The following is a 57,671-nucleotide window of genomic DNA, read 5'->3' as shown; positions in this document are numbered from 1 at the left end:
CATCGGCGTTTGCGGTGACCGCTCGGTGACCTGACGGATGAGTTCGAGCCCACCCATCTGCGGCATGCGCAGATCGCAGATGACCAAGTCGGGCTTGTCTTGCTCGAATACCTGAAGACCCTGTTGGCCGTTGCTGGCCTGCAGGACGCTGAAACCACTGTCTTCCAAATAGGCCGCGAGGCTCGCGCGCACTACTTCGTCATCATCGATTATCAGCAGCGTGGCACTGGTTTTTGGCATGTGGGCAAACGGCGCCAGAATTAGGTTGGCGTAGCAGGCGGGGCATCGGCCCGGCTCAGACTACTGGATTCGCTTTCTAGCCTCTCTGCTGCACCGCTTTCGAGCAGTGGCCCGGAACGCGATTGCACCAGAGGTGCCCTTCTAAGGCGCAGACGGTACTCCCATCCGCGGGGCGTTTCAAGCATGCGCCGATGGTCGCTTGACGACTTTACTTGTCAAATCACCGAGAGTTATAAGAACCGCTCAAACCGTAACCCAATGGAAGGTCAAAACCATGAGTCAAACCGGTCGGGACTACAGCGAAAAGCGTGATTTCATCCGCATGCGGGTCGACGCCGATGTGGTGTTGATCCATGAGGGTGATGAGGTATCAGCCGTGTGCATCGACCTCTCGAGCAGCGGCATGCAGGTTGAGGCACCGCGCCAGTTCGCGGTTGGCGACCGCTTGAGTGTGCGCATCGACTCCGATCATGCCGCCTTGAGCGGTCTGGAAGCGGAGACCGAAGTGGTCTGGGTCAAGGCCCAGGATGGCGACAGCCAGAAGCTCGGCCTGAGCATTCTGAAAATGAAATAAGCGCACACAAAAAAGGCGGCCCCAAGGGCCGCCTTCTTGTCATCGGTCGAAATCAGAAATCGTCTTCGACTTGACCATCCTTGACCTTGAACTCGCGGTTCTGCAGGTAGGCGTTGCGGATGAAGGTGTACTTGTCGCCGCTGATCAGCTTCTCGCTCGACAGCAGGCTGGCGCGGGTGTCGACGATGTTCAGGCCGAACACCGAGTTACGCACAGGCACGTCGTTGATGTAGCGGTACGGACCGGTGTAGCTGTCGACGTACTTCGACGGCGCATCACGCAGGGTGCTCGGGCCGAGCAACGGCAGCATCACGTAAGGGCCGCTGCTGACGCCCCAGTAACCGAGGGTCTGACCGAAGTCCTCATCGCTGCGATTGAGGCCCATTTTGGTGCCGACATCGAAGAAGCCCAGCAGGCCGAACGTGGTGTTGAAGATGATGCGTGCGGTATCGACACCAGCGGCTGCGGGCTTGGCCTGCAGAATGTTGTTCGCCAGGTTGGTGACGTCACCGACGTTGCGGAACATGTTGTGGATGCCGTCTTCAAGGAACTGCGGCGTCACGTACTCGTAGCCCTGCGCCAGCGGCTTGAGCGCGTAGGTGTCAACGAAGTCGTTGAACTGGAAGATCGGGCGGTTGACGCTTTCCCAAGGGTCTTCTTCCGTTGCAGCATTGGCGGCGAACGGAACCAGCAAGACGCTGGCACATACACATAGCTGAGCGAGAGGATTGCTCCAGCGCATAGAAAAGCTCCTTGGATTCGTACTGGCGCGGGCACCGTCGGCCCAAGCGTTAAGACCGCTAGTATAAGCGCAAAAGCCGTTTTGGGCAGTCTACCTGTCAAGAGTAATGCAGGACGTTTCCAGAGCGCGCCTTCACACACCTGTCATCCAGCTGTCACCGATGTCGCCTAACCTCGTGACTATTTCAGGGACGTTGCCATGACCCACGCTGAAGCCTTGCCTGTCGCCGCGCCCGGCCTGACCGCCGTGCTGTTCGGACTCAGTGGCTGTCTGGTGGATTTCGGTGCCCGTGCCCGGCAACACGCCAGCATGCTGCCCGAGCACACCGACGCCACACCCGGCGCCCTTGACAGCCTGCTCAGCCTGCAGCGCCAGCAGATTCCCTGTGCGTGGATCGATGAACTGCCCCCTGCCCTCGCGCATCCCCTGGCGGCCTCTCTGCCGGCGTGGATCAAACCGACGCAATATTCAGCAACAAACAATCCATGGCCCGCGCCGAATGCCTGCTGGCAGGCACTGATGGGCTTGAACGTCAGCCGCCTGGATGGCTGCGTGCTGGTCAGTGGCGAGCCGCGCCTGCTGCAAGCGGGCCTCAACGCCGGGCTGTGGACCATTGGCCTGGCTTCCTGCGGCTCGTTGTGCGGCCTGTCGCCGAGCGAGTGGCAAGCCTTGAGCCAACAGGAACGCGAACAGCGCCGCGGCAAGGCGACCCTGCAGTTGTTCAATCTGGGCGTGCATTCGGTGATCGATCATCTGGGCGAACTCGACACCTGCCTGGCCGACATCAACCTGCGCCGCCTCAAGGGCGAAAAGCCCTGACCGGGATCATGCAGGTTGCAGCAGAGTGGATTAATCTAAAGGTCAGCCATAGACCTTTGGCGCGCGGCTGCGGTCAATGCCAGTGCCTCTTGATAAAAGGAAACCACCATGCCCGCCCAAGAACTGCAAAAACAAATCGACACCCTGCGCGAGCAGCTGGAGCAGAATCCGCCGCTGTCCGAAGCCGAGCGTGAAGATTTGCATGCGCTGATGGCGCAGATTGAAACCGAAATCAAACTGGAAAGCGCCACCCAGGACGCCAGTATCGCCGATGGCGTGAACCTGGCGGTTGACCGCTTTGAACTCGAACACCCGGCCATTGCCGGCACCCTGCGCAATATCGTCAATGCGCTGGGCAGCATGGGGATCTGATTCCCGGGTATCCCAAAAAAGCAAAAGATCGCAGCCTGCGGCAGCTCCTACAGGGAATCTCATGTAGGAGCTGCCGCAGGCTGCGATCTTTTGATCTTACTGACGGACCAGTCGGTGGTTCGGCAGTTGGACCGCTTCGGTGCTGCGATACGGGTTGATATCCAGCCCGCCGCGACGCACATACCGCGCAAACACCGTGAGCTTCTCCGGCTTCAGCAAACGCTGCAGGTCGAGGAAGATCCGCTCCACACACTGCTCGTGGAAGTCCGAGTGCTGGCGGAAGCTGACGATGTATTCCAGCAGACTGGCGTGATCCAGCGCCGCGCCACGATATTCCACGACCACGCTGCCCCAGTCTGGCTGGCTGGTCACCGGGCAGTTGGATTTGAGCAGATGGCTGTGCACGCTCTCTTCGACAATTCGCGAATCATCGCAACGCAGCAGTTCCGGACGCGGATGCTCATAGTTGCTGACGCTGATGTCCAGATCGTCGATGCACACGCCCGGCAACGCCACGACGCCTTCGGCCTCGACCTCTTTCAGGCTGCGTAAGCGCACGCCGACCGGTTTGCCGGCAGCGGCCGACAGGTCCTTGACCAGCGTCGCTTCCAGGCTGGCGATGTCGGCAAACGGCGTCTGGTTCAGCGAGTTCAGGTACAACTTGAACGACTTCGATTCGATGATGTTCGGCGAATCCGCCGGAATGCTGAATTCACCGATCGCCACCACCGGTTTGCCCGACGGCAGCAGCCACGACAGTTCGAAGCAGTTCCAGAAATCCACACCTTTATACGGCAGGGTTTCAGCGGTCAGGCCCAGTTCGGCCCATTTCGCGGTGCGCGGAATCGGGAACAGCAGTGACGGCGTGTACGTGGCGATGTATTCGCTGGATTTGCCCAGCGGCGAATGTTCGGCTGCGGGATGCATGGCGGAAACCTGACTGAAGAATCAGCGGATTCTATCAGCCTTTGCGCCCGCCTTTGAGTGCTTACTGACTGACAGTCAGTTTGCCGACCATGCCCGCCTGGTAGTGACCGGGAATATTGCAGGCGAATTCCAGGCTGGTGGCCTTGCTGAAGGTCCAGGTCAGCTCCGCGGTCTTGCCCGGCTCGACCAGCACGCTGTTGGGGTCGTCGTGCTTCATGCCGTGGCCCATGCTGCCGTGATCCATGCCCGCCATGTCGTGGGACATTTCTTTCATGCCGGTAGGCGTCAGCATGCCGCTTTGCTGCATCTGCAACATTTCCTGCTGGTGCTGGGCATGCATCGCCGCGTCACCGAGGTTGAATTCGTGCAGCAACTGGCCTTTATTCACCAGGACAAAGCGAACCGTCTCACCGGCCTTGACCTGAATCGCCTTGGGGTCGAACGACATGTCGTTCAGTACAACTTCAATGCTGCGAGTAGCCTTGGCTGCTGGTGCCGGTTGGCCAAAATCATAAGTGTGTGCGGGAGCGGCCCAGACAGGTGAACTCAGTGCCAGCAAGCAGGCGGCGACGGCCAGAGGGCTGCGCAAAAACATGGTCATACTCCAACAAGAAAAGGTTCAGCCTGTGGGAAACTCTAGCCCGCCTGCGCTGGCAGCTACCTGACAGGCAGATTACAACTTTGTCAGGTTGGCGCGCGCCGTCCGTTACCACGGTATAACGCTTTCGTTTCTCTATATCCGAGTCGCCCATGAAACTGCTGATCGTCGAAGACCAACCGAAAACCGGCCACTACCTGCGCCAGGGCTTGACCGAGGCCGGGTTCAACACCGAACTGGTGGCCGACGGCAACAGCGGCCAGCAACTGGCGTTGAGCGGTGATTATGCGCTGCTGATTCTCGACGTGATGCTGCCCGGGCGCAGTGGCTGGCAGATTCTGCAAGCAGTGCGCAGTGCCGGCCTCGACACGCCGGTACTGTTTCTTACCGCCAAAGATGCAGTCGAGGATCGGGTTCATGGCCTCGAACTCGGCGCCGACGACTATCTGGTCAAACCGTTCGCCTTCTCCGAGTTGCTGGCGCGGGTGCGCAGCCTGCTACGCCGGGGCAGTGCGGCACCCCAGGAAACCAGCCTGCAACTGGCCGACCTGCGCCTGGACCTGATTCGCCGCCGGGTCGAACGCAGTGGCCAGCGCATCGACCTCACCGCCAAAGAATTCGCCCTGCTGGAAATGCTCCTGCGCCGTCAGGGTGAAGTGTTGCCGAAATCGTTGATTGCCTCGCAAGTCTGGGACATGAACTTCGACAGCGACACCAACGTGATCGAAGTGGCGATCCGTCGCCTGCGTCTGAAGATCGACGATGACTTCCCCAACAAACTGATCCACACCGTGCGTGGCATGGGTTACGTGCTTGAAGAGCGTCCAGCCTGATGCGTCGCCTGTCGCTGAGTTCTCGTCTGGCTCTGCTGTTTGCCGCGTGCACCGCCGTGGTCTCGCTGTTCGCCGGGGTGCTGTTCAGCCGCGCCAGCGAGGCGCACTTTATTGAGCTCGATCAGCAATTGCTGGATGGCAAACTGATCGGCCTGCGCCGGGCCTTGCAGGATGTGCAACCCGCTCAGCGTGAGGCGCGGCTGGCGGATGAGCTGAGCCGCCAGGCCGATCTGGCGCTGCGTATTACCGGCAGTGACGGCCAGCGCTGGTACGACAGTTCGACGCAGATCCCTACGGAGTTGCCGAAACAATCCGGCCTGTCGACCATCAGCCATGACGGCGCCGACTACCGCGTGCTCAACGCCCCGCTCTACCCGGACAAGTCCGATACACCACAACTGACGCTGCTGCTGGACATCACCCATCACCAGCACTTCCTGCAACGCATGCAGCATCTGATCTGGCTGACCGTCGGCTTGTCGGCCCTGGCCACCGCGCTGCTCGGCGCGTGGGCGGCGCGCAGCGGCTTGCGCCCACTGCGGCGCATGAGTGCAGTCGCCCGTGGGATTTCCGCACAATCGCTGAATGCCCGACTGCCGGAAGCGCAAATGCCGCCGGAGCTGGCAGAAATGGCCCACAGCTTCAACGCCATGCTCGGACGCCTCGATGACTCGTTTCAACGGCTGTCGGCGTTTTCTGCCGACATCGCCCATGAACTGCGCACACCGCTGTCGAACCTGCTGACCCACACCCAGGTCACCCTCACCCGCCCGCGGCCGCTTGAGGATTACCGCGAAGCCCTGCACAGCAACCTCGAAGAACTGCAATGGATGGCCCAACTGGTCAACGACATGCTTTATCTGGCCAAGGCTGACCATGGTCTGCTGATGCCCAAGCGCGAGGCGCTGGAGCTGGCGGATGAAAGCGATGTGTTGCTCGAATTCTTTGCGCCACTGGCCGAAGACGCCGGGGTGACGCTGAGCCGTGAAGGTCATGCGCGAATAGAGGGCGATCGCAGCATGCTGCGCCGGGCCTTGTCGAATCTGCTGGATAACGCGCTGCGCTTTACTCCGGTGGCGGGCAGCGTACGCCTGTCCATCGTCGATCAGCCGCATGCGGTGCAGGTGTCGGTGGAGAACAGTGGCGAAGAGATTTCGGCAGAGCTGTTACCACGGCTGTTTGACCGGTTCTATCGCGCCGATCCGGCGCGGCAGGAAGGCAGCAGTGAGCATGCAGGGTTGGGGCTGGCGATTACCCAATCGATCGTCCGGGCGCATGGTGGGCAGATCCGTTGCGAATCGGCTGCGGGGTGGACGCGGTTTGTGATCGAGTTGCCCAAGGAGGCTTGAGGCCAGCAGGTACGGCCCCATCGCGGGCAAGCCCGCTCCCACAGTGTTTTGTGTCGTTCACATAATGGTGACGCAACTCAATACCTGTGGGAGCGGGCTTGCCCGCGATGGCGATTTCAGCGCTCAGGAATATCTCAGCGCGTGAGCCGGCTCGATCTTCGCCGCCCGCAACGCCGGGTACACCGTCGCCAGGAAGCTCAGAATAAAGCCCGCCGAGCAGATCAACAGCACATCCCCGCCCTGCAATTCCGAAGGCAGGTTGCTGACGAAGTACACGTCGGAACTGAAGATGTGCTGCCCGGTGACGCGCTCGACCCAGCCGACCATCTCGCTGACGTTCAGCGCGGCAATCACGCCGAGCACACCGCCAATCAATGTGCCGACAATGCCGATCACCGTGCCCTGCACCATGAAAATCGCCATGATCTGCCGTGGCGTGGCGCCGATGGTGCGCAGAATCGCGATATCCGCGCCTTTGTCGTTCACCACCATGATCAGCGTGGCGATGATGTTGAACGCCGCCACAGCGACAATCATCAGCAACAGCAGGCCGATCATGGTTTTTTCCATTTTCATCGCGCTGAACAGACTGCCCTGGGTGTGGGTCCAGTCGTCAGCCTTGAACTCGGCGCCCAGGCCTGCGGCAATGTCCGAGGAGACTTTCGGCGCGGCGTACAGATCCTTCACCGCCAGGCGCACGCTCTGCACCTGATTCGGCTGCCAGTGCTGCATGGTCGCGGCATCGGCCACGTGGATCAGGCCCATCGAGCCGTCCAGCTCGGCGCCTACCTTGAACACACCGACCACGTTCAGCCGTTGCATGCGCGGGGTGATGCCCCCCGGTGCGCTGCTGACTTCCGGGACGATCAGGGTGATCTTGTCGCCGACATTGAGACGGAAGCGGCGCGCGGTGATTTCACCGATTACCACGCCGAATTCACCCGGCTTCAGATCATCAAGACGCCCCTGCACGATGTGCTGGGCCACGATCGACACCTTGCCTTCCTGAGCCGGATCGACACCGCTGATCTGGATCGGCTGCATCAAGCCCTTGTAAGACAGCATGCCTTCCATCTCGGTGAACGGCACGGCGGCGGTCACTTCGGGATTTTTCAGCGCGGCAGCGGCCACCGGCTGCCAGTCATCGATCGGCTTGACGCCAACGATGGTCGCGTGCGGCACCATGCCAAGGATGCGCGAGCTCATTTCGCGCTGGAAGCCGTTCATCACCGACAGCACCACGATCATCGCCAGCACGCCGAGGGCGAGCCCGATCATCGAAGTCATCGAGATGAACGAAACAAAGCGATTGCGGCGCTTGGCGCGGGTATAGCGCGTGCCGATAAAGATCGATAACGGTCTGAACATTCGCTGGGGCACCGTATAAAAAATCAAGCTTAAAAAAGCGGCCAATCGTTTGAGAGCGTAGCGAGCGAAGGAAAGACAAGGCAAAAACAGGCGAGGAAGCGGAGTCTACTGGCTGCAAATGAGCATTCCGAGCCTGTTTTTAACGCAGTATTTCCGAGCGCAGTAGCTCTTAAGCGATTGGAGTCAGGCAGCCTTCCTGCAGTTGCAGGACGCGGTCCATCTGGCGGGCCAGGTTCATGTCGTGAGTCACCACCAGGAACGCCGTGCGCATCGAAGTGCTGAGTTCCAGCATCAAGTCCTGAATGCCTTCGGCGGTGTGCGAATCGAGGTTGCCGGTCGGCTCGTCGAGCATCACCAGGCCCGGATTGTTCACCAGCGCACGGGCGATGGCCACACGCTGGCGCTCGCCACCGGAAAGCTCGGCCGGTTTGTGCTCCAGACGATGGCCCAGACCGACACGCTCCAGCAACGCGGTAGCACGCTGACGTGCTTGCGGGATCGCGGTCTTGCCGATCAGCAACGGCATGCAGACGTTTTCCAGTGCGGTGAATTCCGGCAGCAAGTGGTGGAACTGGTACACGAACCCGAGGGCACGGTTACGCAGCAGGCCACGCTTCTTTTCGCTCAGCGCTGACAGTTCTTCGCCGTCAAGCCAGACGCTGCCCTCGGTTGGGGTGTCGAGACCGCCCAGCAGGTTGAGCAAGGTACTTTTGCCCGAACCGGATTTGCCGACGATCGCCACACGCTCGCCCGGGTGCAACTCCAATTGCAGACCGGCCAACACTTGCACCGACTCCGGGCCTTCCTCGTAGGATTTGCCCAGGTTGCGGCAACTCAAGATTGCTTTATCACTCATGCCCGACTCACTCATAACGTAGCGCCTCCGCCGGCTGGGTGCGCGCAGCACGCCAGGCGGGATACAGGGTGGCGAGGAAACTCAGGACCAACGCAGCGGCGCAGACCATGACCACGTCCTGGCTCTGCACCTGCGACGGCAGGTAATCGATGAAATACACGTCGGCGTTGAGAAACTTGTGGCCGATCAGCCCTTCAAGGGCGGAAATCGCAGCGCTGACGTTGAGCGCGGCGAAGATCCCGACCACCGCACCAATCGCCGTACCGACCACGCCGATCACGGTGCCCTGCACCATGAACGTACGCATGATCGTCCCCGGCGTAGCGCCGAGGGTACGCAGAATGGCGATGTCGCTCTTCTTGTCATTCACCACCATCACCAGCGTGGAAATGATGTTGAACGCAGCCACCGCGACGATCAGCAGCAACAGCAGACCGATCATGGCTTTTTCCATGCGGATTGCCTGATACAGGTTGCCATGGGTACGGGTCCAGTCGCGGGCGTAGTAATGGTCTTCGCCCAACTGCTGGGCGATGGTCCAGGCCACGCGCGGCGCCTGGAACAGATCATCGAACTTCAATCGGATGCCCTGCACCTGATCAGGCTTCCAGCGGTGCATCTTCGCCAGATCCTGCAGGTTGGTGACGCCCAGATAGCCGTCCAGCTCACCGGCGCCGACATGGAAGATGCCGACCACGGTAAAGCGCTTCATGCGCGGGAACATCCCGGCCGGGGTCACGCTGACCTCCGGCGCGACGAAGGTGACTTTGTCACCCAGGCCCACGCCGAGCTTGGTCGCGGCCTTGTCGCCGATGACGATGCCGAAGCTGCCCGGCGTCAAATCGTCGAGTTTGCCCTGCTTCATGAAGTTGTCGATGATCGACACATTGCGCTCGAGCGCGGGGTCGATGGCGTTGAGCAACACCTTGGACACCTGGCCGTTGTTGGTCAGCAAACCCTGCATCTGAGTAAACGGCGCAACGGCCGTTACCTCCGGGTTGCGCTTGACCTTGGCGGCCAGGCTCTGCCAATCGTTGATCGGTTCGCCGGTTTCAAGGGTCGCGTGGGGCACCATGCCCAGCACGCGGGTACGCATCTCATGATCGAAGCCGTTCATCACCGAGAGCACCACGATCATCACGATCACGCCGAGGGCGAGCCCGATCATCGAAGTCAGGGAAATGAATGACACAAAATGATTGCGACGCTTTGCACGGGTATAACGCGTGCCGATAAATACGAAGAGAGGTCTGAACATGTCGGGGCTTGTTCGGAGGGAAAAGGAACGTCCTTGTGGCGGGGGTCGATAACCAGCTTTACACTCAGACCACCGCCGCTACCATGGGTTCGCCATGTCGACATTAGATGAAGAAGATCGCCGCGAATACTACCGTATCGAGGACATGATCGCACTGGAAATTCGGCCCCTGTCCGCTCCCGAAGCCGCAGGCCAGGAAGTGTTGCAGGATGCTTCCCCGCTGTTCAACCTGCTCAGCGAACTGCACCTGAGCGAATTCGAGTCGCAGCACCTGTTGCGCCAGATCAGCGAGCGCGACCGGGCCATCGCCGCGTTCCTCAAATCCCAGAACAAACGCATCGACCTGCTCAGTCAGGTGGTCGCCCTGACCGTGCTCGGCCATATCGGCGAGCCGCAGCCGGTGATCCTCTCCGAAGGCGGAATCGACTTTCAGCACCCGACGCCGATCGCCACGGGCGCGCACCTGTCGGTGAAACTGGTGCTGATGCCGCAGGCACTGGGCCTGCTGCTGCGTGCCCGCGTCACCCATTGCGACCGCAAGGGCGATGGCTACGACGTCGGCACCGAGTTCGAACACTTGACCGACGCCCAACGCCAGTTGCTCGCCCGCTATATCTTGCAGAAACAGGCCCAGGAACGACGCCTGGCCCGTGAACAGAACGAATCAGGCATTTAATTAAGGAAGCACCGTGACCCTCATCTACGGCCACCGCGGCGCCAAGGGCGAAGCACCGGAAAATACCCTGACCAGTTTTCAGGAATGTCTCAAGCACGGCGTACGCCGTTGCGAACTGGATCTGCACCTGTCCAAGGACGGCGAGCTGATGGTGATCCACGACCCGACCCTCAAGCGCACCACCGACCGGCGCGGCAAGGTGGTCGAGCACACCGCCGCCGAACTGGTGACCTACGACGCGCGCAAGGGCGGCCCGGGCTGGATCAAGCCGTGCCCGATTCCGACCCTGGAAGAACTGTTCGAGCAGTGCGATTTCGAGCACTGGCAACTGGAAGTCAAAAGCGCTTCACGCACCCGCGCCGCCACCACCGTGCTGGCGATTCGCGAAATGGCCCAGCGTCATGGCTTGCTGGACAAGGTCACCATTACTTCGAGTTCGCGGGAAGTGCTGAAGGCGGCGCTGGAGCTGGTGCCGGACGTATCGCGTGGACTGGTCGCCGAATACGCCTGGCTCGACCCGTTGAAGGTCGCCGCCAGCTATGGCTGTGAGATTCTGGCGCTGAACTGGACGCTGTGTACGCCGGAACGCCTGCAGAAGGCGCAGCGTCAGGGGCTGCATGTGTCGGTGTGGACCGTCAACGAGCCTGCGCTGATGCGCAGACTCGCCGACTTCGGCGTTGACAGCCTGATTACAGACTTTCCCGGTTTGGCCACTGCCACCCTCGAGAATTGCTGAAATCGGTCTCCCCGGCCGGCTCAGGCCACCGGCCGGAGCCCGTCAAAAAAGCCGGTTGAGGCCGTCGTACGCCGCTACCCGATAGGCTTCGGCCATGGTCGGGTAGTTGAACGTGGTGTTGACGAAGTACTTCAGCGTATTCAACTCACCCGGCTGGTTCATGATCGCCTGACCGATGTGCACAATCTCCGACGCCTGATAACCGAAGCAGTGAACACCCAGCACTTCCAGGGTTTCACGGTGGAACAGGATTTTCAGCATGCCTTGCGGCTCGCCGGCGATCTGCGCACGCGCCATGCTCTTGAAGAACGCCTTGCCGACTTCGTACGGCACTTTGGCCTGGGTCAGTTCCTGCTCGTTCTTGCCGATCGAGCTGATCTCCGGAATGGTGTAGATGCCGGTCGGCACATCATTCACAAAGCGCCAGCTACCGTTATCGACAATGCTGCCAGCCGCCGAACGCCCTTGGTCGTGGGCGGCACTGGCCAGGCTCGGCCAGCCGATCACGTCGCCGGCGCCGTAGATGTTCGGCACGCAGGTACGGTAAGCCTCGTCGACTTCGATCTGGCCACGGCTGTTGACCTTGACCCCGATGTTTTCCAGACCCAACTGGTCGGTGTTACCGGTACGGCCGTTGCACCAGAGCAAAGCGTCGGCCTTGATCTTCTTGCCGGACTTCAGGTGCAGGATCACGCCGTTGTCCACGCCTTCAACGCGATCGTAATCTTCGTTGTGGCGCACGGTGATGTTGTTGTTGCTGAAGTGGTAGCTCAACGCCTGGGAAATTTCCGAGTCGAGGAAGCTGAGCAACTGACCGCGGTTGTCCACCAGCTCGACCAGCACCCCCAGACCGCTGAAGATCGAGGCGTATTCGCAACCGATCACACCGGCGCCGTAAACGATCAGTTTGCGCGGGGTGTGACCGAGGCTGAGGATGGTGTCGCTATCGTAGATACGCGGGTGATTGAAATCGATGTCCGCCGGGCGATACGGACGCGAACCGGTAGCGATGATGATGTGCTTGGCCACCAGTTTCTCGACCACGCCGTTGGCGCAGACCACTTCGATGGTTTGCTCGTCGGCAAAGCTGCCGGTACCGATGAACACGTCGACGCGGTTACGGGCGTAGTAGCCGGTGCGCGAAGCGACTTGTTTGGAGATAACCTTTTCAGCGCTTTTCAACACGTCCGGGAAGGAGAACCAGCGTGGCTCGCCGATCGCCCGGAACATCGGATTGGTGTTGAACTGCATGATCTGCCGCACCGAGTGACGCAGGGCCTTGGACGGGATGGTTCCCAGGTGGGTGCAGTTGCCGCCGACCTGGCGACGACTGTCGACCATGGCCACCTTGCGCCCTGCTTTGGCGGCGTTCATTGCCGCGCCTTCTCCCGCCGGGCCGGAACCCAGCACCACCACGTCGTAGTTGTAGACAGCCATGCGTACTCCTCAGAACAGGCCGCGGTGCCAGCAGCACCGGCGGCTAAATCACGCCGAATCGCGGCGCGAAGGAACAATTGGGGGCCAGTAAAGAACCCGGACACAGTCTATAGAAGCGTCAACGCCGCGCACATTAACCCTTGGTCGCGTCGTAGGCTACTTTTGCCTGCACTACAACGCCAGCTTTCGTACTGTTTTCAGTCAACTTTTGCACGACTCAGGCGCTCGAAAGCCGCACTGGTGCGAATAACAAAGCCTGTATCGGCACGAATCACGAAGAATGCACCAATGTCGTGTTTTTCGGCATAGTCCCAAGCCCGTTCAGGCCCGAGAATCAGCAACAGCGTCGATAGTCCATCGGCCATCAACGCTGAAGGATGAATCACCGTGACTGATGCCAGGTTGTGCAGGACCGGCGCCCCGCTCCGCGCATCAAAGGTGTGGGAATAGCGCCGGTCGTCCTGCAGGAAATAGTTGCGGTAATCCCCGGAGGTGGACACGCCGTAGCCATCGACCTGAATGATCCGTTCGGCCACCTGTTGATCGTCACGCGGCGCCTCCAGCGCGATGCGCCATGCCGAGCCGTCGAGCTTCTTGCCCTTGGCCTTCAGCTCGCCGGTGGCTTCGGCGAGATAGTCATGGATGCCCATCGATTCGAGTCTGGCGGCGATGGTGTCGACGGCATATCCGGCGGCGATGCTGTTGAAATCGACCTCGACAGCGGCGTCCTTGCACAAGCGGTCGCCGTCGATACGCAAATGGCGGTAGCCGACTCGCTGCAGGGTTTCGGCCAGCACGGCGGGGTCGGGGACTTTCTCTTCACGCCCTTGCGGGCCGAACCCCCACAGATTCATCAGCGGCTCGACGGTCAAGTCGTAGGCACCTTCGCTTTGCTCTGCCAGTTGCTTACCAACTCGGACCAATTCGAGCACGGCGGCGGGCATAGTCTGACAGCTGTTCGCCGGCAAGGCATTGAAGCGCTCGATATCGGAATCACTGCGATAGGTCGACATCTGTCGATCCACGTCAGCGAGGATACCTTCCACTTCCCGGCGAACTTGCGCCGGCTCGGCAATACCCGCGTGTCGCACGTACTTGATCGAATACGTGCTGCCCATGGTCGGGCCACCAAAACTTTCCAGGGAATCACCGTTGCCACAGGCCACAAGGACAACCAGCACACTCACAAGCCCAACCCACCGTCCAGTGAACAATTCTTCATCTCCCCATAAAAGCGCGCCGGCCATTATGGATCAAAGGCCCGCACGCTCCCCATCGGATGCAACGCGTTACAAGAAACCCATAATGAGTAACTGAAAATGTCCTCGACCACGGGCAAAGGCAAAGCGATTTTTCGCGTTGTCAGCGGTAACTTTCTCGAGATGTTCGACTTTATGGTCTATGGCTTCTACGCCACGGCCATTGCCAAAACCTTCTTCCCGGCCGACAGCGCCTTCGCTTCCCTGATGCTTTCCCTGGCGACTTTCGGTGCAGGCTTCCTGATGCGTCCGTTGGGGGCGATCTTCCTTGGTGCCTACATTGACCGTCACGGTCGTCGCCAGGGCCTGATCATTACCCTTGCGCTGATGGCCGCCGGTACGATCCTGATCGCCTGCGTGCCGGGTTACGCCGCCCTGGGTGTCGCCGCGCCGTTGATCGTGCTGTTCGGTCGCTTGCTGCAAGGCTTCTCGGCCGGCGTCGAACTGGGCGGTGTTTCGGTGTATCTGGCGGAAATTGCCACGCCGGGCCGCAAGGGCTTTTTCGTCAGTTGGCAGTCGGCAAGCCAGCAAGCAGCAGTGGTGTTTGCCGGTCTGCTCGGGGTGGGTCTCAACCACTGGCTGAGCCCGGAGCAGATGGGTGACTGGGGCTGGCGCGTGCCGTTCCTGATCGGTTGCATGATCGTTCCGGTGATCTTCGTGATTCGTCGCTCGCTGGAAGAAACGCCGGAATTCCAGGCGCGCAAACATCGCCCTACCCTGCGGGAAATCGTCCGCTCGATCGGTCAGAACTTCGGCATCGTCATCGCTGGCATGGCGCTGGTGGTGATGACCACGGTTTCGTTCTACCTGATCACTGCCTACACCCCGACCTTCGGCAAGGCCGAACTGCATCTGTCGGACTTCGACGCGCTGCTGGTAACGGTGTGCATCGGTCTGTCGAACTTCTTCTGGCTGCCAGTGATGGGCGCGGTGTCCGACAAGATCGGGCGCAAACCCCTACTGCTGGCGGCGACCCTTCTGGCGATCCTGACCGCTTACCCGGCGCTGTCGTGGCTGGTGGCGAACCCGAGCTTCAGTCATCTGCTGATCGTCGAGCTGTGGCTGTCGTTCCTGTACGGCTCGTACAACGGCGCGATGGTGGTGGCGCTGACCGAAATCATGCCGGTGGAAGTGCGCACGACCGGGTTCTCGCTGGCCTATAGCCTGGCAACAGCGACCTTTGGCGGCTTTACGCCTGCGGCCTGTACTTACCTGATTCACGTGCTGGACAACAAGGCTGCGCCGGGAATCTGGCTCAGCGGTGCGGCGGTGCTGGGGCTGATTGCGACGCTGGTGCTGTTCCGCGGGAACAAACATGAGCTGCGAACTGCGCAAGCCGCTGTGGCAGGTGGCGCCAGATAGGACGCCATCGCTGGCAAGCCAGCTCCCACAAGGTCTTGAGGCGTACATGCCATGGCGCAGCCTGCCAGGAAACCTGTGGGAGCTGGCTTGCCAGCGATGAGGCCGGATCAGGCAATAGAGATCTGCCAGGCATAAAAAAACGCCCCGACCTAAGTCGGGGCGTTTTCATTTGCAGCTAAAGCTTAGCGCGGGAACGCTGGCGGGTTTACACCGGCCATGTCTTCCATCACGCGAACCACCTGGCAGCTGTAGCCGAACTCGTTGTCGTACCAGACGTACAGCACAACGCGGTTGTCCTGAACGATGGTCGCTTCAGCGTCGACCACACCGGCGTGACGCGAACCCACGAAGTCAGTGGACACCACTTCCTGCGAGTTGACGAAGTCGATTTGCTTGTGCAGATCGGAGTGCAGCGCCATGTAGCGCAGGTACTCGTTCATCTCTTCACGGCTGGCGGCTTTCTCAAGGTTCAGGTTGAGAATGGCCATCGACACGTTTGGCGTCGGAACGCGGATCGCGTTACCGGTCAGCTTGCCGGCCAGCTCAGGCAGGGCCTTGGCAGCAGCGGTGGCAGCACCGGTCTCGGTGATGACCATGTTCAGCGCGGCGGAACGGCCACGACGGTCACCCTTGTGGAAGTTGTCGATCAGGTTCTGGTCGTTGGTGTACGAGTGAACGGTTTCGACGTGACCGTTGATGATGCCGAACTTGTCATTCACAGCCTTCAGCACCGGCACGATGGCGTTGGTGGTGCAGGAAGCGGCGGACACGATCTTGTCGTCAGCGGTGATTTCGTTGTGGTTGATACCGTGAACGATGTTCTTCAGCTTGCCTTTGCCAGGCGCGGTCAGAACAACGCGAGCAACACCCGGGCATTGCAGGTGTTGACCCAGGCCATCGGCGTCACGCCATACACCGGTGTTGTCCACCAGCAGCGCGTCTTTGATGCCGTACTGGGTGTAATCCACCTCGGTCGGGTTCTTCGCGTAGATCACCTGGATCAGGTTACCGTTGGCGGTGATGGTGTTGTTTTCTTCGTCGATGACGATGGTGCCGTTGAACGGACCGTGTACCGAATCGCGACGCAGCAGGCTGGCGCGTTTGGTCAGGTCGTTTTCGGCGCCCTTGCGCACGACGATGGCACGCAGACGCAGACCGTCGCCACCACCGGTTTTCTCGATCAGGATGCGCGCCAGCAGACGGCCGATACGACCGAAGCCGTACAGCACAACGTCAGTGCCTTTGCGGGCCGAAGCGTTTTGCTGACCAACCACGTCAGCCAGTTCTTCACGCACGAACTGCTCGGCGCTGCGGCCATTGCCTTCGCTGCGGAATTTGAACGCCAACTTGCCCAGGTCTACCGAAGCCGCGCCGAGCTTGAGCTCGCTCATGGCTTTAAGCAGAGGGAATGTTTCGTGGACGGAGAGTTCGCTATCGTCGGAGGAACGGTGGCGAGCAAAGCGGTGAGCTTTGAGAATCGCGATGACAGACTGGTTGATCAGGCTGCGGCCATAGATCGAGCTCACCACGTTGTTATTGCGGTAGAGCTGACCGATAAGCGGAATCATCGCTTCTGCGAGTGCTTCACGGTCGATCCATTCACCAAGACACTGGTCGGGCTTCTGAGTCACGGGAACCTTCCACATGTAGGGGCAGAAAAAAGGGGCTACATTATGCCGCCGAGAACCTCTTGTAGCAATGCGCGCTTGTCGCGCAATCGGTAACAAAATTCCGTTCAAAAAAATTACGCCTCGCGCCAGCCCAGTAAAACCGGGGCTTTCAGCGCAGTCAATTTTTCGACGACTGTTAGACGATGTCTGTAACCCTCCGTAACACCGGTCGATTTCGGCACTACATAACCGTAAAAAAAGTGCTCGTTTTTATGGTTACCACTACATTTCGCGCAAACCGCGCAGATAGACGCAGTCTGCAACTGACAGCCGGCACCTGACGCCGCTACAATTACCGACTTTGTCGCAACGCCTGGAGCTCAACCTTCCGTGCCTGTTCTGCGTCTACCGCTTCTCCCTGCCGCGGCAGGTAAACAGCATTGGGGCAACTTGCCCGGTGCCGCCCTCAGCCTCGCGATTGCCGAGGCTGCCAGCGCAGCCAAGCGCTTCACCCTGCTACTGACCGCCGACAGCCAGAGTGCCGAACGGCTGGAACAGGAGCTGAGTTTCTTCGCCCCGGATTTGCCCGTGCTGCATTTCCCCGACTGGGAAACCCTGCCGTACGATCTGTTCTCGCCGCACCAGGACATCATTTCCCAGCGCATCGCCAGCCTGTACAGGCTGCCGGAACTGGCGCACGGCGTGCTGGTGGTGCCGATCACTACCGCCCTGCATCGCCTGGCGCCGACCAAATTTCTGCTCGGCAGCAGCCTGGTGCTGGATGTCGGGCAGAAGCTCGATGTCGAACAGATGCGCTCGCGCCTGGAAGCCAGCGGCTATCGCTACGTCGATACGGTTTACGAGCACGGCGAGTTCACCGTACGCGGCGCGTTGATCGACCTGTTCCCGATGGGCAGCAAACTGCCCTATCGCATCGACCTGTTCGACGACGAAATCGAAACCCTGCGCACCTTCGACCCGGAAAACCAGCGCTCCATCGACAAGGTCGAATCGGTCAAGCTGCTGCCAGCGCGAGAGTTTCCGCTGCAGAAAGATGCGGTCACCCGCTTCAAGGCGCGATTCCGCGAGCGCTTCGATGTCGACTTCCGGCGCTGCCCGATCTTCCAGGACCTGAGCAGCGGCATCACGCCCGCCGGTATCGAGTACTACCTGCCGCTGTTCTTCGATGAGACTTCGACGCTGTTCGATTACCTGCCGCAGGACACGCAAGTGTTCTCGCTGCCGGGCATCGAGCAAGCAGCGGAAAACTTCTGGAACGACGTGCGCAATCGCTACGAAGAGCGCCGCGTCGATCCATCACGTCCTTTATTGCCGCCCGCCGAACTGTTCCTGCCGGTGGAGGACTGCTTCGCCCGTCTCAAGAGCTGGCCACGGGTAGTGGCCAGTCAGCAGGACGTCGAAGCCGGTGCCGGTCGCGAGCGCTTCCCGGCGCAAGCGCTGCCGAACCTGGCGATCGAAGCCAAGGCGACGCAACCGCTGGCGGCGCTCTCGGCATTCCTCGACGAATTCCCCGGACGCGTGCTGTTCACCGCCGAATCCGCGGGCCGTCGTGAAGTCCTGCTGGAGTTGCTGGAGCGTCTGAAGCTGCGGCCGAAAACCGTCGACAGCTGGCCGGACTTCGTTGCGAGCAAGGACCGTCTGGCGATCACCATTGCCCCGCTCGACGAGGGCTTGATGCTCGATGACCCGGCGCTGGCGCTGGTGGCCGAGAGTCCGCTGTTCGGTCAGCGGGTGATGCAGCGTCGTCGCCGGGAAAAACGTGCCGACGCCAACAACGATGCCGTGATCAAGAACCTCACCGAGCTGCGCGAAGGCGCGCCGGTGGTGCACATCGATCACGGGGTCGGGCGTTATCTGGGCCTGACGATTCTGGAAATCGACAATCAGGCGGCGGAATTCCTCACCCTGGAATACGCCGAGAACGCCAAGCTCTACGTGCCGGTGGCCAACCTGCATCTGATCGCGCGTTACACCGGCAGCGATGACTCACTGGCGCCGCTGCACCGCCTCGGCTCCGAGACCTGGCAGAAAGCCAAGCGCAAAGCCGCCGAACAGGTGCGCGATGTCGCTGCTGAATTGCTCGACATCTATGCCCGCCGCGCCGCGCGCGAAGGCTACGCGTTTGCCGACCCGAAAGCCGATTACGCGACGTTCAGCGCCGGCTTCCCGTTCGAAGAAACCCCGGATCAGCAAGCGACCATCGAAGCCGTGCGCGAAGACATGCTCGCGCCGAAGCCGATGGATCGCCTGGTCTGCGGCGACGTCGGTTTCGGCAAGACCGAAGTGGCGATGCGCGCAGCGTTCATCGCCGTGCACGGCGGGCGTCAGGTGGCGATTCTGGTGCCGACCACCCTGCTCGCCCAGCAACACTACAACAGCTTCCGCGACCGCTTCGCCGACTGGCCGGTGACCGTAGAAGTGATGAGTCGCTTCAAATCGGCCAAGGAAGTCAACGCGGCGATTGCCGATCTGGCGGAAGGCAAGATCGACATCGTCATCGGTACGCACAAGCTGCTGTCCGACGATGTGAAGATCAAAAACCTCGGACTGGTGATCATCGACGAAGAACACCGTTTCGGTGTCCGGCAGAAAGAACAACTCAAGGCCCTGCGCAGCGAAGTCGACATTCTGACGCTGACCGCCACGCCGATTCCGCGCACGCTGAACATGGCGGTGTCGGGTATGCGCGATCTGTCGATCATCGCCACGCCGCCGGCGCGACGCCTGTCGGTGCGCACGTTCGTCATGGAGCAGAACAAGAGCACGGTCAAAGAGGCCCTGCTGCGTGAACTGCTGCGCGGTGGGCAGGTTTACTACTTGCACAACGACGTGAAGACCATCGAGAAGTGCGCTGCCGATCTCGCCGAACTGGTGCCGGAAGCGCGGATCGGCATCGGCCATGGGCAGATGCGCGAACGCGAACTCGAACAGGTGATGAGCGACTTCTATCACAAGCGCTTCAACGTGCTGATCGCCTCGACCATCATCGAGACCGGCATCGACGTGCCGAGCGCCAACACCATCATCATCGAGCGCGCCGACAAGTTCGGCCTGGCGCAATTGCACCAGTTGCGCGGACGTGTGGGTCGCAGTCACCACCAGGCTTACGCCTACCTGCTGACGCCGCCGCGCCAGCAAATCACCTCGGACGCGGAAAAGCGTCTGGAAGCGATTGCCAACACTCAGGATCTGGGCGCCGGTTTCGTGCTGGCGACCAACGACCTGGAAATCCGTGGCGCCGGCGAATTGCTCGGCGACGGCCAGAGCGGGCAGATTCAGGCCGTGGGCTTCACGCTCTACATGGAAATGCTCGAACGCGCGGTGAAGTCGATCCGCAAGGGCGAGCAACCGAACCTTGATCAACCGCTCGGCGGTGGCCCGGAAGTCAACCTGCGGGTGCCGGCGCTGATACCGGAAGACTATCTGCCGGATGTTCATGCCCGCCTGATCCTGTACAAGCGCATCGCTTCGGCCACCGACGAGGAAGGCCTGAAGGATCTGCAAGTGGAGATGATCGACCGCTTCGGTCTGCTGCCGGAGCCGACCAAGAATCTGGTGCGCATCACCGCGCTGAAGTTGCAGGCCGAACAACTGGGCATCAAGAAAGTCGACGGTGGCCCGCAGGGTGGCCGCATCGAGTTCGCCGCGCAGACGCCGGTCGACCCGATGACCTTGATCAAACTGATCCAGACTCAGCCAAAACGCTACAAATTCGAAGGCGCCACAATGTTCAAGTTCCAAGTGCCGATGGAACGCCCGGAAGAGCGCTTTAATACTGTAGAGGCGCTGTTCGAGCGCCTCCTCCCGAAAACTGTTTGAAGGACGCCGCATGCGCCTGTTTCGCTCACTGACTTTGCTACTCAGCTTCGTAGCACCGATGGCGTTTGCCGATGACACCTACATGGTCGAAATGATTCTGGTGCGGCAGAACGCCGTACCGGCGATTGTCAGCCGCGCGGCCCCGGAAGACTGGGCAGCCGGCGCTCAACGCCTCGACGATGCCAGCCAGCGCACACCTGCCTTGAATGAGGTGGCCAACAAACTCAGCGCCACCGGCGAGTACAGCGTGCTGCTGCACAAGGCCTGGCAGCAAACCCTCGGCGAAGCGCCGACCAAGGTGGCCGTCAGCGACGGCAAGGAACAGTTCGGCCAGTTCCCGATCGAAGGCACCCTGGAAATGAAACTCGGGCGCTTCACCGACGTGAACGCCGACTTCTGGGTCAACCAGATCGACGCCAACGGCATGGTCACTGCCAGCGAACGCCTGAAGCAGGACAGCCACACTAAAAACGGCCAGCTCAACTATCTCGACAACGGCCACCTGGCGCTGCTGATCAAGATCACTTCCCTGACGGCGCCCGCCCCTCGGCAAGCTCCTGAAGCGATTCCGGACTGATCGAAGTCCTTATGTCCCCGCCCCTGAGTAAACCGTTGGCACCCTCCTGGGTCAGCCGATTCAAGGAACAGAGCCTGGAGCGTGGCCGCCGCTACGCCCTGGAGAATCGGGTACGCATCGCGCAGGTTGGCGATGCGACCATCACCGCCAGTTGCGAAGGCTCTGGCGGTAACGTCTACCGTCAGACCATTCACTTGCGCGAGTCAGCCAAAGGCACCCTGCTGCTGGTTGACGCCAGCTGTACCTGCCCGGTGCGCAACAACTGCAAGCACTGCGCTGCGGTACTTCTGCAAGTGCAGGAAACCCTCGAATACCCGGCCGCCGCAAAAGACGCCGAACTGCTGGAAAAACTCCAGGCCGTATTGGAGAACCGCAGCCCCAAGGCGCCGCCGCAAGTGCTGGTGGACAACGTGCAACCGCTGCCGCGCCTGTGGCTGGCCAGCGTCGAGTTCAGCGCGTTCGAGCCACGCAACGGCAAGATGCAGCGCTACATCCAACATCGCGCGGCGCTGTCGTTCAGCTATCTGGATGAATACGTCAGCGGACAGAAAAACAGCGACATCCTGATCCGCCAGGAAACCCAGACGCTGCGGATAAAACGCCATCCTGAAGTGGAACAGTCCTACCGCGAACAGTTAAGAATCCTCGGCTTTCGCATCGCCACCCGCCAGAGCAAGGCGCTGCCGGAAAGCGCCGGCGAGCTGTACGAGATGGTCAACGACAGCGCCTGGCTGACGTTCACCCTCAACGAACTGCCGAAACTGCGTACCCAAGGCTGGGAATTGCAGATCGACGAGGAATTCGGTTTCGATCTGACCGCCGTCGACGACTGGTACGCGACTGTCGAACAGGCGCCGGAACGCGACTGGTTCGATCTGGAGCTGGGGATTATCGTCAATGGCGAACGCCTGAGCCTGCTGCCGATCCTGCTCAACCTGATGCGCTCGCACACGGAAATCCTCAACCCGGAACGCCTGGCACGGCGACGCGATGACGAACTGATTCTGGTCAATATTCCGCAACGCAACAGTGAGCACGGGCCACTGCAGGTGGCCCTGCCCCTTGGCCGACTGAAACCGGTGCTGGCGACACTGGGCGAGTTTTACTTGCAGGAGCCGGGCGAAACCACCCTGCGCCTGAGCAAAGCCGACGCGACGCGGCTCAATTCGCTGGAAGGCCTTCCCCTGCTGTGGGAAGGCGGCGAGCAGATTCGCAGCTTCGCCCAACGCCTGCGCGACATTCGCGACTTCAGCGCCAAAGCGCCGAAGGGCTTGAACGCGACGTTGCGGCCTTATCAGCTCGAAGGCTTGAGCTGGATGCAGTCCCTGCGTCAGCTAGAGGTTGGCGGGATCCTGGCGGACGACATGGGCCTGGGCAAAACCCTACAGACTCTGGCGCATATTCTTAGCGAGAAAAATGCCGGGCGCCTGGATCGGCCGTGCATGGTGGTGATGCCCACCAGCCTGATCCCGAACTGGCTCGACGAAGCTGCGCACTTCACGCCGCAACTGAAAGTGGTCGCGCTGTACGGTGCCGCCCGCAAAAAACACTTCGAGCATCTGGCCGATTTCGACCTGATCCTCACCACTTACGCGCTGCTGCCCAAGGACGTCGAGCGCCTGGCGCAACAGCCGCTGCACGTTCTGGTGCTGGACGAAGCCCAATACATCAAGAACCCCAACAGCAAAGCCGCACAGGCTGCCCGCGAACTCAACGCGCGCCAACGGCTGTGCCTGAGCGGCACACCGCTGGAAAACCACCTCGGTGAGTTGTGGTCGCTGTTTCATTTCCTGCTGCCGGGCTGGCTGGGCGACGTCAAAAGTTTCAATGCCGACTACCGCGTACCGATCGAAAAACGCGCCAGCGAAGTCAGATTGCAGCACCTCAATGGGCGGATAAAACCGTTTCTGCTGCGCCGCACCAAGGAACAGGTGGCTACCGAGCTGCCACCCAAGACCGAGATCATCCACTGGGTCGATCTCAACGAAGCCCAGCGCGACGTGTACGAAACCATGCGCCTGGCGATGGACAAGAAGGTTCGTGACGAGATCACTCGCAAGGGTGTGGCGCGTAGCCAGATCATCATTCTCGAAGCCCTGCTCAAGCTGCGTCAGGTTTGCTGCGACTTGCGTCTGGTCAACGACGCCACCCTGCCCGCTCGCGGCAGCAGTTCCGGCAAGCTCGACAGCCTGATGGAAATGCTCGAGGAGTTGTTTGAGGAAGGTCGGCGAATTCTGCTGTTCTCGCAGTTCACGTCGATGCTGTCACTGATCGAAGACGAACTGAAAAAACGCAACGTGGCCTATGCCCTGCTGACGGGACAGACCCGCGATCGGCGCACGCCGGTGAAGGAATTCCAGAGCGGTAAGCGTCAGATCTTTCTGATCAGCCTGAAGGCCGGTGGCGTTGGTTTGAACCTGACCGAAGCGGACACGGTGATTCATTACGACCCGTGGTGGAACCCGGCAACCGAGAATCAGGCGACTGACCGCGCGTACCGGATCGGCCAGGAAAAGCCGGTGTTCGTTTACAAGATGATTGCCCGGGGCACGGTGGAAGAGAAGATTCAGCACCTGCAGAAGGAAAAGTCCGACCTGGCAGCTGGCGTGCTGGATGGGCGCAAGGCCGGAGACTGGAAACTACAGAGCGATGACATCGAAGCGCTGTTTGCGCCGTTGCCGGATAAGCTCGACAAGCGTTGAGCCCCTCCCTGCCAATTAGAGAGCTGTCGCTGGCAAGCCAGCTCCCACAAGGTTATGAGTCGAACACAACACTGTGATTCAACTCGATACCTGTGGCAGCTGGCTTGCCAGCGATGAGGCCAAATCGGTTTCGGTCAGACTCAGCCCTTGAGCACCCGCGCCAACGCCGATTTCACTTTGCCCATCCCGTCATGCAGCGCCTGCTCGATCTCGGCCATGGTGATCACTTCGGTGGTCTTGCCCGCCGCCGGATTCACCACCAGCGCCAGGCAGGCGTAATCCAGCTCCAGTTCACGGGCCAGCGCGGCTTCCGGCATGCCGGTCATGCCAACGATGTCGCAGCCATCGCGCTCCAGTCGCACGATCTCCGCCACGGTTTCCAGACGCGGGCCCTGAGTGCAGGCATACACGCCCTGATCGCTGTATTCGCAACCTTCGGCAGCCACCGCCGCAATCAATTGCTGACGCAGCGACTCGCTGTAAGGAAAGCTGAAATCGATGTGGGTGACGTGCTCCAGATCGTCGGCGAAAAACGTGTGTTCGCGACCGCTGGTGTAGTCGACGATCTGATGCGGCACACAGAAATGGCCGGTGCCCATGGCCGGGTGAATCCCGCCCACCGCGTTGACCGCGATGATCGCCTCCGCGCCAGCCTGCTTCAGCGCCCACAGGTTGGCGCGGTAGTTGACCTTGTGTGGCGGAAAGCGATGCGGATGGCCGTGACGGGCGAGGAACAGCACTTCCTTGCCAGCGTATTCACCGATCTGCACGTCGGCTGATGGCGCGCCATAAGGCGTGTCTACCGCCAGCGATTGGCGAATGGTCAAGCCTTCGAGTTGAGTCAGGCCAGTGCCACCAATGATTGCGTAAACCGTCATAGCAAATAATCCTTAATCGATCAGTTGAGCGTCTTTGAGCGCACCGATTGCAGTGAGCCAGCGCGGGTCCTGACGGTAGTCGGTGCTGGCGAACGCCTGGCCGCGCATCCGCGCAATGCGCGTGGACGGCTTGACCTTCATCCGTTGCGCGGCACTGAGCGCAAGTTCCGCAGCAGCGCGGTCGTTGCACACCAGCCCCATATCACAGCCGGCAGTCAGTGCGGCTTCGATACGGCTGGCGGCATCGCCAACCACGTGAGCGCCGGCCATTGAAAGGTCGTCGCTGAAGATCACCCCGTCGAACTGCAACTCGCCGCGCAGGATCTCCTGCAACCAGCGACGGGAGAAGCCGGCAGGTTGCGAATCGACTTGCGGATAGATGACGTGGGCGGGCATGACCGCCGCGAGCTGCTTACTCAACCTGGCGAACGGTACAAGGTCATTGGCGCGGATGTCGTCAAGGCTGCGCTCGTCGTTCGGGATCGCGACGTGGGAGTCGGCTTCGGCCCAACCGTGACCGGGGAAATGCTTGCCGGTAGCGGCCATCCCTGCGCTATTCATACCGCGGATGAAGGCACCGGCGAGTAATGCGGCGCGCTCGGGATCACCTTCGAACGAACGGGTGCCAACCACGGCGCTGCGCTGGTAATCCAGGTCCAGTACCGGGGCGAAACTCAGATCAAGGCCGACCGCCAGCACTTCAGTGGCCATGATCCAGCCGCATTGCTCAGCGAGGTACTCGGCATTCGGGTTGTCAGCAATGGCGCGCATCGCCGGCAAGCGCACGAAGCCCTGACGCAGGCGCTGGACGCGACCGCCCTCCTGGTCCACCGCCAGCAGCAGATCCGGGCGAATGGCGCGGATCGCGGCGCTCAGCTCACGCACCTGCCGTGGATGCTCGATGTTACGGGCAAAAATGATCAGGCCACCCACTTCGGGCTGACGCAACAATTGGCGATCTTCGGCCGTCAGCCAGGTACCGGCGACGTCCACCATCAACGAGCCTTGCAGGCCAGCAGTCATAGAAATTCCTTGAAAACGAAAAACCCGACCCGCAGGAAATCGCTACCGTGAGCAATGCTCGGCAGGTCGGCAATTTCTTGGGATTTCGGATTCAGAACGAGAGTCGGCATGGGCGGCTAGCTTAGCGGATGTAAACTGCCGCGCCCACCCGTGTGCGGTTAAACCTTGGCGGCCACCGGAGTCGACTTGCTGCGCGGACGCAATTGCGCTGTTGCCATCGCCGGATCGGTGACACCGGTTTCGGCACGCATGCCAGCGGCGAGGAACGGCACCATTAGGCGCATCACCTGTTCGATCGACGTGTTGACGCCGAAATCGGTCTCGGCAATCGCGCGCAGGGCCTTGATGCCCGACATGCTGAACGCTGCAGCGCCGAGCATGAAGTGCACGCGCCAGAACAGTTCGATTGGCGGAATGCGCGGAGCTGCTTCGTTGACCAGCAGCATGTAGCGGCGGAACACCTTGCCGTACATGTCTTCCAGATAACGACGCAGGTGACCCTGGCTCTGGCTGAACGCCAACCCGAGCAAACGCATGAAAATTGACAGGTCGTTACCGCTGCGTGGCTGGACCACCAACGCCTGTTCAACGAGGATCTCCAGCAACTCTTCAAGTGTCGGTTTGTTTTCCGGCTTGGCCTGACGCCGTTCCAACTCTTTATCAAGACTGACGCAGAACGGCCCGAGGAAGCGCGAAAAAACCGCCTGGATCAGGGCTTTCTTGGAGCCGAAATGATAGTTCACCGCCGCCAGGTTTACCCCGGCCTTGCTGGTGATCAAACGCAATGAGGTTTCGGCGAAACCTTTCTCCGCGAACAACTGCTCGGCAGCATCAAGAATGCGTTCAACGGTTTCCGACTGGGCCATGGCTACTCCGCCTGACAAACACTTGTTTGAAACATACGTTTCAGCCTGTGCCTTGTCAAGCCTGCCAGTTCGTTTTGGGAATGGTCGGTCAGCTATTTAACCACACTCGTCCGCTCCTTTAATAAGCACGGCAGCCGACCGTCCGGCGGGCCGCAAAAAAACGGGCATTGCCAAGACTGCTTCACTGTATATAATCCCAGTCACTGTATAAAAAGACAGAGCGATCAATATGCTAAAGCTGACGCCACGCCAAGCCGAGATTCTGGCCTTTATCAAACGCTGCCTCGAAGACAACGGCTACCCGCCAACCCGCGCGGAAATCGCTCAGGAGCTGGGTTTCAAGTCGCCAAACGCGGCTGAAGAGCATCTCAAGGCCCTGGCCCGCAAAGGTGCCATCGAGATGACGCCTGGCGCTTCTCGGGGCATCCGCATCCCGGGCTTCGAAGCCAAGGCCGATGACTCCACCCTGCCAATCATTGGCCGGGTCGCCGCCGGTGCTCCGATCCTCGCCCAGCAGCACATCGAAGAGTCCTGCAACATCAACCCGGCCTTCTTCCATCCCCGAGCCGACTACCTGTTGCGCGTACACGGGATGAGCATGAAGGACATCGGCATTTTCGACGGTGACCTGCTGGCGGTTCACACTACTCGCGAAGCACGCAATGGCCAGGTCGTGGTTGCACGGATCGGCGATGAAGTGACGGTCAAGCGCTTCAAGCGCGAAGGCAGCAAAGTCTGGCTGATTGCCGAAAACCCTGAGTTCGCCCCTATCGAAGTCGACCTGAAAGATCAGGAACTGGTGATCGAAGGCTTGAGTGTCGGCGTCATCCGCCGCTAAAGGAGGCTTTATGCAGTTCCCACACACACCTCAGCAAACACAACTGCCTTTATTCGAAGCGTTTCTGGCACAACCGATGGCGCCGATCCTGAAAGATGTCGTCGAGCGCCCATGGATTGCCGAACCGGAAGTATTCAGTGAGCTGTCACTGCGCGGTGCGGCCGGGAACTGCCTGAACCTGCTTGCCCCGATCCTTCGCGAACTGAGCGAGGATCAGGACGCGCGCTGGCTGACACTGATCGCCCCACCCGCCAGCCTGACCCAGACCTGGCTGCGAGAGGTCGGCCTGAACCGTGAACGCATTCTGCTGCTGCAACCACGTGGCGCGCAAAGCGCTCAGCAACTGGCGTGTGAAGCGCTGCGTCTGGGCCGTAGCCACACAGTGGTGACATGGCTCAACCCACTGAACACAAGTTCCCGGCAACAGCTGATCGGCGCTGCCCGCACGGGCGACGCTCAGAGCCTGAACATTCGACTGGGTTGATTCACTGGTAACGCGCGCTGTGTGAAGCGCATGGCTTCTCCAGGGACAGAGAAGCCGATCTGATGCGATAGCGGCAATCGCCGACAGGCGGGGCTCAGTGAAGAACCCGCGGCCCCTCTTCCTTATCAAACTCGCCTTCGACCATACGACCGGCCATCTGTACGCCGACGCTTAACATCGCCTTGGCGATTTCCACGTGCTGGCCTTGCAGGAACGCTTTGGCATCCTCGGAGAAATCCAGCGTCACCAGAGAACCCTCGTCCTCAGCCCTGCGCAGTTCGATTCGGCCGTCTGGTAACTCGACAATTTCTAGAAAGGACGTTGGCATATAGGTCTGTTCTCCACGAAAGGCAGGGATTATATAGACATCATTCGGGCTTCGCTCGGGATCTTGACCAGCAGCATGTTTCAGATTGCCACCGTACCAATGCCCATCAGCATTCGTTCAGACCTTCGCGAAAGCGGATCGCCAGACCTTTGAGATTCTGCCGCCAGCTCTCCAGCTCTTCGCGACTCAACTCCTGCGGCGCCTCTTCCTCATCAAGATTAATGGCCTGAATCAATGGCTGCGTCACATCGCCCTTGGGCTTCTGTGGCACCCGTGGCGGCTGGAACAACGCCGAATGCGCCGCCAGCAGTTTCGCCAGCCAGGTTTCAGGGTTACCGGCCAGTTCCACCATCTCGGCCAGCTCAGGGATGGCAATCGATTCCAGGACGTCACGAGTCAACAACACTTCTGCTCGCGACGCATTAGCCTGAGGCAGACGATAGAAACCGGCGATCTCATGGCACAGTCCCAAAAGCGCGCCGTAGAGGTGAAATAACGCCGATTCACGCCCAGCCTGGATCAGCGCCAGCGAATTCATCGCTCGCCCCTCTTCGGCACGAGCCAGAGCTTCCAGCGACAGGCCGGCGAAATAGATTTTCTGATTGGTGCGGGTATAGAGTTCGTGCGCCATGCCGGCAGTCTCCACAGCGAAATAATTGCGTCACACAGACCCGACAGTGTCATGGATCAACGGATCCGACCGCAAGCACAAAACAAAAAGGCCGCATGAAAACCCGAGGGTTATCATGCGGCCTTTTTTGTATCAGGCTAACGCTTACTCAGCCTTGGCTTTCGTGCGCTTGTCTTCAACAGTCCATTTACCACCATCGTAGTACGCCTTCCAGCCGGTAGGCTTGCCGTCTACTTCGGTCTGCACGTATTGCTCCTTGGTCTTTCGGCTGTAGCGGATGACCGCTGGCAGACCATCAGGATCCTTCTGTGGCGCTTCGCACAAGAAGTGGTACTTCGGATCGATCTCGTCCTTGTGCGGCAGAATCTCGATCACCAGCGGAGCACGGGTCTCGCGGTTTTTCGGGAACTGACTGGCTGCCAGGAACAGACCGGAAGCACCGTCGCGCAGGATGTAGGTGTCGTTGACCTTTTCGCATTTCAGCTCAGGCATTTTCACCGGATCCATCTTCGGCGGCGCCGCATCACCGCTCTTCAGCAGCTTGCGGGTGTTCTTGCAAGTTGGGTTGGTGCAACCGAAGAACTTGCCGAAACGACCGGTCTTGAGCTGCATCTCGCTGCCGCACTTGTCGCACTCCAGGCTCGGACCTTCATAGCCCTTGATGCGATAGTTGCCCTCTTCGATTTCGTAGCCCGCGCAATCCGGATTGTTACCGCAGATGTGCAGTTTGCGCTTCTCATCAAGCAGGTAGGCGTCCATCGCCGTGCTGCAAATCGGGCAGCGATGCTTGCCACGCAGAACCAACGACTCCGACTCGCCCTCGTCGTCCGCGGCAATCTCGTCGCCTGGCACCAGGTTGACGGTGGCCTTGCAGCGCTCCTTCGGCGGCAGGCTGTAACCCGAGCAGCCAAGGAACACACCGGTCGATGCGGTACGGATCTGCATCGGACGACCGCATGTGGTGCACGGAATGTCGGTCATCACGGGCTGGTTGGCACGCATGCCATTGTCCGGGTTCTCCGCCACTTCAAGCTTCTTCTTGAAGTCGCCGTAGAACTCGTCCAGCACGTTTTTCCAGTCGCGCTCGCCCTGAGCCACGTCATCGAGGTTCTCTTCCATGCCGGCAGTGAAGCCGTAGTCCATGAGATTCGAGAAACTCTCCGACAGACGCTCGGTGACGATGTCGCCCATCTTTTCCGAGTAGAAACGACGATTGTGCAGGGTCACGTAGCCGCGATCCTGAATGGTCGAAATGATGGCTGCATAGGTCGAGGGACGACCGATACCGCGTTTTTCCATTTCTTTCACGAGGCTCGCTTCGGAGTAACGCGCTGGCGGCTTGGTGAAGTGCTGCGACGGATCAAGCTTGATCAGCTTCATCACATCGCCCTGCGCCATGTCGGGCAGAACGTCGTCATCGCCAGGTTTGGTGATCTGCGGCAGGACGCGGGTGTAACCGTCGAACTTGAGGATGCGGCCCTTGGCGCGCAGCTCAAAGTCACCAGCAGCGACGCTGACAGTGGTCGACAGGTACTGCGCCGGCAGCATCTGGCAAGCAAGGAACTGGCGCCAGATCAGCTCGTAAAGGCGCTCAGCGTCACGCTCCATGCCTGCAAGCTTGCTTGGCGTGGTGTTGGCGTCGGAAGGACGAATCGCTTCGTGAGCCTCTTGTGCGCCTTCTTTGCTGCTGTAGACATTCGGCGCTTCCGGCAGGTACTTCTTGCCGAACTCATCTTCGATGTAGGTGCGCGCCATCGCCACGGCATCGGCCGAAAGATTGGTCGAGTCGGTACGCATATAAGTGATGTAGCCGGCTTCGTACAGACGCTGGGCCATCATCATGGTTTTCTTCACGCCGAAGCCCAGACGATTGCTCGCGGCTTGCTGCAGGGTGGACGTGATGAACGGCGCCGACGGCTTGCTGCTGGTCGACTTGTCTTCGCGCTTGACGATGCTGTAGCTGGAGGACTTGAGTTTCTCCAGCGCGGCCGTGGCCTGGGCTTCGTTCAGCGGCTTGAAGGCCTCGCCCTTCTCGCGCGCCACTTCGAAACGTACAGTCGAGCCCTTGGCGGTGCCAAGATCGGCGTGCACTTCCCAGTACTCTTCCGGGTTGAACGCACGGATTTCACGCTCACGCTCGACCACCAGCTTCACGGCAACCGATTGCACGCGACCGGCCGACAGGCCACGGGCGATCTTGGCCCACAGCAGTGGCGAGACCATGTAACCCACAACGCGGTCGAGGAAACGACGCGCCTGCTGGGCGTTCACACGATCGATGTCCAGTTCGCCCGGCTCGGAGAACGCTTCCTGAATCGCTTTCTTGGTGATTTCGTTGAAGACCACGCGCTTGTAGCGGCTGTCGTCACCACCGATGGCTTCGCGCAGGTGCCAGGCAATGGCTTCCCCCTCGCGATCCAAGTCGGTTGCGAGATAGATGGTGTCAGCATCCTTGGCGAGCCGGCGCAGCTCTTCGATGACCTTCTCTTTACCCGGAAGGATCTCGTACTGGGCTTTCCAGCCATGTTCCGGGTCGACACCCATGCGCGAAACCAGTTGCTTGCGCGCCTTCTCTTTCGGCGTGAGCACCGGCCCTTCGCCCGCGGCGGCCTTACCGCGCTTGGCGGCCGGCTCTTTGCTGGCGCTAGCCGAACCGCTGGTGGGCAGGTCTCGGATATGGCCGATACTCGACTTCACCACGTATTGGTTGCCCAGATACTTGTTGATGGTCTTGGCCTTAGCCGGGGATTCCACAATGACCAGCGATTTGCCCATGGATCAGAAAATTCCTGAATTCTAGAAGTGAAAGGCGGTTGGCGCCTGACGCGGCACCGCTATATATAGTGGCTACAAGGTGAGGTCAAGCACAGGGTTCTGTGCGCACTCGCCTCATGGCTTGGAAAAAAGGCTCGGTTCGGCTTGCACCAAAGCAAAGCGTGGCACCTGCTCGCCGTCAACCTCGACCGACTCGACGAACATGCTCAAAGGGCGTACCCAGAAGCCGTAATCGCCATACAGGGCTTGGTAAAAGACCACTTCTTCCTCGGTCTCGGAATGCCGCGCCACACTGAATACGCGGTACTGCGGACCTTTGTAATGTTGGTAGAGCCCAGGTTGTATCGGCATGCTTCGGCCCTCACTCAAATTTTTTCAAAATAAATACAAAAATAAATCCACAAAAACAAAAACCGGGGCACTTGGCCCCGGCTTCCATCGACGAGACGCTTAAACGCGTTCGAAGACGGTGGAGATGCCTTGGCCGAGACCAATGCACATAGTGGCCACCCCGAAGGTGCCGCTATTCTGCTTCATCACGTTCAGCAAAGTGCCGGAAATACGGGCACCGGAGCAACCGAACGGGTGACCCAGGGCGATCGCGCCGCCGTGCAGGTTAACCTTCTCGTTCATCTTGTCGAGCACTTTCAGATCTTTCAACACCGGCAGGGCCTGTGCAGCAAAAGCTTCGTTGAGCTCGAAGAAGTCGATATCGTTGATGCCGAGGCCCGCACGCTTCAGGGCTTTTTGTGTAGCCGGCACTGGACCATAGCCCATGATCGCCGGATCCACACCCGCCACCGCCATCGAACGGATCACGGCCATCGGCTGGATCCCCAGGTCCTGCGCACGCTGCGCCGACATCACGATCATGCACGAAGCACCATCGGTGATCTGCGACGAAGTACCGGCAGTCACGGTGCCACCCTTCGGATTGAAGGCAGGCTTGAGGGCCGCCAGACTTTCCAGAGTGGTTTCCGGACGAATGGTTTCGTCGTAGTCGAACAGCTTCAGGAAGCCGTTTTCGTCGTAGCCCTGCATCGGGATGATTTCGTCTTTGAACTTGCCTTCCACCGTCGCCTTATGGGCGAGCTGGTGGGAGCGCACGCCAAAGGCGTCCTGCTGCTCACGGGTGATGCCGTGCATCTTGCCAAGCATTTCCGCGGTCAGCCCCATCATGCCCGAGGCTTTCGCCGCGTACAGCGACATGTGCGGGTTCGGATCGACACCGTGCATCATGCTCACGTGACCCATATGCTCGACGCCGCCAACCACGAATACGTCACCGTTACCGGTCATGATCGCTTGCGCAGCGGTGTGCAGGGCGCTCATCGACGAGCCGCACAGACGGCTGACGGTCTGGCCGGCCGAGGTGTGCGGGATCTGGGTCATCAGCGACGCCATGCGCGCGATGTTCCAGCCCTGCTCCAGGGTCTGGTTCACACAGCCCCAGATCACGTCCTCGACTTCAGCAGGATCGACCTTGGCGTTGCGTTCCAGCAGTTTGCTGATCAGGTGCGCCGACATGTCTTCGGCACGGGTGTTGCGGTGCATGCCGCCCTTGGAGCGGCCCATCGGAGTACGACCGAAGTCGACAATCACGACGTCTCTAGGATTCAAGCTCATAAGTTCACTCTCACTCTAGTTGGGGGCGCTTAACCGAAGAAGCTCTGGCCGTTCTTGGCCATTTCGCGCAGCTTCGCGGTCGGGTGGTACAGCGCGCCCAAATCAGCGTACTGGTCAGCCAGGGCAACGAACTCGGCAACACCGATCGAATCGATGTAGCGCAGCGCACCGCCACGGAATGGAGGGAAACCGATACCGTAAACCAGACCCATGTCGGCTTCGGCGGCAGTTTCAACGATGCCGTCTTCCAGGCAACGCACGGTTTCTAGGCACAGCGGAATCATCATCCAGTTGATGATGTCTTCGTCAGTGACTTCGCGCTGCTCGTAAACGATCGGCTTGAGCACTTCCAGCACCGACGGATCGGCCACCTTTTTCTGCTTGCCCTTCTTGTCGGTCTCATAGGCGTAGAAGCCCTTGCCATTCTTCTGGCCCAGACGTTTGGCTTCGTAAAGCACGTCGACTGCCGAGCGACGGTCATCCTTCATGCGATCCGGGAAGCCTTCAGCCATCACGTCACGACCGTGGTGACCGGTGTCGATGCCGACCACGTCCATCAGGTACGCCGGGCCCATCGGCCAACCGAATTTTTCCATGATCTTGTCAATGCGCACGAAATCCACACCGGCGCTGACCAGCTTGGCGAAACCGCCGAAATACGGGAACAGGACGCGGTTGACCAGGAAGCCCGGGCAGTCGTTGACGACGATCGGGTTCTTGCCCATTTTCTTGGCGTAGGCAACGGTGGTGGCAATCGCCAGCTCGCTGGACTTCTCGCCACGGATCACTTCCACCAGCGGCATCATGTGCACCGGGTTGAAGAAGTGCATGCCGACGAAGTTTTCCGGACGCTTGAGGGCCTTGGCCAGCAGGCTGATGGAAATGGTCGAGGTGTTGGACGCGAGGATGGTGTCCTCTTTGACCTTGTCTTCGACTTCAGCCAGCACCGCTTGCTTGACCTTCGGGTTCTCGACCACGGCTTCAACAACCAGGTCGACGTGACCGAAGTCGCCGTAGGACAGGGTCGGACGAATGCCGTTGAGCACTTCAGCCATTTTCGCAGCGGTCATGCGGCCTTTGTCAACGCGGCCCACCAGCAGCTTGGCGGCTTCGGCCAGACCCTGCTCGATACCGTGCTCGTTGATGTCTTTCATCAGGATCGGCGTGCCTTTGGAGGCTGACTGATAGGCGATACCGCCCCCCATGATGCCGGCGCCCAGTACGGCTGCCTGCTTCACGTCCTTGGCGATTTCGTCGTAGGCCTTGGCCTTTTTCTTCAGTTCCTGATCGTTCAGGAACAGGCCAATCAGACTCTGCGCGGCAGAGGTCTTGGCCAGCTTGACGAAACCTGCAGCTTCGACTTCCAGCGCCTTGTCACGACCGAAGTTCGCGGCTTTCTGGATGGTCTTGATCGCTTCGACCGGCGCCGGGTAGTTCGGGCCGGCTTGACCTGCCACGAAACCTTTGGCGGTTTCGAAGGCCATCATTTGTTCAATGGCGTTCAACTTGAGTTTTTCAAGTTTTGGCTGACGCTTGGCCTTGTAATCGAACTCGCCGGAGATTGCGCGCTTGATCAGTTCAAGGGCAGCTTCCTGCAGCTTCTCTGGAGCCACCACAGCATCGACGGCGCTGACTTTCAGCGCGTCTTCAGGACGGTTTTCCTTGCCGGCGGCAATCCACTCGATGGCGTTATCGACGCCGATCAGGCGCGGCAGACGCACGGTACCGCCGAAGCCTGGGTAGATGCCCAGTTTGACTTCCGGCAGACCGATCTTGGCCTTGGTCGACATGACGCGGTAATCCGCCGCCAGGCACATTTCCAGACCGCCACCCAGGGCGATGCCGTTGATCGCGGCCACGGTCGGAACGTTGAGGTCTTCGAAATCGCTGAAGATCTTGTTGGCTTCGAGATTGCCAGCAACCAGCTCGGCATCCGGCAGCTTGAAGTTGTCGACAAATTCGGTGATGTCGGCGCCGACGATGAACACGTCCTTGCCACTGCTGACGATCACGCCCTTGATCGAAGCATCTGCCTTGATGGTGTCCACGGCCTGACGCAGTTCGTTCAGGGTAAGACGGTTGAACTTGTTGACGGACTCACCCTTGAGGTCGAATTTCAATTCGACGATGCCACTTTCAAGAGCTTTAACCGTGATGGCTTTACCTTCGTAAATCATCAACTGATCTCCACGATATGGAAGCTGAACAGTACACGTCGGACGCAGGTAAATGGCTCGGCAGGACGCTTTTTCGTCGATGCTGACGCCAATCCACCCGGCACACCCGCCAACGCGATAGTCGGGATTCTGTAGGAGCAGTCTGTAAGACAAACGCTCAATTCATACGCCCGTTTGATTTGGGTACGCCACCTTCACGGAATTTCCGACAATTGTCAATCGCCCTAAATACGGGTTGAAATGCGACTTTGCGGTCATTTCTGTAAGACGCAGCCGCCGACACATGCTTGCATGTGAGGGTATTCATAAGATTAATAGTTAGAAATGTCGCCCTAATTCGCTGCAAGCCTTGTTTAACAGGCTACGCTCGCTGGACCACGAAGGAAAACAAGCGCACGTGTGTTGACCGGAACACGCCGAATCAACATCAAAAAGAATTTCCGGCCTGCCTGGCCACCCCGCCCGATGAATCATGTCGGGCTTTTTATTGCTCGTCTGCCAGACGTTTCGCACCGTTGCAGCGCGAAACGTCCGTGAGTCATGCCAGTGCTTTCAGCGTGGCATCAATTTCCAGCAGAACCGAAGCGTCACCCTTCTCGCCCCAATAGAGCGCGATCATCTGCTTGTCAGCTTCGACCTTGAAAACGTTACCCGGCAATTTTTCGAAATGATTCAACAGGAGCGAATCTTCACAGACTTCCTGCCACTGATTGACCCACACGCCCGGGGTTTTCTGCCAATACGTCCAGCAAGCCGGCTGCTTGCCGCGCCGTGGCCGATGGTATTGCGCGCACGGGTTTGGCGGCTCCTGGCTCAGCCAGTGCGGCCACTCCTGGGGCGCCAGCTGCATGGCCAGCCCGATGCGCCGGGCCTCCGTGCGCAAGGCTATCCGGCCACTCTGTGCACGGGACGGACGCAACCACGCCAGGGGGCTCAACACCACCAGCAGGATTGACACCACCAGCCAGACCGTCATATCTCTACTCCCGTTTTGTCATGAGCCCATTGCGTCACTTTGGAACCAATGCGCTTGAAACCAGCCATACTTAACAATATTGATCCCTCACGAGGAGCACCTCATGCCCTACCACCATATCCTGGTCGCCGTAGATCTGACCGAAGAGTGCGACCCTGTGATCCACCGCGCCCGAGAGCTGTCGGTGAGCAATGGCGCCAAGCTGTCGCTGGTGCATATCGTCGAACCGATGGCCATGGCCTTTGGGGGTGACGTACCGATGGATCTGTCACAACTGCAACAACAACAGTTCGATCAAGCCAAGGAACGCCTGGAGCGCCTGAAGCACAAATACACCGAACTGGAAGGCTCAAACTGCCACCTGACCTACGGCCAGCCACGCCAGGAAATCCACCACTTCGCCAAGGATCAGGAATGCGACCTGATCGTGGTCGGCAGCCATGGCCGACATGGTCTGGCACTACTATTGGGTTCAACCGCCAACGATGTTTTGCACGGTGCACCTTGTGATGTGCTGGCGGTGCACCTGGTCAAACGCTGATCCCAGGCCCTTGTGAAAAGCTAAAAAGCCCGGCGTCCATCACTGGACGCCGGGCTTTTTCATGCCTGGAAACAATCAGGCATCCAGCTCCGCCCAACGCTCCACCAGTGCATCCAGCTCAGCCTGCAACTGCTCAAGTGAGGCAATCACCTTGGCCGTTTCGGCCGGCGGACGCTGGTAGAAGCCGGCTTCAGCCATTTCAGCCTCGACCGCAGCAATCTGCTGCTCTTTGTTGTCGATGTCGCCCGGCAGCGCTTCCAGCTCGCGCTGAAGCTTGTAGCTCAGTTTCTTCTTCGCAGCCGGGGCCGCAGCGACAGGCGCGGCAACCGGGGCCGGTTCAGCAGTGACCACCGCCGAGTTCAGGTCAGCCTTGCCCGACTTGCTCTCGGTCACACCCAACAGGCGCGGCGAACCGCCCTGACGGATCCAGTCCTGATAACCGCCGACGTATTCACGGACTTTGCCTTCACCTTCGAAGACCAGAGTGCTGGTGACCACGTTGTCGAGGAATGCCCGGTCGTGACTGACCATCAGCACCGTGCCGTTGAACGTCAGCAGCACTTCTTCGAGCAGTTCGAGAGTCTCGACGTCGAGGTCGTTGGTCGGTTCATCAAGTACCAGCAGGTTCGCCGGTTTGCTGAACAGTTTGGCCAGCAACAGACGTGCACGCTCGCCACCGGACAGCGCCTTCACCGGCGTGCGCGCACGCTGCGGGCTGAACAGGAAGTCACCGAGGTAGCTCAGGACGTGGCGGCTCTGGCCATCGATTTCGATGAAGTCGCGACCTTCGGCGACGTTGTCGATCACGGTCTTTTCCAGATCGAGCTGATGACGCAACTGATCGAAGTAGGCCACATCGATCCGGGTGCCCTCTTCCACTTTGCCGCTGGTCGGTTGCAGGCCGTTGAGCATCAGCTTGAGCAGAGTGGTCTTGCCGGTACCGTTGGCGCCGAGCAGACCGATACGGTCGCCACGCTGCAGGACCATCGAGAAGTCCTTGATCAGGTACGGACCGTCCGGGTGATGGAAGCTGACGTTGTCCAGGACCATCACTTGCTTGCCGGACTTCTCTGCCGTTTCCAGCTGAATATTCGCTTTGCCGGTACGTTCACGACGTTCGCTGCGCTCAACGCGCAGGGCTTTCAGGGCACGCACACGGCCTTCGTTACGGGTGCGACGGGCCTTGATGCCCTGACGGATCCACACTTCTTCCTGAGCCAGACGCTTGTCGAACAGCGCGTTGGCGGTTTCTTCAGCAGCCAGCGCGGCTTCTTTATGCACGAGGAAGCTGGCGTAGTCGCCGTTCCAGTCGATCAGACCGCCGCGATCCAGTTCGAGGATGCGCGTGGCGAGGTTTTGCAGGAAGGAACGGTCGTGCGTGATGAACAGGACGGCGCCCTGGAAATCCTTCAGGGCTTCTTCGAGCCAGGCAATCGCACCGATGTCCAGGTGGTTGGTCGGTTCGTCGAGCAGCAGCAGATCCGGTTCGGATACCAGCGCCTGCGCCAGCAGCACGCGGCGACGCCAGCCGCCGGACAACTCGGCAAGAGTCTTGTCGGCCGGCAGTTGCAGGCGACTCAGGGTACTGTCGACCAGCGTCTGCAAACGCCAGCCGTCACGGGCTTCGAGGTCGTGCTGAACGTGCATCAGCTTGTCCAGATCGGCGTCGGTGACGATGTTCTGGCTCAAGTGATGGTATTCGGCGAGCAAGGCGCCAACACCGTCCAGACCCTCGGCAACCACGTCGAATACGGTCCGCCCGTCGGCCACCGGCAATTCTTGCGGCAATTCACCGATTTTCAGACCGGGGGCACGCCACACCGAGCCGTCATCAGGTTTCTGGTCGCCCTTGACCAGTTTCATCATGCTGGATTTGCCAGTGCCGTTGCGGCCGATGATGCACACCCGCTCACCACGGGCGATCTGCCAGGACACCTTGTCCAACAACGGCATCGCGCCGAATGCAAGGGACACATCGCTGAATTTGAGCAGGGTCATGAGCTTCTCCAAAAACCGGGCGCGCATTCTACCTGAATCAGGACCTCAACAGGCCGGCAATTTGTCTGCTGAAGCACTCTGCACAACATTTGTTGCGAACTTGTGCTGCAAGACCCGCAAAGCTTTCGCCCGTTGCTGGCAAAAGGCTAAGCTACAGACAATTCAGTGCTGGCCGCGGCCGGTACTTGTCATGATTTCTCTGCCCGGATGTCTCATGCGCAGTCGCCTTTTCAGTGTCTTGTCCTGTTTGCTACTTACCGCCGCTGCCGCTCAATCCGCCCAGGCGGTGGACCTGTCGACCCAACGCCAGTATTACGATGAAGCCAAGCGCGCACTGGCCAAGGGCGATACCGGCCCGTACTTTCGTTACAGCCAGGCCTTGGCCGATTACCCGCTGGAACCGTACCTGGCTTACGACGAACTGACCGCGCGTCTGAAAACCGCCAGTAACGAGGAAATCGAGAAATTCCTCGCCGAGCACGGCGACCTGCCACAGGCCAACTGGATGAAACTGCGCTGGTTGCGCTGGCTCGCCGACCGTGGTGACTGGGCAACTTTCGTCAAGTATTACGACCCGAAACTCAACTTCACCGAACTGGACTGCCTCAATGCGCAGTACCAGATCAGCAGCGGCCACAAGGCCGAGGGCTATGCCAACGCCGACAAACTGTGGCTGACCGGCAAATCGCAACCGGCCGCCTGTGATGGGTTGTTCGGGATCTGGGCGGCCGATGGCCAGTTGACCGAGCAGAAACGCTGGGAGCGCACCAAACTTGCCGCCCAGGCGCGCAACTATCCACTGGCTAACAGCCTGGTCAACGGCCTCACCACCCTCGCCCCACGCGGTCGGCTGCTGGTGGATGTGGCGCAGAAACCCGAACTGCTCAATCAGCCGTCGCGCTTCACTCCCGCTGACGAGCCGATGTCCGATGTGGTCAGCCTCGGCCTGCGCCGCCTCGCCCGTCAGGACCCGGACAAGGCCATGGCCCTGCTCGACGGATACGCCAGCAGCATGCATTTTTCCCGTGACGAAAAAGTCGCGATTGCCCGGGAAATCGGCCTGACCCTGGCTCGGCGTTTCGACAGCCGCGCGCTGGACGTGATGACCAAATACGATCCGGAGCTGCGTGACAACACCGTGTCCGAATGGCGCCTGCGCCTGCTGTTGCGTCTGGCACGCTGGGACGATGCGTATCAGTTGACCCGTCGGCTGCCGCAGGATCTGGCGACCACCAACCGCTGGCGTTACTGGCAGGCCCGCAGCCTGGAACTGGCACAACCGCAGAACCCGGAAGCGCAGACCCTGTACAAGAATCTGGCGAAAGAACGCGACTTCTACGGCTTCCTCGCCGCCGACCGCTCGCAACTGCCTTACTCGCTGATGAACAAGCCGCTGGTACTCAGCCAGGCCACCATCAACAAAGTGCGTAACACCCCCGGTGTGCGTCGCGCTCTGGAATTCCATGCGCGCGGGCAGATCGTCGACGGGCGCCGCGAGTGGTATCACGTCAGCCGCCATTTCAATCGTGACGAAATGGTCGCCCAGGCCAGACTGGCTTACGACCTGAAATGGTACTTCCCGGCCATTCGCACCATCAGTCAGGCGCAATACTGGGACGACCTGGATATCCGCTTCCCGATGGCCCACCGCGACACCTTGGTGCGTGAAGCCAAGACGCGCGGCCTGCATTCGAGCTGGGTGTTCGCCATCACCCGCCAGGAAAGCGCGTTCATGGATGACGCCCGCTCCGGCGTCGGCGCCAGCGGCCTGATGCAATTGATGCCCGGCACCGCCAAGGAAACCGCGCGCAAGTTCAGCATCCCGCTGGCCTCGCCGCAGCAAGTGCTCGATCCGGACAAGAACATCCAGCTCGGCGCCGCTTACCTGAGCCAGGTGCACAGCCAGTTTAACGGCAACCGCGTCCTGGCCTCCGCCGCCTACAACGCCGGTCCCGGCCGCGTGCGCCAGTGGCTGCGCGGCGCCGATCACCTGAGCTTCGATGTGTGGGTCGAAAGCATCCCGTTCGACGAAACCCGCCAGTACGTGCAGAACGTGCTGTCGTACTCGGTGATCTACGGGCAGAAACTCAATTCGCCGCAGCCGCTGGTGGATTGGCATGAGCGGTATTTCGACGATCAATGACAGGTGCTGAATACCTGAAATGAAAAATGCCCGCATCCATCGATGCGGGCATTTTTTTGCTGCCAGAAAAGCCTTCGGCGGTTCTACACCGCCATCGCATGCCCGTCGTTGAACTGCAACGCCGCCAGCCGCGCATACAGTGGATTGCTCACGATCAGCTCCTGATGCGTACCGATTGCGACCAATCGGCCCTGATCCATCACGGCGATCCGGTCGGCGTTCTTCACCGTGGCCAGGCGATGCGCAATCACCAGCGTGGTGCGGTTGTGCATCAGGCTTGGCAGCGCTTCCTGGATCAGATGTTCGCTCTGGGCATCGAGAGCGCTGGTGGCTTCGTCCAGCAGCAGAATCGGCGCATCCACCAGCAACGCGCGGGCAATCGCCAGACGTTGACGCTGGCCGCCGGAAAGGCCGAGGCCAGCGTCCCCCAGATGAGTCTGATAACCGTTGGGCATCTTCTCGATGAAGTCATGGGCGTGGGCAATTCTTGCCGCTTCTTTGACCTGCTCCAGTGTCGCGTCGGCATTGCCGTAACGAATATTCTCTTCGACGCTGCCGAAAAACAGCGCTGGCGATTGCGAGACCAAGGCGAAATTGCGCCGCAGATCCAGCGGATCGAGGCTCGTCAGCGGCACCCCGTCAATCAGGATCCGGCCTTCAAGCGGGTCGTAGAAGCGCAGCAACAAGTCATACACCGTGGATTTACCGGCACCGGAAGGCCCGACAAGGGCCAGGGTTTCACCAGCCCTGATGGTCAGGCTCAAGCCGCTGATGGCATAGCTGTCCGGACGCGACGGGTAGGAAAAGTGCACATTCTGCAATTGCAACTCGCCCTTGATCCGTTCAGGCAACGTCACCAGCCCGAGGGTCGGTGGCTGGATGATGTTCTGCGAACTGAGCAACTCCGCAATGCGCTCGGCGGCACCCGCCGCACGCTGCAACTCGCCGATGACCTCGCTCAACGTACCGATGGCACTGCCGACGATCAGGCTGTAGAAAACGAATGCCGCCAGTTCACCCCCGGTAATGCGCCCGGCTATCACGTCCATGCCGCCGACCCACAACATCACCGCCACCGCGCCGAGCACCAGCACGATCACCACGGTAATCATCCAGGAGCGCTGAAAGATCCGTTTGCGCGCAGTATCAAACGCGTCCTCGACCGTCGTGGCGAAACGGCGTTCATCCTGCACCTGATGGTTGTAGGCCTGAACGGTTTTGATCTGCCCGAGCGTCTCGGAAACGTAGCTGCCGATGTCGGCGACCCGATCCTGACTCAACCGCGACAGATTGCGCACGCGCCGCCCGAAAATCAGAATCGGCGCGACCACGAAGGGCAAGGCGATCACCACGATGCTGGTGAGTTTCGGGTTGGTCACGAACAGCAGCACTACTCCGCCGATCACCATCAACAGGTTGCGTAGAAACATGGAGAGCGACGAGCCGATCACCGATTGCAGCAACGTCGTGTCGGCGGTCAGCCGTGATTGAATCTCCGAACTGCGGTTATTCTCGTAAAAGCCGGGATGCAGGTAGACCAGATGGTTGAACACCTCGCGCCGGATATCCGCGACAACTCGCTCGCCGATCCACGACACCCAGTAAAACCGCGCAAAGGTGCCAATCGCCAGGCCCAACACCATCAGCATGAAGATACCGATGCTCTGGTTCAGTTGGTGCGGCGACTGCGTCATGAAACCCCGATCGACCAGCAATTTGATCCCCTGCCCCATCGACAAAGTAACGGCCGCAGTGACGATCAACGCCAACAGCGCAGCGCAGACTTGCCAACGATAAGGCGCCAGAAACCGGCTGGTCAGACTCAGCGCTCGACGGTGCCGGGAAGAAAGCTTCGAGATCATTCAGGTACACATCCGTGTTGATGAAAGGGCTAGCCTAAACCTTCTATGGGGCGGAACTCTGTAAATCACAATGAGTCAGGTTAAATATGCCCCCAAAGACTAGGCCATAGTTGCTATTGGTCTAATGTCCCGGTTGAGACGAGCGGTCATTTCTGTTGGAGTGGAGATGCCGCTTTTGACAGACCCAAGGGTGTTGTCACAGCCTGGTCACGTGGCGGTTTTAATCTACGTGCACAACCTGATGAGGAGACAGGCCATGTCCTTGCAACACAGCAGCGATGACAAGATTCAAGTGATCCGCACCCAGCCCGGCCAATCTCTGGGTTGCTCGATTATCGACAAGGATGGGCGTGAAGTACCGATCACTGAAGACATGATCCAGGACGCGTGCCGCGAGCTGGAGAAGCGATTGGTCAAGCCTGCCGAACAAAAGTGATATAGCCACTGTCTTCCTGACCCGGCCCCTGTTTGGCCGGGTTTTTTCTGCCTGCCGTTCTCTTCTGTTCTGTGTAGGAGCTGCCGAAGGCTGCGATCTTTTGACTTTGTTTTTCAAAGGCAAGATCAAAAGATCGCAGCCTCCGGCAGCTCTTACAGGAACTTCAGACAGCCACCGCCCCCAGCGCCGCCACAATCTTTTGCAACTGCTGCGAATCTCCGTCGATCCGCACCTTCAGCCCCTCGATCTCGCGCCGCACCGGGTACTGCTTGCGCAACACATCGAATGCCGCACGCTGTTCAGCGACATTGCCTACAAGACTGCGACGAAAATCCGCGTCATCGCGGCGCGGGTCGTATACGCCACGGCACAACATCGCCAGTGCCCAGGCCGGATCGCTGTCGGCATGCAGGGTCACTTCTGACAGCCACGGTGCCGGTAGCAAGTCACTGAGCTGGATGCTCGGCGTCTGACCGATAAATTCGCAATAAGCCTGATAAATCTGCGCCGTGCCGCGCTGTTTACCATCAAGGCTGTAGCCGGCAATGTGCGGCGTGGCCAGTACGCAGAGCTCGGCGAGGTCGACATCGACTTCAGGCTCGGCTTCCCACACGTCGAGCACCGCTTGCAGGTCCTCACGCGCCAGCAGCACGTTGCGCAACGCAGCGTTATCCACCACGGGGCCACGGGCGGCGTTGATCAGCCAGGTACCGGGTTTGAGCTGTTGCAGACGCGGCTCATCGAACAGATGCCAGGTCGCGCCTGCGCCGGTACGGGTCAACGGCGTGTGCAGACTGATCACGTCACATTGCTCGATGATCTGCTCGAGGCTCACGTAATCACCGCCCTCGACTGCCTGACGCGGCGGGTCGCAGACTTTGACATTCCAGCCCAGGCCCTTGAGCACCTTGATCAGCCGACCGCCGACTTCACCGGCACCGATTACCCCATAAGTACGTTGCGGCAATTCAACGCCTTCGATTTCCGCCAGGGTCATCAGACTGCCGAGCACATAATCGACCACACCTCGCGCATTGCAACCGGGTGCACTGGACCAGGTGATGCCGGCCTCGGTGAAATAATCGAGATCGAGGTGATCGGTACCGATGGTGCACGTGCCGACGAAACGCACTTTGCTGCCTTCGAGCAAAGCACGATTGACGTTGGTCACCGAACGCACCAGCAACACATCGGCCTGCTCGACCGTCGCGCGGTCGATGGCACGGCCCGGTACCCGGCGGATCTCGCCGAAACCGGCAAAAAAGGCATCGAGCAGGGGGATATTTTCGTCGGCAACAATCAGCATGGCGGGCTCCTTGGGCGGATCGGCAGTTTAACTGTAGGAGCTGCCGCAGGCTGCGATCTTTTGATTTTGTTTTTCAAGATCGAGATCGAGATCAAAAGATCGCAGCCTGCGGCAGCTCCTACAGATTACAAATCCGCAACAGAGGATTTTTCCTGACCAAAGCGTCAGCGGCGTAGAATGCGGCGCCTTGCGCATCAATCCCTGTGGACGCTTTGCCTGTGAATTCTGTTACTGATCAACCGCTCGCTGCCTCACTCACCCGCCCCGCGCGAATTCGCCTGGAATTCAGGAATCTGCTCGCCCTCGCGCTGCCGATCATCATCGCGCAACTGGCGACCACCGCCATGGGCTTCGTCGATGCGGTGATGGCCGGCCGTGTCGGGCCGCGTGACCTGGCAGCGGTAGCACTGGGCAACTCAATCTGGGTCCCGGTGTTTCTGCTGATGACTGGCACCCTGCTGGCCACCACGCCGAAAGTCGCCCAGCGTTTCGGCGCCGGCACCCACAGCGAAATCGGCCCGATTGTCCGTCAAGCGCTGTGGCTGGCACTGGTGGTCGGCCTGATCGCCACGTGCATGCTGGTCGCCGCCGAACCGGTGCTGCACCTGATGAAAGTCGATCCCGAGCTGATCGGCCCGTGCATGCAATACCTGCACGGCATTGCCAGCGGGCTGCCGGCGGTGGCGTTCTATCACGTGCTGCGTTGCACCAGTGACGGCATCGGCCGTACCCGCCCGGCGATGGTGCTGGGTCTGTGCGGTCTGGCGCTGAACATTCCGCTGAACTACATCTTCATTTATGGCCACTTCGGCGTGCCGGCCATGGGTGGCGTGGGCTGTGGCTGGGCCACGGCCATCGTGATGTGGGTCATGGCGCTGGGTCTGGCCGGTTGGGAGCGTTGGGCGCCGGCGTATCGCTCGAGTGAGATCTTCAGCCGCTTCGACTGGCCACAATGGGCGGTGATCAAACGTCTGCTGGCGATCGGCCTGCCGATTGGCATCGCCGTGTTTGCCGAGTCGAGCATCTTCGCCGTGATCGCCCTGCTGATCGGCAGCCTCGGCGCCACCGTGGTGGCCGGGCACCAAATCGCGCTGAACGTCAGCTCGCTGGTGTTCATGATTCCGTATTCGCTGGGCATGGCCGTCACGGTGCGTGTCGGCCAGGCGCTGGGCCGTGAAGAGCCGCGGGAAGCACGCTTTGCCGCCGGCGTCGGCATGGGCACCGCACTGGCGTATGCCTGCCTGTCGGCGAGCATGATGCTGTTGCTGCGCGAGCCGATTGCGTCGATTTACACCGCCGACCCGATGGTGATCCAGATTGCGGCAATGCTGATTGTGTACTCGGCGCTGTTCCAGTTCTCCGACGCGATCCAGGTGACGGCTGCCGGCGCTCTGCGCGGTTATCAGGACACCCGGGTAACGATGATCCTCACCCTGTTCGCCTACTGGGGCATCGGCCTGCCAGTGGGTTACGCCCTCGGTCTGACCGACTGGCTCGGCGAACCGCGTGGCCCAAGCGGTCTGTGGCAAGGACTGATTGTCGGCCTGAGCTGCGCGGCGCTGATGCTGTCGATTCGACTGACGCGCAGTGCACGCAAGCGTATTCGGATCAGTCGTTCGGTGGGCTGATCAGCCATAAAAAAAGACCTGCACATGCAGGTCTTTTTTTGTCCTGATTCAATTGGACTTCTTGCGGATCCAGTACAGATAAGTACCGGCCTCTTCGTGCTGCCCCACCAGTTCGTGGTCGAGAAACACACAGAACTTGGGAATGTCGCGACGGGTCGAGGGGTCGGTGGCGATCACCTTGAGCAGGCCGCCCGGCACCAGGTCACGTATGTGCTGGTGCAGCATCATTACCGGCTCCGGGCAATTGAGACCGGTGGCGTCGAGGGTGCCGTCGACCGGGGTATCGATCATTTCACTCATGATTCACTCCTGAAACTGGCCGGCATTGTCGCGCATTGCCGGGTGCTCAGTCATCTGTAGCGAGGGGATTTATCCCCGATGGGTCGCGAAGCGGCCCCAAAGCGTGGAGATGCGCTGCATCCCTTCGGGAACAAATCCCCTCACCACAGAGATCATTACCACAGGGTTTAGTGGTGACTCAGCGGGATTTGGCTTTCTTGATGTCATGCCGACGCAAATGACAGGTCACTTCCTCGCGGTCGTGATACAGCTGCTTGCAGCCAATATCGACCTTGATCCCGCGCGCCTTGAAGCCATCGGCGATGCGCTCGAGCAAGCGCTTTACTTCGGCATAGCGCTGTTTCATCGGCAGCTTGAGGTTGACCACCGCTTCGCGGCAATGACCCTCGCCGATCCATTCTTCCAGCATCGCCGCGTTACGCGCCGGCTTCTCGACGATGTCGCAGACCATCCAGTCCACCGGTTGCTTGGGCTTGAAGGTGAAGCCGTCGGCCATCAAGTGCTGCACCAGTCCGGTGTCCATCAGGCTCTCGGCCATCGGGCCGTTGTCGATGGCAGTCACCAGCATGCCGCGGTTGACCAGTTGCCAGGTCCAACCGCCGGGTGCCGCACCGAGGTCGACACCGGTCATGTCGCTGTGCAGGCGCTCATCCCACTGATCACGCGGGATGAAATGGTGCCAGGCCTCCTCCAGTTTCAAGGTCGAACGGCTGGGCGCTTCGCGCGGAAACTTCAGGCGCGGAATGCCCATCGGCCACATCGCCGAGTTGCCGGCGTCGGCCAGGCCGAGGAACACTTCGCGGCCACTTTTGAAGGTCAGCAGCAGGCGCGGTTTGCTGGCGTCGTCCACCAGTTTGCCGGCACCGGTCAGCGCCTTGCGCAGCGGGCCTTCGAACTTCTTGCAGAAGTTAGACAGCTCTTTGCCATCGTTGGTATCGACCACTTCCAGCCACAGGCTGCCGCAGACCGGGAAGTCCGCCATCTGCTCGAGGATCACGCTGATGCGATCGGTTTCCGGCAGATTGATGAATACACCGCGCGCCCACTGGCGCGGAAAAATCAACTCGGCGAAACGCTGGCCGCGCATCAGGCGCTCGGCGCCGTCTGCTTCGCTGCAGACAAACTCCGCGTACGCGGTGGCCGGTTTGGCCTTGGCGTAACCGGCCACATTCAACTGGGCGGCGAGGTCGGAAATCTCCGAACAGACTTCGCCTTCGAAGCCTGGCCGGCAATGCATGAATAGGGTGTTCATTCTTACTCCTGGGCAGAGGGCGGATATTCGGCCCCTGCACGCTGCTCAAGCCTTGCGGTGAAGCAAAGCCTGTCACGAAAACCGGCGCATGATAGCCGAGTTCGGAACCTTGGACTTATCGATAGAGTCCAGTTATTAGCCAGCTACTGAAAACAGGGCTACGTTGATAGCTCTGCCCGTCCCCTCAGTCCGTAGCCGTGCGGACTCAAAGGAGTGATCGTAATGCCGTCCCTCGATAGTCTGAAGACCCTTAAAACACTGCAGATCGACCAAAAAACCTACCACTATTTCAGCCTGCCGGATGCCGCGAAAAGCCTGGGCAACATCGACCAGTTGCCCATGTCGCTGAAAGTCCTGCTGGAAAATCTGCTGCGCTGGGAAGATGAAAAAACTGTCACCGGCGCCGACCTCAAGGCCATCGCCGCCTGGCTCAAGGAGCGCCGCTCCGACCGGGAAATCCAGTACCGCCCTGCCCGGGTATTGATGCAAGATTTTACCGGCGTGCCCGCCGTGGTCGACCTCGCTGCGATGCGCGCCGCGATGGCCAAGGCCGGCGGCGATCCGCAGCGGATCAACCCGCTGTCGCCGGTGGATCTGGTGATCGACCACTCAGTGATGGTCGACAAATTCGCCATCCCGAGCGCCTTCGAACAGAACGTCGACATCGAGATGCAGCGCAACGGCGAGCGTTATGCGTTTCTGCGCTGGGGCCAGAGCGCCTTCGACAACTTCAGCGTGGTGCCACCGGGCACCGGGATATGCCACCAGGTCAACCTCGAATACCTCGGGCGCACGGTATGGACCAAGGATGAGGACGGCCGCACCTACGCGTTCCCCGACACCCTCGTCGGCACCGACTCCCACACCACCATGATCAATGGCCTCGGCGTACTCGGCTGGGGCGTCGGCGGAATCGAGGCGGAAGCGGCGATGCTCGGCCAACCGGTGTCGATGCTGATCCCGGAAGTGATCGGCTTCAAACTCACTGGCAAACTCAAGGAAGGCATCACCGCCACCGACCTGGTGCTGACCGTCACGCAGATGCTGCGCAAGAAAGGTGTGGTTGGCAAATTCGTCGAATTCTACGGTGACGGCCTCGCCGACCTGCCCCTGGCCGACCGCGCGACCATCGCTAACATGGCCCCGGAATATGGCGCGACCTGCGGCTTCTTCCCTGTCGATGACGTAACCCTCGAATACCTGCGCCTGTCCGGTCGCCCTGCCGAAGTGGTGAAACTGGTCAAGGCCTACACCAAGGTTCAGGGCCTGTGGCGCCTGCCCGGTCAGGAACCGGTGTTCACCGACAGTCTGGCGCTGGACATGGGCAGCGTCGAAGCCAGCCTCGCCGGGCCAAAGCGCCCGCAGGACCGGGTCTCGTTGCCGAATGTCGCGCAGGCTTTCAGTGATTTCATGGACCTGCAATTCAAGCCCACCAGCAAGGAAGAAGGCCGCCTGGAAAGCGAGGGCGGCGGTGGGGTGGCCGTGGGCAACGCCGATCTGGTCGGCGAAACCGAATACGAATATGAAGGCCACACCTATCGCCTGAAAAACGGCGCGGTGGTGATCGCCGCCATCACCTCCTGCACCAACACCTCCAACCCGAGCGTGATGATGGCGGCTGGTCTGCTGGCGAAAAAAGCCGTGGAGAAAGGCCTGACGCGCAAGCCGTGGGTCAAGAGTTCGCTGGCCCCCGGCTCGAAAGTGGTCACCGACTACTACAAGGCAGCCGGGCTGACGCAATACCTTGATCAGCTCGGTTTTTCGCTGGTCGGTTATGGCTGCACCACTTGCATCGGCAACTCCGGGCCATTGCCCGAGCCAATCGAGAAGGCCATTCAGAAAGCTGACCTCACCGTGGCGTCGGTGCTGTCCGGCAACCGTAACTTCGAAGGCCGGGTGCATCCGCTGGTCAAGACCAACTGGCTGGCCTCGCCACCGCTGGTGGTCGCTTATGCTCTGGCTGGCAGCGTGCGCACTGACATCAGCAGCGAGCCTCTGGGTAACGACCAGCAAGGCAATCCTGTGTACCTGCGCGATATCTGGCCGAGCAGCCAGGAAATCGCCGATGCGGTGAATCAGGTCAACACCGCGATGTTCCACAAGGAATACGCCGAGGTGTTTGCCGGCGATGAACAGTGGCAAGCGATCCAGGTGCCGCAAGCCGCCACCTATGTATGGCAGGACGATTCGACCTACATCCAGCATCCGCCGTTCTTCGACGACATTTCCGGCCCATTGCCGCTGATCACTGACGTCAAGGGTGCGCGGGTTTTGGCGCTGCTCGGTGATTCGGTGACCACTGACCACATCTCCCCGGCCGGCAACATCAAGACTGACAGCCCGGCCGGGCGCTATCTGCGCGAGAAAGGCGTGGAACCGCGGGACTTCAACTCCTACGGCTCACGACGTGGCAACCATGAGGTGATGATGCGCGGCACGTTCGCCAACATCCGCATTCGTAACGAGATGCTCGGCGGCGAAGAAGGTGGCAACACGATCTACATCCCGAGCGGCGAGAAAATGCCGATTTACGATGCCGCCATGCGTTATCAGGCCTCGGGCACGCCGCTGGTGGTAATCGCCGGTCAGGAATACGGTACCGGCTCCAGCCGCGATTGGGCGGCCAAGGGCACCAACCTGTTGGGTGTCAAAGCGGTGATCGCTGAAAGCTTCGAGCGCATCCACCGTTCCAACCTGGTGGGCATGGGCGTGTTGCCGCTGCAGTTCAAGCTCGATCAGAACCGCAAGAGCCTGAACCTCACCGGCAAGGAAACCCTTGATATCCAGGGGCTGACTGGCGTCGAGCTGACGCCACGCATGAACCTGACCCTGGTCATCACTCGCGAGGACGGCCGCCAGGAGAAGCTCGACGTGCTGTGCCGCATCGATACGTTGAATGAGGTGGAGTACTTCAAGTCGGGCGGGATTCTGCATTACGTCCTGCGCCAACTGATTGCTTCCTGAAAACACGTTTCCCTGTAGGAGCTGCCGCAGGCTGCGATCTTTTGATTTTGGCTTTCAAAAGCAAGATCAAAAAGATCGCAGCCTGCGGCAGCTCCTACAGGGTGATGTACTTTTCTACAGGCGAAAAAAAACCCGCCGAAGCGGGTTTTTCCCAAGACCATTATCGACTCCCTGTCGGCAGCGATCCTTGCTAATGGTCGATCATCCGTGATCCTGAAACACTCCCTGTGTCTCAGTTGATGGGTGTAGATTACGCCGTGGATCCAATCGGCAATAGTCGCAAAAGCTACCGCCGCGTGTAAGACATTCGCTATAAAAGCCCTTCCGAAAACCCCTACGTCAGTCAGGCACCCAGCCTGCAAGCCGCCATGTCAGTCACCATCACGCTCGCGCGTCTTCGCACTTTCGGCGAGAAACTGTTCAAGTCGACTCAATTGCTCCTCCCAGCCACGACTGTCCATGTAGTACGCCTCCTTCTGCCGCACATCGGGGATATGCGCAAAACCGGACTCGGACACCTTGAGCAATGTGCCGCTCTCGTAATCCTGCAGCTCGAACTTGACCAGCGTTGTCGGCTCCTGGGAATAGTCGATGTTCGGATTGACCGCGTACGGATGCCAGCGAAACGAAAACAGCTGCTGCGGCTCCACCCGCTCCACCAGCACGTTCCACAGCACGTGTTCATAACCGGGATACGTGACCTGCCCTTGCGTCCATTCCCCGGCAATGAACCGCCTGCCCTCCAGTGCCACACCAAACCACTGGCCAAACGCCTCGGCATCGACCAATGCACGCCAGACATATGAACGTGGCGCCTTGAGCGCGATTTTTCGTTCGAAACTATTGGGTACCGGTTTCATAAGTCACCTCCTGTTTTGAACAGTAGGCTTGTATGACCACATGTCCAACCTGAAGTTGTATCAAAGGGCTGCACCCGTCCAATCCAAAGGAAACATTCAGCGGCATTTCCGTTCATTGAAACGAGCGCCCCCCTGCGATGAACCTGTTACCGTTTCCTGCGAGATAGACACAGACAAGGACGAAGCATGCAGCCCTCTCTCTCCGAACGTTATCGCGGCGCCCTGCTCGGCCTCGCTTGCGGCGATGCCGTCGGCACCACGGTGGAGTTCAGGCCAAGAGGCTCATTCCAGCCGCTGACGGACATGGTCGGTGGCGGCCCCTTTCACTTGAAACCCGGGCAATGGACGGATGACACCTCGATGGCGCTGTGCCTGGCGGAGAGCCTGCTGAGGAAAAACACATTCGATGCCGCGGACCAGATGGGACGCTATCTGAATTGGTGGCAATGGGGGTATCTCAGTTCAACCGGTGATTGTTTCGATATCGGCATGACGGTCAGCCAGGCGCTGTCGCGGTATCAGCAAACCGGTCAGCCGTTCGCGGGATCTACCGACCCGTTTACCGCCGGCAACGGGTCGCTGATGCGCCTGGTGCCGGTGGTGCTGTTTTATTTCCCTGATGCCCGGCAGATTCGCCAGTTCGCCAGTGACAGTTCGCGAACCACCCATGCTGCACCTGAAGCCATCGAATGCTGTCAATTATTTGCCGAAGTGCTCAGCAAAGCACTGCTAGGCGCCTCCAAGTCAGAATTGCGCAAATTGCCAGACACAACCTTCGTTCAGCCAAAAGTCGCAGCCATCGCCCGAGGTGATTACCTCGCAAAGTCGGCGAGCGAAATCCGTGGCAGCGGCTACAGCGTCGAGTCGCTGGAAGCGGCGCTGTGGTGTTTTCATCACACTGACGGTTTCGCTGCGGCGATTCTGCAAGCCGCCAACCTGGGCGATGATGCCGACACTACTGCCGCGATCGTCGGCCAATTGGCCGGGGCCTACTACGGCATTCGGTCGATTCCCGCCCACTGGCTGGAAATGCTCCATGACGGCGAGGAGATTGCAGCCACCGCAGATCGCCTGCTCGACGCCTCCCGGCTACGCGTCCCTGATTAGAAGCTCCATAGCCGCTAGACTGCACTGCACTTTCCATCCGACTCAGTGAGATTACCCAATGTCGCCACGCCTGCTTCTGGCCCTGACACCATTTCTGTTCAGCCCCCTCGCCCACGCTGCCATCGACTGCGCCAATGCCAGCGATCAGGCCACCATGAACCAGTGTGCCGGGCAGGAATTCAAGTCGACTGACAAGGAGTTGAACGCGATGTATCAGCAGATCATCGGCCGTTTGAAGGACAACCCTGACCGCAAGAAGCTGCTGGTGGGTGCGCAGCGAGCGTGGATCGGGTTTCGCGATACCGAGTGCAAGTTTTCGGCATCCGGGGTCGAGGGCGGGAGTGTTTATCCGCTGATCTACAGCAATTGCCTGACCGCTGTGACCAAGGCACGGATTGAGACGCTGAAGCAGTATTTGAAGTGTCAGGAAGGTGACATGAGTTGCCCGGTGCCAGGGACCTGATTGTGTAGTGGCTTCGGTCTTGCCGCCAGGTTTGTTGAATCCACAATTGGCGCCGTTTCGGCACGCTGGCCAGTGAATCGATTTCCGCACCATTACCAGCGATTGCGCGGAGCCGGAACAGAAGCAGGTAGAGCAGCAACAAAATCAAAATTAATTATTGTAATAAGATAATTTTTCATCGAAAATTCGCTACCAAATTGTAACAACCAGGAATTTTCATGAGTACTCAAATCAACGGATTGGCGCCGCAGCGCATGCACTGGATCGGGCTGCTGGCTGCGATTCTTGTCTGGGTTCTGGGGGTTACGGAGGTCGGTGGCAACGTGACGATCTGGTTCTTCAAGAAGGATGAAATGCTGGCAAGCCTGCTTTATGCCTTTGCAGAAGGCTCGCCGCAATTGCTTGACCCGTTTGTCGAAGGTGCATTGCTTGATCCTGACACCTGGCTGTCATCAACGGTCACTGCGCTGATCGTCTTTCTGGATTTCCTGCCCGTTGTCCTGTCGGCTTACGCGTTATGGCTGACCGGGTTGTTTTTTCTGCGCTTGTCGCGCGGCGAAACATGGACCGACCGCAACATCAGGGTGCTCTGGCGAGTGGGCGTACTCTGCATCGTTTCTCCGGCAACCTACCCGCTAATAGAGACCTTGCAAGGTCTGGCGTTGTCGATAGATCTGCCGCCGGGGGATCGGATTTTCCAGTTCTCGATCGGCCTGTCTTCCGCTTCTGCCTACGAGATAATCAAAGGCGTATTACTCTGTATTTTTTCAATTATCATGCGTGACGCAAAAGTACTCAGCGATGAGCAAAGCCAATACATATAGAACAACATAATGACCATTATCGTCCGCCTTGACGTCGTCATGGCCACGCAAAAAATTCGCTCGAAAGAGTTAGCCGCCTTGCTCGGAATAACCGAGGCCAATCTGTCATTGCTCAAAAACGGCAAAGTCAAAGGCGTGAAGATGGCAACTCTGGACAAGCTCTGCGCTGCGCTCGATTGCCAGCCGGGCGATCTGCTGGAATACCAGAAAGACTGAGACTTTCCCCGGACGGCGAGTTATTTGTCGCAGGTCCCAATCGTTTAACGCTTATTCAATCCTTAGTTTCAAGGCGGCTTTGTCATGTCCCGTTATTTGTTATGCGCGCTGTTATTGCTGACAGCGTCACTCAGCGGCTGCGCCACACAATTTGACATCGCACTCAATGCAATTCCTGATCCGGACTATCAGTTCGACCGAAAGGCAACCGTACTGGTGACCTCGACGAATGGCGCTGATGAAAACGCACTGAGTGCCCGCTACTATCTCCGCGACATGGTCAACGCATTGAAAGACAGGGGTTTCCAAGAGGTCTATACCGACGCCAGCCTGCCCAGAAATCACGCACCGATCAAAATGACCATCAGCCTCGATATCGGCAGCCGGCAAGTGTCTTACCGTTATACCGCTACCGACTATGGGCAAGTGCCAACCAGTACTACGACCGTTTGCAAAAATACCAAGAAGAAAGATGACCGACTGACCTGCACCAGTAAGCCCAATACGACCTATGGTCCGGTAGGTACTTCGGAGCGAATCGGCTATACCACCTTAAGTACCTTTATTGCCACCGCCCGGGATGAGGCGAGCAAACGCACGGTGTATCTGCTGCGGGCGTCGTCTTATAACGAGGACTGTCAGGCCGCTAAGGTCGAAGCCTTTCTGGTCGAACAGGGCCTGCAGAATCTGGACTTCCAGGATCGCTTGCAACGCAACTACAGCGTCACGATGCCCGAGGGTTACAGCTGCAAATAGTCAGTTACCCAAACCTCTGTCTCGACAGCTTCACGGCGTAGCCAACGTGAGCCGGAGCGGTGAAGCGCATTCCGGCTACACGTGCGGGTCACCCGGCGGCTTGGCCGGCGCCGCGTATTGCGGCTTGAGGTGGCCGTCCTGGTCCAGTAGCCAGGCGTCCATGATCTGCCGCACCACGGGACCGGCAACCCGACCACCGGCCTCACCGTTTTCGATCATCACCGAGATGGCGATCTTCGGATGCTCTGCCGGAGCGAAGCCGACAAACAAGGCGTTGTCGCGATGCCGTTCGAGAGTTTTCTCACGGTTGTAACGCTCACCCTGCTTGATCGCCACCACCTGCGCCGTACCACTCTTGCCGGCGATGCGGTACTGCGCACCGGCCGCTGCGGCGCGCGCGATACCCCGGGCATCGTGCATCACCATCTGCATGCCGTGGTTGACCTGATCCCAGTCACGCGGGTTCTTCAGCAGGATATTCGGCATAGGATGCTCGTCGACCGGCGCAACGCCATCGACGGTCTTCGCCAAGTGCGGTCGATTCCAAACGCCCTTGTTGGCGATCAGCGCGGTGGCCTGAGCCAGTTGTAGCGGCGTGACCTGCATGTAGCCTTGGCCGATGCCCAGGATTACTGTTTCCCCAGGGAACCAGGCTTGACGGCGCGTGGCGCGTTTCCAGGCCTGAGATGGCATTAAACCGGGCGACTCTTCGAACATGTCCAGCGAGACTTTTTCGCCGAGGCCGAACATCGCCATGTAGTCGTGCAGGCGATCGATGCCGAGCTTGTGCGCCAGATCGTAGAAGTAGGTGTCATTGGAACGCATGATCGCCGCATCCATGTCCACCCAGCCATCGCCGCTGTGGTTCCAGTTGCGGTACTTGTGTTCGAAATCCGGGAGCTGGTAATAGCCCGGGTCGAAGACTCGTGTCTGCGGGGTCACAACACCGGCATCAAGGCCGGCAATCGCCACTTCGGGTTTGATGGTCGAACCCGGTGCATACAGGCCGCGTAGCACACGGTTGAACAGCGGCCGATCGATGGAATCGCGTAGCGCCGAGTATTCCTTGGAGCTGATACCAGTGACGAACAGGTTCGGGTCGAAGCTCGGATTGCTGACCATGGCCAGCACTTCACCAGTGGATGGATCGAGAGCCACCACCGAACCACGGCGGTCGCCCAGTGCGGCTTCAGCAGCTTCCTGCAGTTTGACGTCAAGACTTAGAACGATGTTTTTGCCAGGGACCGGATCGGTGTGCTTGAGCACTCGCAACACTCGGCCTTGGGCGTTGGTCTCAACTTCCTCGTAGCCAACGTGACCGTGCAGCTGCGCTTCGTAGAAGCGTTCAATGCCGGTTTTACCGATGGATTGCGTGCCGCGGTATTCCACCGAGTCGAGGGTTTTGGATTCTTTTTCGTTAATCCGGCCAACGTAACCGATTGAATGCGCAAAGTGCGGACCCAGCGGGTAATGCCGAACGAACTGCGGCTCGACATCGAGGCCCGGCAAACGGAACTCGTTAACCGCCAACACGGCGATTTGCTCCTCCGTCAGTCCATAGAACAGCGTCACCGGGGTGAACGGGTGACGGGACTGCTTCATGGCCTTATCGAAAACCGTACGATCTTCAGCGGGCAAATGCAGCAGATTGATCACCTCGTCCAGCTCCTGATTAACATCAGTGGCGCGTTCGCGGGTGATGATCAGGTTGTAACTAGGACGGTTATCAGCGAGCAGCACGCCATTGCGATCGTAGATCAGGCCTCTCGTCGGCGGAATCGGCAAGACGTGCACGCGGTTGTTTTCAGAGATGGTCGAGTGGTAGTCGTATTCAACCACCTGCAGGATGTACAAGCGCACCACCAGCGCGCAGCTGATAGCAAAGACAAACAGAGCGCAGGCGATCAACCGTTTGTTGACCAAACGCTTCTCTTTTTCGTGATCTTTGATCGGGATGGGTTCAGGCATTTCTACAGCAACTCTTTGACATAATTTGAGCGCCGATCCATGGGCATGACATCAATCCGTTAAAAAACGAGCTGCACCATACCAAAAACCGAGTGGTCACTTCAGAAGGATTTTCTCCAATGGCAGTCCTGGCGACGGTTGGAACACTCGCATCGTCTGATCTTGGCGAGCCAAACACTTTCTTGCGGACAAAACAAAACCCCAACTGCTTTCGCAATTGGGGTTTCGGAATTTAATCTTGACGATGACCTACTCTCACATGGGGAAACCCCACACTACCATCGGCGATGCATCGTTTCACTTCTGAGTT

50 protein-coding genes and 1 rRNA gene (1 of these 51 running past the window's edge) are annotated in these 57,671 nt (G+C 59.7%); 23 read left to right on the top strand and 28 right to left on the bottom strand.

Annotation, left to right across the window (positions count from 1 at the left end):
• Positions 1-240: the 5' portion of a two-component system response regulator RssB gene (rssB, locus tag L6D63_RS24405; RefSeq protein WP_041074010.1), read on the bottom strand. Its footprint begins 945 nt before the window's first position; only the first 240 of its 1,185 coding nucleotides appear in the window; it begins with the start codon at positions 238-240; its stop codon lies off the left edge, out of view.
• Positions 241-514: 274 nt separating this feature from the next.
• Between rssB and L6D63_RS24400 the strand changes: the two genes are divergently transcribed.
• Positions 515-814, top strand: coding sequence for a PilZ domain-containing protein (locus tag L6D63_RS24400; protein WP_095668728.1), 300 nt, complete (start codon positions 515-517; stop codon positions 812-814).
• A 52-nt stretch (positions 815-866) separates the two neighbouring features.
• Here the strand turns inward: L6D63_RS24400 and L6D63_RS24395 are convergent, their stop codons facing one another.
• The gene (locus L6D63_RS24395; RefSeq protein WP_047295245.1) at positions 867-1,556 is read right to left on the bottom strand and encodes an MlaA family lipoprotein; all 690 of its coding nucleotides are present in this window, start codon (positions 1,554-1,556) and stop codon (positions 867-869) included.
• A gap of 198 nt (positions 1,557-1,754) precedes the next feature.
• Here L6D63_RS24395 and L6D63_RS24390 point away from each other — a divergent pair, with 198 nt between their 5' ends.
• On the top strand, positions 1,755-2,375 hold the full coding sequence (locus L6D63_RS24390) for an HAD superfamily inactivated hydrolase PcrP (protein WP_095668727.1): 621 nt from the start codon (positions 1,755-1,757) through the stop codon (positions 2,373-2,375).
• 108 nt (positions 2,376-2,483) lie between these two features.
• The gene (locus L6D63_RS24385) at positions 2,484-2,747 is read left to right on the top strand and encodes a DUF4404 family protein (RefSeq protein WP_131671817.1); all 264 of its coding nucleotides are present in this window, start codon (positions 2,484-2,486) and stop codon (positions 2,745-2,747) included.
• Between the two features lie 96 nt (positions 2,748-2,843).
• On the opposite strand, the gene queF is transcribed toward L6D63_RS24385, so the two are convergent.
• Positions 2,844-3,674 (bottom strand): NADPH-dependent 7-cyano-7-deazaguanine reductase QueF, encoded by an 831-nt coding sequence (gene queF, locus L6D63_RS24380; RefSeq protein WP_095668726.1) that lies wholly within the window; start codon positions 3,672-3,674, stop codon positions 2,844-2,846.
• Between the two features lie 61 nt (positions 3,675-3,735).
• Positions 3,736-4,269, bottom strand: coding sequence for a copper-resistant cuproprotein CopI (gene copI / locus L6D63_RS24375; RefSeq protein WP_131671818.1), 534 nt, complete (start codon positions 4,267-4,269; stop codon positions 3,736-3,738).
• 155 nt (positions 4,270-4,424) lie between these two features.
• On the opposite strand from copI, the gene L6D63_RS24370 reads away from it, so the two are divergent.
• Positions 4,425-5,105: a heavy metal response regulator transcription factor gene (locus tag L6D63_RS24370; RefSeq protein ID WP_047295252.1), complete on the top strand. Its 681-nt coding sequence runs from the start codon at positions 4,425-4,427 to the stop codon at positions 5,103-5,105.
• The gene (locus tag L6D63_RS24365; protein WP_131671819.1) at positions 5,105-6,454 is read left to right on the top strand and encodes a heavy metal sensor histidine kinase; all 1,350 of its coding nucleotides are present in this window, start codon (positions 5,105-5,107) and stop codon (positions 6,452-6,454) included. The genes L6D63_RS24370 and L6D63_RS24365 overlap by 1 nt, the downstream gene beginning before the upstream one ends.
• 123 nt (positions 6,455-6,577) lie before the next feature.
• On the opposite strand, the gene L6D63_RS24360 is transcribed toward L6D63_RS24365, so the two are convergent.
• From L6D63_RS24360 to L6D63_RS24350, 3 genes are all read right to left on the bottom strand, one after another.
• Positions 6,578-7,822 (bottom strand): lipoprotein-releasing ABC transporter permease subunit, encoded by a 1,245-nt coding sequence (locus L6D63_RS24360; protein ID WP_047295256.1) that lies wholly within the window; start codon positions 7,820-7,822, stop codon positions 6,578-6,580.
• A gap of 169 nt (positions 7,823-7,991) precedes the next feature.
• Positions 7,992-8,678: a lipoprotein-releasing ABC transporter ATP-binding protein LolD gene (lolD, locus tag L6D63_RS24355; RefSeq protein ID WP_167734160.1), complete on the bottom strand. Its 687-nt coding sequence runs from the start codon at positions 8,676-8,678 to the stop codon at positions 7,992-7,994.
• A 7-nt stretch (positions 8,679-8,685) separates the two neighbouring features.
• The gene (locus L6D63_RS24350; protein WP_095668723.1) at positions 8,686-9,936 is read right to left on the bottom strand and encodes a lipoprotein-releasing ABC transporter permease subunit; all 1,251 of its coding nucleotides are present in this window, start codon (positions 9,934-9,936) and stop codon (positions 8,686-8,688) included.
• A 94-nt stretch (positions 9,937-10,030) separates the two neighbouring features.
• Here L6D63_RS24350 and L6D63_RS24345 point away from each other — a divergent pair, with 94 nt between their 5' ends.
• Together L6D63_RS24345 and L6D63_RS24340 are read left to right on the top strand one after the other, a co-directional pair.
• Complete coding sequence (locus L6D63_RS24345) at positions 10,031-10,612, top strand: PilZ domain-containing protein (RefSeq protein WP_047295261.1); 582 nt, start codon at positions 10,031-10,033, stop codon at positions 10,610-10,612.
• Positions 10,613-10,625: 13 nt separating this feature from the next.
• The gene (locus L6D63_RS24340; protein ID WP_041068969.1) at positions 10,626-11,348 is read left to right on the top strand and encodes a glycerophosphodiester phosphodiesterase; all 723 of its coding nucleotides are present in this window, start codon (positions 10,626-10,628) and stop codon (positions 11,346-11,348) included.
• A 42-nt stretch (positions 11,349-11,390) separates the two neighbouring features.
• On the opposite strand, the gene sthA is transcribed toward L6D63_RS24340, so the two are convergent.
• Entirely contained in the window at positions 11,391-12,785 is a 1,395-nt protein-coding gene (sthA, locus tag L6D63_RS24335; protein ID WP_041068973.1) for a Si-specific NAD(P)(+) transhydrogenase, read from the bottom strand.
• Between the two features lie 197 nt (positions 12,786-12,982).
• Positions 12,983-14,032, bottom strand: a complete 1,050-nt coding sequence (locus L6D63_RS24330) for an FAD:protein FMN transferase (protein WP_196302437.1) — start codon at positions 14,030-14,032, stop codon at positions 12,983-12,985.
• 72 nt (positions 14,033-14,104) lie between these two features.
• On the opposite strand from L6D63_RS24330, the gene tcuC reads away from it, so the two are divergent.
• Positions 14,105-15,406: an MFS transporter gene (tcuC, locus tag L6D63_RS24325; protein WP_131671820.1), complete on the top strand. Its 1,302-nt coding sequence runs from the start codon at positions 14,105-14,107 to the stop codon at positions 15,404-15,406.
• 182 nt (positions 15,407-15,588) lie between these two features.
• Here tcuC and L6D63_RS24320 read toward each other — a convergent pair whose 3' ends face one another.
• Complete coding sequence (locus tag L6D63_RS24320) at positions 15,589-17,052, bottom strand: glyceraldehyde-3-phosphate dehydrogenase (RefSeq protein WP_003226583.1); 1,464 nt, start codon at positions 17,050-17,052, stop codon at positions 15,589-15,591.
• 354 nt (positions 17,053-17,406) lie between these two features.
• Between L6D63_RS24320 and mfd the strand changes: the two genes are divergently transcribed.
• Genes mfd through L6D63_RS24305 form a run of 3 tightly spaced genes read left to right on the top strand, consistent with a single transcriptional unit; the run spans position 17,407 to position 24,135 of the window.
• Positions 17,407-20,856, top strand: coding sequence for a transcription-repair coupling factor (gene mfd / locus L6D63_RS24315; protein WP_047295265.1), 3,450 nt, complete (start codon positions 17,407-17,409; stop codon positions 20,854-20,856).
• Between the two features lie 10 nt (positions 20,857-20,866).
• A complete protein-coding gene (locus tag L6D63_RS24310) occupies positions 20,867-21,433 on the top strand; it encodes a CsiV family protein (RefSeq protein WP_047295268.1) in 567 nt (188 codons plus the stop codon).
• Positions 21,434-21,444: 11 nt separating this feature from the next.
• Positions 21,445-24,135, top strand: a complete 2,691-nt coding sequence (locus tag L6D63_RS24305) for a DEAD/DEAH box helicase (RefSeq protein WP_047295270.1) — start codon at positions 21,445-21,447, stop codon at positions 24,133-24,135.
• Between the two features lie 140 nt (positions 24,136-24,275).
• On the opposite strand, the gene L6D63_RS24300 is transcribed toward L6D63_RS24305, so the two are convergent.
• From L6D63_RS24300 to L6D63_RS24290, 3 genes are all read right to left on the bottom strand, one after another.
• Positions 24,276-25,013 carry an S-methyl-5'-thioinosine phosphorylase gene (locus tag L6D63_RS24300; protein ID WP_047295272.1) on the bottom strand — a complete coding sequence of 246 codons (738 nt, stop codon included), beginning with the start codon at positions 25,011-25,013 and terminating at the stop codon, positions 24,276-24,278.
• 12 nt (positions 25,014-25,025) lie between these two features.
• The gene (gene nagZ / locus L6D63_RS24295) at positions 25,026-26,024 is read right to left on the bottom strand and encodes a beta-N-acetylhexosaminidase (protein ID WP_196302438.1); all 999 of its coding nucleotides are present in this window, start codon (positions 26,022-26,024) and stop codon (positions 25,026-25,028) included.
• Between the two features lie 170 nt (positions 26,025-26,194).
• Positions 26,195-26,902: a TetR/AcrR family transcriptional regulator gene (locus L6D63_RS24290; protein WP_047295276.1), complete on the bottom strand. Its 708-nt coding sequence runs from the start codon at positions 26,900-26,902 to the stop codon at positions 26,195-26,197.
• A 229-nt stretch (positions 26,903-27,131) separates the two neighbouring features.
• On the opposite strand from L6D63_RS24290, the gene lexA reads away from it, so the two are divergent.
• Both lexA and sulA read left to right on the top strand, forming a co-directional pair.
• Positions 27,132-27,740, top strand: a complete 609-nt coding sequence (gene lexA, locus L6D63_RS24285) for a transcriptional repressor LexA (RefSeq protein WP_003226590.1) — start codon at positions 27,132-27,134, stop codon at positions 27,738-27,740.
• 10 nt (positions 27,741-27,750) lie between these two features.
• Positions 27,751-28,224: an SOS-induced cell division inhibitor SulA gene (gene sulA / locus L6D63_RS24280; RefSeq protein ID WP_131671821.1), complete on the top strand. Its 474-nt coding sequence runs from the start codon at positions 27,751-27,753 to the stop codon at positions 28,222-28,224.
• A gap of 94 nt (positions 28,225-28,318) precedes the next feature.
• Here the strand turns inward: sulA and L6D63_RS24275 are convergent, their stop codons facing one another.
• From L6D63_RS24275 to L6D63_RS24245, 7 genes are all read right to left on the bottom strand, one after another.
• The gene (locus L6D63_RS24275; RefSeq protein WP_003226592.1) at positions 28,319-28,552 is read right to left on the bottom strand and encodes a hypothetical protein; all 234 of its coding nucleotides are present in this window, start codon (positions 28,550-28,552) and stop codon (positions 28,319-28,321) included.
• Positions 28,553-28,658: 106 nt separating this feature from the next.
• Positions 28,659-29,183 (bottom strand): DUF6586 family protein, encoded by a 525-nt coding sequence (locus L6D63_RS24270; protein WP_041068998.1) that lies wholly within the window; start codon positions 29,181-29,183, stop codon positions 28,659-28,661.
• 144 nt (positions 29,184-29,327) lie between these two features.
• Positions 29,328-31,958, bottom strand: coding sequence for a type I DNA topoisomerase (gene topA / locus L6D63_RS24265; RefSeq protein ID WP_131671822.1), 2,631 nt, complete (start codon positions 31,956-31,958; stop codon positions 29,328-29,330).
• A 114-nt stretch (positions 31,959-32,072) separates the two neighbouring features.
• Positions 32,073-32,309 carry a DUF1653 domain-containing protein gene (locus L6D63_RS24260; protein WP_041069004.1) on the bottom strand — a complete coding sequence of 79 codons (237 nt, stop codon included), beginning with the start codon at positions 32,307-32,309 and terminating at the stop codon, positions 32,073-32,075.
• Positions 32,310-32,408: 99 nt separating this feature from the next.
• Entirely contained in the window at positions 32,409-33,584 is a 1,176-nt protein-coding gene (gene fadA / locus L6D63_RS24255) for an acetyl-CoA C-acyltransferase FadA (RefSeq protein ID WP_007910465.1), read from the bottom strand.
• Between the two features lie 29 nt (positions 33,585-33,613).
• Positions 33,614-35,761 carry a fatty acid oxidation complex subunit alpha FadB gene (fadB, locus tag L6D63_RS24250; RefSeq protein ID WP_047295284.1) on the bottom strand — a complete coding sequence of 716 codons (2,148 nt, stop codon included), beginning with the start codon at positions 35,759-35,761 and terminating at the stop codon, positions 33,614-33,616.
• 538 nt (positions 35,762-36,299) lie between these two features.
• The gene (locus L6D63_RS24245) at positions 36,300-36,737 is read right to left on the bottom strand and encodes a hypothetical protein (protein ID WP_047295287.1); all 438 of its coding nucleotides are present in this window, start codon (positions 36,735-36,737) and stop codon (positions 36,300-36,302) included.
• Positions 36,738-36,840: 103 nt separating this feature from the next.
• Here L6D63_RS24245 and L6D63_RS24240 point away from each other — a divergent pair, with 103 nt between their 5' ends.
• Positions 36,841-37,278 (top strand): universal stress protein, encoded by a 438-nt coding sequence (locus L6D63_RS24240; protein ID WP_047295289.1) that lies wholly within the window; start codon positions 36,841-36,843, stop codon positions 37,276-37,278.
• 75 nt (positions 37,279-37,353) lie between these two features.
• Here L6D63_RS24240 and L6D63_RS24235 read toward each other — a convergent pair whose 3' ends face one another.
• The gene (locus L6D63_RS24235) at positions 37,354-39,276 is read right to left on the bottom strand and encodes an ATP-binding cassette domain-containing protein (protein WP_047295291.1); all 1,923 of its coding nucleotides are present in this window, start codon (positions 39,274-39,276) and stop codon (positions 37,354-37,356) included.
• A 214-nt stretch (positions 39,277-39,490) separates the two neighbouring features.
• Between L6D63_RS24235 and L6D63_RS24230 the strand changes: the two genes are divergently transcribed.
• Positions 39,491-41,419, top strand: coding sequence for a transglycosylase SLT domain-containing protein (locus L6D63_RS24230; RefSeq protein ID WP_047295292.1), 1,929 nt, complete (start codon positions 39,491-39,493; stop codon positions 41,417-41,419).
• A gap of 83 nt (positions 41,420-41,502) precedes the next feature.
• Here L6D63_RS24230 and L6D63_RS24225 read toward each other — a convergent pair whose 3' ends face one another.
• Positions 41,503-43,281 carry an ABC transporter transmembrane domain-containing protein gene (locus tag L6D63_RS24225; protein ID WP_131671823.1) on the bottom strand — a complete coding sequence of 593 codons (1,779 nt, stop codon included), beginning with the start codon at positions 43,279-43,281 and terminating at the stop codon, positions 41,503-41,505.
• A gap of 256 nt (positions 43,282-43,537) precedes the next feature.
• Here L6D63_RS24225 and L6D63_RS24220 point away from each other — a divergent pair, with 256 nt between their 5' ends.
• Complete coding sequence (locus tag L6D63_RS24220; RefSeq protein ID WP_047295294.1) at positions 43,538-43,717, top strand: PA1571 family protein; 180 nt, start codon at positions 43,538-43,540, stop codon at positions 43,715-43,717.
• A 163-nt stretch (positions 43,718-43,880) separates the two neighbouring features.
• Here L6D63_RS24220 and pdxB read toward each other — a convergent pair whose 3' ends face one another.
• Positions 43,881-45,023 (bottom strand): 4-phosphoerythronate dehydrogenase PdxB, encoded by a 1,143-nt coding sequence (gene pdxB, locus L6D63_RS24215; protein ID WP_131671824.1) that lies wholly within the window; start codon positions 45,021-45,023, stop codon positions 43,881-43,883.
• Positions 45,024-45,241: 218 nt separating this feature from the next.
• Here pdxB and L6D63_RS24210 point away from each other — a divergent pair, with 218 nt between their 5' ends.
• Positions 45,242-46,651 carry an MATE family efflux transporter gene (locus L6D63_RS24210; protein ID WP_047295296.1) on the top strand — a complete coding sequence of 470 codons (1,410 nt, stop codon included), beginning with the start codon at positions 45,242-45,244 and terminating at the stop codon, positions 46,649-46,651.
• A 48-nt stretch (positions 46,652-46,699) separates the two neighbouring features.
• Here the strand turns inward: L6D63_RS24210 and tusA are convergent, their stop codons facing one another.
• Together tusA and rlmM are read right to left on the bottom strand one after the other, a co-directional pair.
• Entirely contained in the window at positions 46,700-46,951 is a 252-nt protein-coding gene (tusA, locus tag L6D63_RS24205) for a sulfurtransferase TusA (protein ID WP_007961802.1), read from the bottom strand.
• 178 nt (positions 46,952-47,129) lie between these two features.
• The gene (rlmM, locus tag L6D63_RS24200; RefSeq protein WP_131671825.1) at positions 47,130-48,203 is read right to left on the bottom strand and encodes a 23S rRNA (cytidine(2498)-2'-O)-methyltransferase RlmM; all 1,074 of its coding nucleotides are present in this window, start codon (positions 48,201-48,203) and stop codon (positions 47,130-47,132) included.
• A gap of 222 nt (positions 48,204-48,425) precedes the next feature.
• Here rlmM and acnA point away from each other — a divergent pair, with 222 nt between their 5' ends.
• A complete protein-coding gene (acnA, locus tag L6D63_RS24195; RefSeq protein ID WP_131671826.1) occupies positions 48,426-51,167 on the top strand; it encodes an aconitate hydratase AcnA in 2,742 nt (913 codons plus the stop codon).
• A 371-nt stretch (positions 51,168-51,538) separates the two neighbouring features.
• Here acnA and L6D63_RS24190 read toward each other — a convergent pair whose 3' ends face one another.
• Positions 51,539-52,027 (bottom strand): SRPBCC family protein, encoded by a 489-nt coding sequence (locus L6D63_RS24190; protein ID WP_041069044.1) that lies wholly within the window; start codon positions 52,025-52,027, stop codon positions 51,539-51,541.
• 186 nt (positions 52,028-52,213) lie between these two features.
• Between L6D63_RS24190 and L6D63_RS24185 the strand changes: the two genes are divergently transcribed.
• The 5 genes from L6D63_RS24185 (at position 52,214) to L6D63_RS24165 (ending at position 55,393) form a co-directional block, all read left to right on the top strand.
• A complete protein-coding gene (locus L6D63_RS24185) occupies positions 52,214-53,134 on the top strand; it encodes an ADP-ribosylglycohydrolase family protein (RefSeq protein ID WP_047295304.1) in 921 nt (306 codons plus the stop codon).
• A gap of 58 nt (positions 53,135-53,192) precedes the next feature.
• Positions 53,193-53,597, top strand: a complete 405-nt coding sequence (locus L6D63_RS24180; RefSeq protein WP_131671827.1) for a lysozyme inhibitor LprI family protein — start codon at positions 53,193-53,195, stop codon at positions 53,595-53,597.
• Positions 53,598-53,815: 218 nt separating this feature from the next.
• Positions 53,816-54,421: a DUF2975 domain-containing protein gene (locus L6D63_RS24175; protein ID WP_131671828.1), complete on the top strand. Its 606-nt coding sequence runs from the start codon at positions 53,816-53,818 to the stop codon at positions 54,419-54,421.
• A 9-nt stretch (positions 54,422-54,430) separates the two neighbouring features.
• Positions 54,431-54,637, top strand: a complete 207-nt coding sequence (locus L6D63_RS24170; RefSeq protein WP_003226632.1) for a helix-turn-helix domain-containing protein — start codon at positions 54,431-54,433, stop codon at positions 54,635-54,637.
• Between the two features lie 84 nt (positions 54,638-54,721).
• Complete coding sequence (locus tag L6D63_RS24165) at positions 54,722-55,393, top strand: hypothetical protein (protein ID WP_131671829.1); 672 nt, start codon at positions 54,722-54,724, stop codon at positions 55,391-55,393.
• A gap of 75 nt (positions 55,394-55,468) precedes the next feature.
• On the opposite strand, the gene mrdA is transcribed toward L6D63_RS24165, so the two are convergent.
• Positions 55,469-57,361 (bottom strand): penicillin-binding protein 2, encoded by a 1,893-nt coding sequence (gene mrdA / locus L6D63_RS24160; protein ID WP_131671830.1) that lies wholly within the window; start codon positions 57,359-57,361, stop codon positions 55,469-55,471.
• Positions 57,362-57,597: 236 nt separating this feature from the next.
• Positions 57,598-57,671 (bottom strand): 5S ribosomal RNA (rrf, locus tag L6D63_RS28940); the annotation flags it as partial.

Source organism: Pseudomonas parakoreensis (assembly GCF_021602155.1).
GTDB lineage: Bacteria > Pseudomonadota > Gammaproteobacteria > Pseudomonadales > Pseudomonadaceae > Aquipseudomonas > Aquipseudomonas parakoreensis.
This window is presented reverse-complemented; position numbering and strand designations above follow the sequence as displayed.

Coding starts and splice junctions, on each gene's coding strand:
- L6D63_RS24190 (WP_041069044.1), bottom strand. CDS start 52,027: ATGAAACCGGTACCCAATAGTTTCGAACGAAAAATCGCGCTCAAGGCG.
- L6D63_RS24235 (WP_047295291.1), bottom strand. CDS start 39,276: ATGACCCTGCTCAAATTCAGCGATGTGTCCCTTGCATTCGGCGCGATG.
- L6D63_RS24270 (WP_041068998.1), bottom strand. CDS start 29,183: ATGGCGCACGAACTCTATACCCGCACCAATCAGAAAATCTATTTCGCC.
- tcuC (WP_131671820.1), top strand. CDS start 14,105: ATGTCCTCGACCACGGGCAAAGGCAAAGCGATTTTTCGCGTTGTCAGC.
- L6D63_RS24400 (WP_095668728.1), top strand. CDS start 515: ATGAGTCAAACCGGTCGGGACTACAGCGAAAAGCGTGATTTCATCCGC.
- L6D63_RS24395 (WP_047295245.1), bottom strand. CDS start 1,556: ATGCGCTGGAGCAATCCTCTCGCTCAGCTATGTGTATGTGCCAGCGTC.
- L6D63_RS24290 (WP_047295276.1), bottom strand. CDS start 26,902: ATGGCCCAGTCGGAAACCGTTGAACGCATTCTTGATGCTGCCGAGCAG.
- L6D63_RS24390 (WP_095668727.1), top strand. CDS start 1,755: ATGACCCACGCTGAAGCCTTGCCTGTCGCCGCGCCCGGCCTGACCGCC.
- L6D63_RS24165 (WP_131671829.1), top strand. CDS start 54,722: ATGTCCCGTTATTTGTTATGCGCGCTGTTATTGCTGACAGCGTCACTC.
- L6D63_RS24170 (WP_003226632.1), top strand. CDS start 54,431: ATGACCATTATCGTCCGCCTTGACGTCGTCATGGCCACGCAAAAAATT.
- copI (WP_131671818.1), bottom strand. CDS start 4,269: ATGTTTTTGCGCAGCCCTCTGGCCGTCGCCGCCTGCTTGCTGGCACTG.
- L6D63_RS24220 (WP_047295294.1), top strand. CDS start 43,538: ATGTCCTTGCAACACAGCAGCGATGACAAGATTCAAGTGATCCGCACC.
- fadA (WP_007910465.1), bottom strand. CDS start 33,584: ATGAGCTTGAATCCTAGAGACGTCGTGATTGTCGACTTCGGTCGTACT.
- L6D63_RS24185 (WP_047295304.1), top strand. CDS start 52,214: ATGCAGCCCTCTCTCTCCGAACGTTATCGCGGCGCCCTGCTCGGCCTC.
- L6D63_RS24345 (WP_047295261.1), top strand. CDS start 10,031: ATGTCGACATTAGATGAAGAAGATCGCCGCGAATACTACCGTATCGAG.
- L6D63_RS24330 (WP_196302437.1), bottom strand. CDS start 14,032: ATGGCCGGCGCGCTTTTATGGGGAGATGAAGAATTGTTCACTGGACGG.
- lolD (WP_167734160.1), bottom strand. CDS start 8,678: ATGAGTGATAAAGCAATCTTGAGTTGCCGCAACCTGGGCAAATCCTAC.
- L6D63_RS24370 (WP_047295252.1), top strand. CDS start 4,425: ATGAAACTGCTGATCGTCGAAGACCAACCGAAAACCGGCCACTACCTG.
- L6D63_RS24320 (WP_003226583.1), bottom strand. CDS start 17,052: ATGTGGAAGGTTCCCGTGACTCAGAAGCCCGACCAGTGTCTTGGTGAA.
- L6D63_RS24225 (WP_131671823.1), bottom strand. CDS start 43,281: ATGATCTCGAAGCTTTCTTCCCGGCACCGTCGAGCGCTGAGTCTGACC.
- L6D63_RS24385 (WP_131671817.1), top strand. CDS start 2,484: ATGCCCGCCCAAGAACTGCAAAAACAAATCGACACCCTGCGCGAGCAG.
- L6D63_RS24300 (WP_047295272.1), bottom strand. CDS start 25,013: ATGACGGTTTACGCAATCATTGGTGGCACTGGCCTGACTCAACTCGAA.
- queF (WP_095668726.1), bottom strand. CDS start 3,674: ATGCATCCCGCAGCCGAACATTCGCCGCTGGGCAAATCCAGCGAATAC.
- L6D63_RS24275 (WP_003226592.1), bottom strand. CDS start 28,552: ATGCCAACGTCCTTTCTAGAAATTGTCGAGTTACCAGACGGCCGAATC.
- pdxB (WP_131671824.1), bottom strand. CDS start 45,023: ATGCTGATTGTTGCCGACGAAAATATCCCCCTGCTCGATGCCTTTTTT.
- L6D63_RS24230 (WP_047295292.1), top strand. CDS start 39,491: ATGCGCAGTCGCCTTTTCAGTGTCTTGTCCTGTTTGCTACTTACCGCC.
- lexA (WP_003226590.1), top strand. CDS start 27,132: ATGCTAAAGCTGACGCCACGCCAAGCCGAGATTCTGGCCTTTATCAAA.
- L6D63_RS24305 (WP_047295270.1), top strand. CDS start 21,445: ATGTCCCCGCCCCTGAGTAAACCGTTGGCACCCTCCTGGGTCAGCCGA.
- L6D63_RS24365 (WP_131671819.1), top strand. CDS start 5,105: ATGCGTCGCCTGTCGCTGAGTTCTCGTCTGGCTCTGCTGTTTGCCGCG.
- sulA (WP_131671821.1), top strand. CDS start 27,751: ATGCAGTTCCCACACACACCTCAGCAAACACAACTGCCTTTATTCGAA.
- L6D63_RS24360 (WP_047295256.1), bottom strand. CDS start 7,822: ATGTTCAGACCGTTATCGATCTTTATCGGCACGCGCTATACCCGCGCC.
- acnA (WP_131671826.1), top strand. CDS start 48,426: ATGCCGTCCCTCGATAGTCTGAAGACCCTTAAAACACTGCAGATCGAC.
- rlmM (WP_131671825.1), bottom strand. CDS start 48,203: ATGAACACCCTATTCATGCATTGCCGGCCAGGCTTCGAAGGCGAAGTC.
- L6D63_RS24260 (WP_041069004.1), bottom strand. CDS start 32,309: ATGCCGATACAACCTGGGCTCTACCAACATTACAAAGGTCCGCAGTAC.
- L6D63_RS24245 (WP_047295287.1), bottom strand. CDS start 36,737: ATGACGGTCTGGCTGGTGGTGTCAATCCTGCTGGTGGTGTTGAGCCCC.
- sthA (WP_041068973.1), bottom strand. CDS start 12,785: ATGGCTGTCTACAACTACGACGTGGTGGTGCTGGGTTCCGGCCCGGCG.
- L6D63_RS24350 (WP_095668723.1), bottom strand. CDS start 9,936: ATGTTCAGACCTCTCTTCGTATTTATCGGCACGCGTTATACCCGTGCA.
- L6D63_RS24240 (WP_047295289.1), top strand. CDS start 36,841: ATGCCCTACCACCATATCCTGGTCGCCGTAGATCTGACCGAAGAGTGC.
- L6D63_RS24310 (WP_047295268.1), top strand. CDS start 20,867: ATGCGCCTGTTTCGCTCACTGACTTTGCTACTCAGCTTCGTAGCACCG.
- L6D63_RS24175 (WP_131671828.1), top strand. CDS start 53,816: ATGAGTACTCAAATCAACGGATTGGCGCCGCAGCGCATGCACTGGATC.
- topA (WP_131671822.1), bottom strand. CDS start 31,958: ATGGGCAAATCGCTGGTCATTGTGGAATCCCCGGCTAAGGCCAAGACC.
- fadB (WP_047295284.1), bottom strand. CDS start 35,761: ATGATTTACGAAGGTAAAGCCATCACGGTTAAAGCTCTTGAAAGTGGC.
- L6D63_RS24180 (WP_131671827.1), top strand. CDS start 53,193: ATGTCGCCACGCCTGCTTCTGGCCCTGACACCATTTCTGTTCAGCCCC.
- mrdA (WP_131671830.1), bottom strand. CDS start 57,361: ATGCCTGAACCCATCCCGATCAAAGATCACGAAAAAGAGAAGCGTTTG.
- tusA (WP_007961802.1), bottom strand. CDS start 46,951: ATGAGTGAAATGATCGATACCCCGGTCGACGGCACCCTCGACGCCACC.